At 64.8% G+C, this 55513-nt stretch carries 60 protein-coding genes, 1 tRNA gene and 1 pseudogene (1 of these 62 cut by a window edge); 34 read left to right on the forward strand and 28 right to left on the reverse strand.

Annotated features, from left to right (window positions below; translation table 11 throughout):
* Window positions 1-142: 142 nt before the first annotated feature.
* Complete coding sequence (locus VJV41_RS10340) at window positions 143-1300, reverse strand: type III PLP-dependent enzyme (RefSeq protein ID WP_325333312.1); 1158 nt, start codon at window positions 1298-1300, stop codon at window positions 143-145.
* On the reverse strand, window positions 1269-1796 hold the full coding sequence (locus tag VJV41_RS10345) for a hypothetical protein (RefSeq protein WP_325333313.1): 528 nt from the start codon (window positions 1794-1796) through the stop codon (window positions 1269-1271). Before VJV41_RS10345 ends, VJV41_RS10340 begins: the two co-directional genes overlap by 32 nt.
* A 132-nt stretch (window positions 1797-1928) precedes the next feature.
* On the opposite strand from VJV41_RS10345, the gene VJV41_RS10350 reads away from it, so the two are divergent.
* Window positions 1929-2777: an LLM class F420-dependent oxidoreductase gene (locus tag VJV41_RS10350; protein ID WP_325333315.1), complete on the forward strand. Its 849-nt coding sequence runs from the start codon at window positions 1929-1931 to the stop codon at window positions 2775-2777.
* A 68-nt stretch (window positions 2778-2845) separates the two neighbouring features.
* Here the strand turns inward: VJV41_RS10350 and VJV41_RS10355 are convergent, their stop codons facing one another.
* The 3 genes from VJV41_RS10355 to sucC all read right to left on the reverse strand — a co-directional run bounded on the left by VJV41_RS10355 (window position 2846) and on the right by sucC (window position 6568).
* A complete protein-coding gene (locus VJV41_RS10355; RefSeq protein ID WP_325333317.1) occupies window positions 2846-4372 on the reverse strand; it encodes an acetyl-CoA acetyltransferase in 1527 nt (508 codons plus the stop codon).
* Between the two features lie 107 nt (window positions 4373-4479).
* Window positions 4480-5382, reverse strand: coding sequence for a succinate--CoA ligase subunit alpha (gene sucD / locus VJV41_RS10360; protein WP_325333319.1), 903 nt, complete (start codon window positions 5380-5382; stop codon window positions 4480-4482).
* 10 nt (window positions 5383-5392) lie between these two features.
* Window positions 5393-6568, reverse strand: a complete 1176-nt coding sequence (gene sucC / locus VJV41_RS10365) for an ADP-forming succinate--CoA ligase subunit beta (RefSeq protein WP_325333321.1) — start codon at window positions 6566-6568, stop codon at window positions 5393-5395.
* A 259-nt stretch (window positions 6569-6827) separates the two neighbouring features.
* Between sucC and VJV41_RS10370 the strand changes: the two genes are divergently transcribed.
* Together VJV41_RS10370 and VJV41_RS10375 are read left to right on the forward strand one after the other, a co-directional pair.
* Entirely contained in the window at window positions 6828-7904 is a 1077-nt protein-coding gene (locus tag VJV41_RS10370) for a M23 family metallopeptidase (protein ID WP_325333323.1), read from the forward strand.
* Window positions 7905-7906: 2 nt separating this feature from the next.
* Window positions 7907-8530 (forward strand): hypothetical protein, encoded by a 624-nt coding sequence (locus VJV41_RS10375; RefSeq protein WP_414684929.1) that lies wholly within the window; start codon window positions 7907-7909, stop codon window positions 8528-8530.
* A gap of 16 nt (window positions 8531-8546) precedes the next feature.
* On the opposite strand, the gene pcrA is transcribed toward VJV41_RS10375, so the two are convergent.
* Window positions 8547-10868 (reverse strand): DNA helicase PcrA, encoded by a 2322-nt coding sequence (gene pcrA / locus VJV41_RS10380; protein ID WP_325333325.1) that lies wholly within the window; start codon window positions 10866-10868, stop codon window positions 8547-8549.
* Window positions 10869-11103: 235 nt separating this feature from the next.
* Between pcrA and VJV41_RS10385 the strand changes: the two genes are divergently transcribed.
* Window positions 11104-11415: a chorismate mutase gene (locus tag VJV41_RS10385; RefSeq protein ID WP_325333327.1), complete on the forward strand. Its 312-nt coding sequence runs from the start codon at window positions 11104-11106 to the stop codon at window positions 11413-11415.
* 2 nt (window positions 11416-11417) lie between these two features.
* Here the strand turns inward: VJV41_RS10385 and VJV41_RS10390 are convergent, their stop codons facing one another.
* Both VJV41_RS10390 and VJV41_RS10395 read right to left on the reverse strand, forming a co-directional pair.
* Window positions 11418-13403, reverse strand: coding sequence for an acyltransferase family protein (locus VJV41_RS10390; RefSeq protein WP_325333329.1), 1986 nt, complete (start codon window positions 13401-13403; stop codon window positions 11418-11420).
* A 60-nt stretch (window positions 13404-13463) separates the two neighbouring features.
* Window positions 13464-14912 carry an NAD-dependent succinate-semialdehyde dehydrogenase gene (locus VJV41_RS10395; RefSeq protein WP_325333330.1) on the reverse strand — a complete coding sequence of 483 codons (1449 nt, stop codon included), beginning with the start codon at window positions 14910-14912 and terminating at the stop codon, window positions 13464-13466.
* A 127-nt stretch (window positions 14913-15039) separates the two neighbouring features.
* On the opposite strand from VJV41_RS10395, the gene pgi reads away from it, so the two are divergent.
* A complete protein-coding gene (gene pgi / locus VJV41_RS10400) occupies window positions 15040-16707 on the forward strand; it encodes a glucose-6-phosphate isomerase (protein WP_325333331.1) in 1668 nt (555 codons plus the stop codon).
* Window positions 16708-16720: 13 nt separating this feature from the next.
* Here the strand turns inward: pgi and VJV41_RS10405 are convergent, their stop codons facing one another.
* From VJV41_RS10405 to VJV41_RS10420, 4 genes and pseudogenes are all read right to left on the reverse strand, one after another.
* Entirely contained in the window at window positions 16721-17095 is a 375-nt protein-coding gene (locus VJV41_RS10405) for a hypothetical protein (protein ID WP_325333333.1), read from the reverse strand.
* Between the two features lie 135 nt (window positions 17096-17230).
* Window positions 17231-17980 carry an SDR family oxidoreductase gene (locus tag VJV41_RS10410; RefSeq protein WP_325333335.1) on the reverse strand — a complete coding sequence of 250 codons (750 nt, stop codon included), beginning with the start codon at window positions 17978-17980 and terminating at the stop codon, window positions 17231-17233.
* A 9-nt stretch (window positions 17981-17989) separates the two neighbouring features.
* The gene (locus VJV41_RS10415) at window positions 17990-18457 is read right to left on the reverse strand and encodes a zinc finger domain-containing protein (protein WP_325333448.1); all 468 of its coding nucleotides are present in this window, start codon (window positions 18455-18457) and stop codon (window positions 17990-17992) included.
* Window positions 18458-18610: 153 nt separating this feature from the next.
* Window positions 18611-19012 (reverse strand): annotated as a pseudogene (locus VJV41_RS10420) (DNA-formamidopyrimidine glycosylase family protein); the annotation flags it as partial.
* Between VJV41_RS10420 and VJV41_RS10425 the strand changes: the two are divergent.
* Window positions 18950-19510 (forward strand): TetR/AcrR family transcriptional regulator, encoded by a 561-nt coding sequence (locus VJV41_RS10425; RefSeq protein ID WP_325333337.1) that lies wholly within the window; start codon window positions 18950-18952, stop codon window positions 19508-19510. The pseudogene VJV41_RS10420 and the gene VJV41_RS10425 overlap by 63 nt on opposite strands.
* Window positions 19511-19533: 23 nt before the next feature.
* The gene (locus tag VJV41_RS10430) at window positions 19534-20706 is read left to right on the forward strand and encodes a cytochrome P450 (RefSeq protein WP_325333450.1); all 1173 of its coding nucleotides are present in this window, start codon (window positions 19534-19536) and stop codon (window positions 20704-20706) included.
* On the opposite strand, the gene VJV41_RS10435 is transcribed toward VJV41_RS10430, so the two are convergent.
* On the reverse strand, window positions 20703-21104 hold the full coding sequence (locus tag VJV41_RS10435; protein WP_325333339.1) for a phage holin family protein: 402 nt from the start codon (window positions 21102-21104) through the stop codon (window positions 20703-20705). The two genes, VJV41_RS10430 and VJV41_RS10435, sit on opposite strands and share 4 nt — an antisense overlap.
* Before the next feature lie 27 nt (window positions 21105-21131).
* Window positions 21132-21875 (reverse strand): precorrin-6A synthase (deacetylating), encoded by a 744-nt coding sequence (gene cobF / locus VJV41_RS10440; RefSeq protein WP_325333341.1) that lies wholly within the window; start codon window positions 21873-21875, stop codon window positions 21132-21134.
* Window positions 21876-21993: 118 nt separating this feature from the next.
* On the opposite strand from cobF, the gene VJV41_RS10445 reads away from it, so the two are divergent.
* Together VJV41_RS10445 and VJV41_RS10450 are read left to right on the forward strand one after the other, a co-directional pair.
* Window positions 21994-22884 carry an AurF N-oxygenase family protein gene (locus tag VJV41_RS10445; protein WP_414684930.1) on the forward strand — a complete coding sequence of 297 codons (891 nt, stop codon included), beginning with the start codon at window positions 21994-21996 and terminating at the stop codon, window positions 22882-22884.
* Window positions 22881-23645 carry a DUF4873 domain-containing protein gene (locus VJV41_RS10450; protein ID WP_325333343.1) on the forward strand — a complete coding sequence of 255 codons (765 nt, stop codon included), beginning with the start codon at window positions 22881-22883 and terminating at the stop codon, window positions 23643-23645. The genes VJV41_RS10445 and VJV41_RS10450 overlap by 4 nt, the downstream gene beginning before the upstream one ends.
* On the opposite strand, the gene VJV41_RS10455 is transcribed toward VJV41_RS10450, so the two are convergent.
* On the reverse strand, window positions 23570-24796 hold the full coding sequence (locus tag VJV41_RS10455; protein WP_325333345.1) for an MFS transporter: 1227 nt from the start codon (window positions 24794-24796) through the stop codon (window positions 23570-23572). The two genes, VJV41_RS10450 and VJV41_RS10455, sit on opposite strands and share 76 nt — an antisense overlap.
* Before the next feature lie 104 nt (window positions 24797-24900).
* Window positions 24901-25173: a DUF4235 domain-containing protein gene (locus VJV41_RS10460; RefSeq protein ID WP_325333346.1), complete on the reverse strand. Its 273-nt coding sequence runs from the start codon at window positions 25171-25173 to the stop codon at window positions 24901-24903.
* Window positions 25174-25238: 65 nt separating this feature from the next.
* Here VJV41_RS10460 and VJV41_RS10465 point away from each other — a divergent pair, with 65 nt between their 5' ends.
* The 4 genes from VJV41_RS10465 to tsaA all read left to right on the forward strand — a co-directional run bounded on the left by VJV41_RS10465 (window position 25239) and on the right by tsaA (window position 27958).
* On the forward strand, window positions 25239-26105 hold the full coding sequence (locus VJV41_RS10465; RefSeq protein ID WP_325333347.1) for an LLM class flavin-dependent oxidoreductase: 867 nt from the start codon (window positions 25239-25241) through the stop codon (window positions 26103-26105).
* Window positions 26106-26193: 88 nt separating this feature from the next.
* Window positions 26194-26697 (forward strand): hypothetical protein, encoded by a 504-nt coding sequence (locus tag VJV41_RS10470; RefSeq protein ID WP_414684931.1) that lies wholly within the window; start codon window positions 26194-26196, stop codon window positions 26695-26697.
* Between the two features lie 78 nt (window positions 26698-26775).
* Window positions 26776-27537: a glucose 1-dehydrogenase gene (locus tag VJV41_RS10475; protein ID WP_325333349.1), complete on the forward strand. Its 762-nt coding sequence runs from the start codon at window positions 26776-26778 to the stop codon at window positions 27535-27537.
* Window positions 27538-27544: 7 nt separating this feature from the next.
* A complete protein-coding gene (gene tsaA, locus VJV41_RS10480) occupies window positions 27545-27958 on the forward strand; it encodes a tRNA (N6-threonylcarbamoyladenosine(37)-N6)-methyltransferase TrmO (protein ID WP_325333351.1) in 414 nt (137 codons plus the stop codon).
* Between the two features lie 8 nt (window positions 27959-27966).
* Here the strand turns inward: tsaA and VJV41_RS10485 are convergent, their stop codons facing one another.
* Together VJV41_RS10485 and VJV41_RS10490 are read right to left on the reverse strand one after the other, a co-directional pair.
* Window positions 27967-28362, reverse strand: coding sequence for a hemophore-related protein (locus VJV41_RS10485; protein WP_325333353.1), 396 nt, complete (start codon window positions 28360-28362; stop codon window positions 27967-27969).
* Between the two features lie 124 nt (window positions 28363-28486).
* A complete protein-coding gene (locus tag VJV41_RS10490) occupies window positions 28487-30766 on the reverse strand; it encodes an ATP-dependent DNA ligase (RefSeq protein ID WP_325333355.1) in 2280 nt (759 codons plus the stop codon).
* A gap of 31 nt (window positions 30767-30797) precedes the next feature.
* On the opposite strand from VJV41_RS10490, the gene VJV41_RS10495 reads away from it, so the two are divergent.
* Entirely contained in the window at window positions 30798-31025 is a 228-nt protein-coding gene (locus VJV41_RS10495) for a hypothetical protein (RefSeq protein ID WP_325333358.1), read from the forward strand.
* Window positions 31026-31107: 82 nt separating this feature from the next.
* Here VJV41_RS10495 and VJV41_RS10500 read toward each other — a convergent pair whose 3' ends face one another.
* From VJV41_RS10500 to VJV41_RS10525, 6 genes are read right to left on the reverse strand one after another with little or no spacing between them, the layout of a single operon-like run.
* The gene (locus VJV41_RS10500; RefSeq protein ID WP_325333360.1) at window positions 31108-32379 is read right to left on the reverse strand and encodes a DUF4032 domain-containing protein; all 1272 of its coding nucleotides are present in this window, start codon (window positions 32377-32379) and stop codon (window positions 31108-31110) included.
* 45 nt (window positions 32380-32424) lie between these two features.
* On the reverse strand, window positions 32425-33504 hold the full coding sequence (locus VJV41_RS10505; RefSeq protein ID WP_325333361.1) for a sn-glycerol-3-phosphate ABC transporter ATP-binding protein UgpC: 1080 nt from the start codon (window positions 33502-33504) through the stop codon (window positions 32425-32427).
* Window positions 33505-33536: 32 nt separating this feature from the next.
* Window positions 33537-34406, reverse strand: coding sequence for a carbohydrate ABC transporter permease (locus VJV41_RS10510; RefSeq protein WP_325333363.1), 870 nt, complete (start codon window positions 34404-34406; stop codon window positions 33537-33539).
* A 1-nt stretch (window position 34407) separates the two neighbouring features.
* Window positions 34408-35382 (reverse strand): sugar ABC transporter permease, encoded by a 975-nt coding sequence (locus VJV41_RS10515; protein ID WP_325333365.1) that lies wholly within the window; start codon window positions 35380-35382, stop codon window positions 34408-34410.
* Window positions 35382-36752: a sugar ABC transporter substrate-binding protein gene (locus VJV41_RS10520; RefSeq protein WP_325333367.1), complete on the reverse strand. Its 1371-nt coding sequence runs from the start codon at window positions 36750-36752 to the stop codon at window positions 35382-35384. The genes VJV41_RS10515 and VJV41_RS10520 overlap by 1 nt, the downstream gene beginning before the upstream one ends.
* A gap of 8 nt (window positions 36753-36760) precedes the next feature.
* The gene (locus tag VJV41_RS10525; RefSeq protein WP_325333369.1) at window positions 36761-37765 is read right to left on the reverse strand and encodes a sugar-binding transcriptional regulator; all 1005 of its coding nucleotides are present in this window, start codon (window positions 37763-37765) and stop codon (window positions 36761-36763) included.
* 106 nt (window positions 37766-37871) lie between these two features.
* Between VJV41_RS10525 and VJV41_RS10530 the strand changes: the two genes are divergently transcribed.
* From VJV41_RS10530 to VJV41_RS10545, 4 genes are read left to right on the forward strand one after another with little or no spacing between them, the layout of a single operon-like run.
* Window positions 37872-38873 carry an NAD(P)-dependent alcohol dehydrogenase gene (locus VJV41_RS10530; RefSeq protein ID WP_325333452.1) on the forward strand — a complete coding sequence of 334 codons (1002 nt, stop codon included), beginning with the start codon at window positions 37872-37874 and terminating at the stop codon, window positions 38871-38873.
* Window positions 38870-40321, forward strand: coding sequence for a mannitol dehydrogenase family protein (locus VJV41_RS10535; RefSeq protein WP_325333371.1), 1452 nt, complete (start codon window positions 38870-38872; stop codon window positions 40319-40321). Before VJV41_RS10530 ends, VJV41_RS10535 begins: the two co-directional genes overlap by 4 nt.
* The gene (locus tag VJV41_RS10540; protein ID WP_325333373.1) at window positions 40318-41316 is read left to right on the forward strand and encodes a carbohydrate kinase; all 999 of its coding nucleotides are present in this window, start codon (window positions 40318-40320) and stop codon (window positions 41314-41316) included. The genes VJV41_RS10535 and VJV41_RS10540 overlap by 4 nt, the downstream gene beginning before the upstream one ends.
* Before the next feature lie 9 nt (window positions 41317-41325).
* A complete protein-coding gene (locus VJV41_RS10545; RefSeq protein WP_325333375.1) occupies window positions 41326-42249 on the forward strand; it encodes a Ku protein in 924 nt (307 codons plus the stop codon).
* Here the strand turns inward: VJV41_RS10545 and VJV41_RS10550 are convergent, their stop codons facing one another.
* The gene (locus VJV41_RS10550) at window positions 42250-42717 is read right to left on the reverse strand and encodes a glucose-6-phosphate dehydrogenase (RefSeq protein WP_325333377.1); all 468 of its coding nucleotides are present in this window, start codon (window positions 42715-42717) and stop codon (window positions 42250-42252) included.
* 267 nt (window positions 42718-42984) lie between these two features.
* Here VJV41_RS10550 and VJV41_RS10555 point away from each other — a divergent pair, with 267 nt between their 5' ends.
* The 6 genes from VJV41_RS10555 to VJV41_RS10580 all read left to right on the forward strand — a co-directional run bounded on the left by VJV41_RS10555 (window position 42985) and on the right by VJV41_RS10580 (window position 47874).
* Window positions 42985-43776, forward strand: a complete 792-nt coding sequence (locus VJV41_RS10555; RefSeq protein ID WP_325333379.1) for an SDR family oxidoreductase — start codon at window positions 42985-42987, stop codon at window positions 43774-43776.
* 11 nt (window positions 43777-43787) lie between these two features.
* Window positions 43788-44888 carry a diacylglycerol kinase gene (locus tag VJV41_RS10560; protein ID WP_325333381.1) on the forward strand — a complete coding sequence of 367 codons (1101 nt, stop codon included), beginning with the start codon at window positions 43788-43790 and terminating at the stop codon, window positions 44886-44888.
* 29 nt (window positions 44889-44917) lie between these two features.
* Window positions 44918-45214 carry a hypothetical protein gene (locus tag VJV41_RS10565; RefSeq protein WP_325333383.1) on the forward strand — a complete coding sequence of 99 codons (297 nt, stop codon included), beginning with the start codon at window positions 44918-44920 and terminating at the stop codon, window positions 45212-45214.
* Between the two features lie 36 nt (window positions 45215-45250).
* Window positions 45251-45502 carry a hypothetical protein gene (locus VJV41_RS10570; protein ID WP_325333385.1) on the forward strand — a complete coding sequence of 84 codons (252 nt, stop codon included), beginning with the start codon at window positions 45251-45253 and terminating at the stop codon, window positions 45500-45502.
* Window positions 45503-45582: 80 nt separating this feature from the next.
* Window positions 45583-46809, forward strand: a complete 1227-nt coding sequence (locus VJV41_RS10575; protein ID WP_325333387.1) for an Nramp family divalent metal transporter — start codon at window positions 45583-45585, stop codon at window positions 46807-46809.
* Window positions 46810-47874 carry a poly-gamma-glutamate hydrolase family protein gene (locus tag VJV41_RS10580; protein WP_325333389.1) on the forward strand — a complete coding sequence of 355 codons (1065 nt, stop codon included), beginning with the start codon at window positions 46810-46812 and terminating at the stop codon, window positions 47872-47874.
* Here VJV41_RS10580 and VJV41_RS10585 read toward each other — a convergent pair.
* Window positions 47853-48002: a hypothetical protein gene (locus tag VJV41_RS10585; protein ID WP_325333390.1), complete on the reverse strand. Its 150-nt coding sequence runs from the start codon at window positions 48000-48002 to the stop codon at window positions 47853-47855. The genes VJV41_RS10580 and VJV41_RS10585 overlap by 22 nt on opposite strands.
* Before the next feature lie 61 nt (window positions 48003-48063).
* On the opposite strand from VJV41_RS10585, the gene VJV41_RS10590 reads away from it, so the two are divergent.
* The 3 genes from VJV41_RS10590 to VJV41_RS10600 are packed head-to-tail and all read left to right on the forward strand — an operon-like array spanning window position 48064 to window position 50116.
* Complete coding sequence (locus tag VJV41_RS10590) at window positions 48064-48828, forward strand: DUF1365 domain-containing protein (RefSeq protein WP_325333392.1); 765 nt, start codon at window positions 48064-48066, stop codon at window positions 48826-48828.
* Window positions 48825-49406, forward strand: coding sequence for a sigma-70 family RNA polymerase sigma factor (locus VJV41_RS10595; protein WP_325333394.1), 582 nt, complete (start codon window positions 48825-48827; stop codon window positions 49404-49406). Before VJV41_RS10590 ends, VJV41_RS10595 begins: the two co-directional genes overlap by 4 nt.
* Window positions 49403-50116 carry an anti-sigma factor gene (locus VJV41_RS10600; RefSeq protein WP_325333396.1) on the forward strand — a complete coding sequence of 238 codons (714 nt, stop codon included), beginning with the start codon at window positions 49403-49405 and terminating at the stop codon, window positions 50114-50116. Before VJV41_RS10595 ends, VJV41_RS10600 begins: the two co-directional genes overlap by 4 nt.
* Here the strand turns inward: VJV41_RS10600 and VJV41_RS10605 are convergent.
* Window positions 50113-51204, reverse strand: coding sequence for a glutamate--cysteine ligase (locus VJV41_RS10605; RefSeq protein WP_325333398.1), 1092 nt, complete (start codon window positions 51202-51204; stop codon window positions 50113-50115). The genes VJV41_RS10600 and VJV41_RS10605 overlap by 4 nt on opposite strands.
* A 172-nt stretch (window positions 51205-51376) precedes the next feature.
* Between VJV41_RS10605 and VJV41_RS10610 the strand changes: the two genes are divergently transcribed.
* The 7 genes from VJV41_RS10610 (at window position 51377) to VJV41_RS10640 (ending at window position 55404) form a co-directional block, all read left to right on the forward strand.
* On the forward strand, window positions 51377-52198 hold the full coding sequence (locus VJV41_RS10610; protein WP_325333400.1) for an LLM class F420-dependent oxidoreductase: 822 nt from the start codon (window positions 51377-51379) through the stop codon (window positions 52196-52198).
* Between the two features lie 29 nt (window positions 52199-52227).
* Window positions 52228-52300, forward strand: a tRNA-Arg gene (locus VJV41_RS10615).
* Window positions 52301-52736: 436 nt separating this feature from the next.
* Window positions 52737-53315 (forward strand): hypothetical protein, encoded by a 579-nt coding sequence (locus VJV41_RS10620; protein WP_325333401.1) that lies wholly within the window; start codon window positions 52737-52739, stop codon window positions 53313-53315.
* Between the two features lie 30 nt (window positions 53316-53345).
* A complete protein-coding gene (locus tag VJV41_RS10625; RefSeq protein ID WP_325333404.1) occupies window positions 53346-53855 on the forward strand; it encodes a DUF4760 domain-containing protein in 510 nt (169 codons plus the stop codon).
* Between the two features lie 7 nt (window positions 53856-53862).
* On the forward strand, window positions 53863-54807 hold the full coding sequence (locus VJV41_RS10630; protein ID WP_325333406.1) for a phytanoyl-CoA dioxygenase family protein: 945 nt from the start codon (window positions 53863-53865) through the stop codon (window positions 54805-54807).
* Window positions 54782-54910 carry a hypothetical protein gene (locus VJV41_RS10635; RefSeq protein WP_325333408.1) on the forward strand — a complete coding sequence of 43 codons (129 nt, stop codon included), beginning with the start codon at window positions 54782-54784 and terminating at the stop codon, window positions 54908-54910. The genes VJV41_RS10630 and VJV41_RS10635 overlap by 26 nt, the downstream gene beginning before the upstream one ends.
* Window positions 54907-55404 carry a hypothetical protein gene (locus VJV41_RS10640; protein WP_325333410.1) on the forward strand — a complete coding sequence of 166 codons (498 nt, stop codon included), beginning with the start codon at window positions 54907-54909 and terminating at the stop codon, window positions 55402-55404. Before VJV41_RS10635 ends, VJV41_RS10640 begins: the two co-directional genes overlap by 4 nt.
* Window positions 55405-55415: 11 nt before the next feature.
* On the opposite strand, the gene VJV41_RS10645 is transcribed toward VJV41_RS10640, so the two are convergent.
* Window positions 55416-55513, reverse strand: partial view of a F0F1 ATP synthase subunit C gene (locus tag VJV41_RS10645; RefSeq protein WP_325333412.1) — the end only. Its footprint extends 169 nt past the window's final position; only the last 98 of its 267 coding nucleotides appear in the window; the start codon falls outside the window, past its right edge — the gene reads right to left on this strand; its stop codon occupies window positions 55416-55418.

The raw sequence follows: 55513 nt of genomic DNA on the forward strand, positions 1-55513 counted from the left end.
TCGCTGGTGACCAGGCCGCCGCTGACGTTGGGCACCCAGTAGGCGAACTTGACGTGGTCTGCGATGCGTTCGGTCGTCATGGTGAGCCATCCCAACAGCGACCACGAGCCGCGTCGTGGGTAACGCTCGCGCTGAAAGAAAGTCAGCTCATGACGATGGGTGTCGGCTTGATGCCGTTGAACCGGGACGACGTGACGGAGGTGTAGGCGCCCATTCGTGGGCTGATCAGCACATCGCCGATATCGAGCACCGGCATCGGGTAGTCGCGGGCCACCACGTCTGCACTGTCGCATGTCGGGCCTGCAAGCGTCACGCGCTCGTGGTCGCCCGTGTCCTCGCCGAGTTCGCGCAGCGCCAGGATCGGCGGGTGCACGTCTTCGGTCATGACGTTGGAGTAGCTGCCATACAGCCCGTCATCGAGGTAATGCCACACCTGCCCGTCGCGAACCGCACTGCCCACCACGCTGGTCAGCAGTGTCATCGCATCCGCGGCCAGGAATCGACCCGGCTCCGCGAGCAGAGTGAATTCGTCCCTGGCGTCGCCGAGGACGTCGTCGACGATGTCGGCGATCGCGTCGATGGCCGGCATCGAATTGCGGTAGCTGACCGGAAACCCACCGCCGATGTCGATCACACGGCTGGCTACGCCCAGGGTCCGATGGATGTGCGCGATCAGATCGAGCGTGCCGCGCAAGGCCGACCGATACGGCTCGGCCGACGCGCTCTGGCTGCCGACGTGGAAGCTGAACCCGGCAAATCGCACCCCCGAGGCGATGACGTGTTTGACGAGCAATTCGGCATCGGACGGGTCGACGCCGAATTTGGACGACAGGTCCGACTTCGCGGTGGGATTGCGGAACGCCAGCCGCACCAGCACCTCGATGTCGTCGGGTCGGCCCGCGAATTTATCTGCCTCGCAAGGATTCTCGACGACGAACGTGCGGATGCCAGCCGCATAGGCATGGTCGATGTCGGCCGGCTTCTTGATCGGGTTGGTGTGGATGCACCGGTCCATCGGCAGACCGAGCTGCTGTAGCTGGTCCACCTCCGCGCTGGTGGCGACGTCGAAACCGCCGCCGCAGAGCGCGATGGTGGTCAGTACGACGGGATGTGACAGTGCCTTCACGGCGTAGTGCAGACGGAAGCCGGGCAGTGCGTGATGGAGCTGGCGGTATCGTCGGGCGACCAGGTGGGGCTGGAGCACCAGCAACGGTGTGCCATGGCGTTCGGCCAGCGCGGTCCAGCGGCGTCCATCGACGCGCAGCTCGTCACGCAGCTGCGAGCGTCGGGACCGGTTCACCGTTCACCTCCTCGATGCGCGGTTCACGCCGCGCCAGTAGCGCCTTGAAGCGCTCGTAGCTGACGATGGCGCACACGTAGAACGCCAAATCGGAGACGAGCTTGCCGAACACCCAGCCTGCTGGCGTGTTGTGGAAGATCAACGGGCCGGCGTAGAACGCGACGGGTCTGACCATCAGGCTGTCGATGAGCTCGGCGGGACCGAACTCGATGGCCACGCTGCGCAGCGAAAGGAGGTTGGCCAGCGCGACCCGCACAATCCACGGGTGGCCGTGGTGTTGCCGGTATATCGATCGCAGAGCGTCGATGTAAGCGGCCGCGTAGTAGCCGACCGATGCGCCGACGGTCGCGGCGATGGCCGCGGCCGCCAACGAGCCCGTCGCCCCGTATGCGACCGCGGCGCCGCCCAATTCGCCCACGGTCCCGGCGATTTCACACGGCAGATAGCGACGAATCCATTCGCGCAGCTTCGTGCCTGCGGGTCCCCTGATTTTCACGCCCCGAACTGTTCCGTGGCGCCAGAACAAGATCGCGAGTATCGCGCTACCCGATCTCGCGCGGCGCACTACGCGGATGCGTTGGGAACCCCGCCCTTGCCCCCCAGATTGGAACACGTTCTAATTCTTGGCATGGACTACGGCCTCGTACTTTTCACCAGCGACCGCGGCATCACCCCGGCCGCAGCGGCCAAACTCGCCGATGACCATGGTTTTGCCACGTTCTACGTGCCCGAACACACTCATATCCCGGTCAAGCGCCAAGCCGCCCACCCGACGACCGGCGACGAGTCGCTGCCCGACGACCGCTATATGCGCACACTGGATCCATGGGTCTCGCTGGGCACGGCGGCGGCCGTGACGTCGCGGGTGCGGTTGTCGACGGCGGTCGCACTGCCGGTGGAACACGACCCGATTACGCTGGCGAAGTCGATCGCCACACTCGATCACCTTTCCGGCGGCCGGGTCAGCGTCGGCGTCGGATTCGGTTGGAACACAGACGAACTCACCGACCACAACGTCCCGCCCGGCCGGCGGCGCACCATGCTGCGCGAATATCTGGAAGCCATGCGAGCGTTGTGGACACAGGAAGAGGCTTCCTACGACGGCGAATTCGTCAACTTCGGCCCATCGTGGGCATGGCCGAAGCCGGTGCAATCGCACATTCCGGTGCTCGTCGGAGCCGCCGGCACGGAGAAGAACTTCAAGTGGATCGCCCGAAGCGCCGACGGGTGGATCACCACGCCACGCGACTTCGACATCGACGAGCCCGTCAAGCTCCTGCAGGACACTTGGGCGGCCGCTGGCCGTGTCGGGGCACCGCAGATCGTCGCGCTGGACTTCAAGCCGGATGCAGAGAAGCTGGTCCGGTGGGCCGATCTCGGCGTGACGGAGGTGTTGTTCGGCCTGCCGGACCGCTCCGCCGACGACGTCGCGGCTTACGTCGAACGGTTGGCAGGCAAGCTCGCCGCACTAGTGTAGTCACCGCGAGCGTGCGTGTCTGCTCCCCGACACGCCGCATTTCAACGTACAAGCGTGCACGCTCGTCGCTACGCGAGCGCGGCGCGATTCCCGTGCTCGGTCGACCACACGCTGATCGCAGCGCCAAGCGGATCGCCGTCGGACATCAGTGCAACCAGATCCTCGTCTTCGGTGGTGGCCATGAATCGGCTGTTGTCGGAGTCGAGGCGGCCGACGATGATCCCGGTGCGGATCGGCCAGTCGTAGCGCACTGAGTAGGTCTCGATCGTCGCGCGGCCATCAGGCTTCCCGGTGACGGGCACCTTCGGCAACGCGGCGATCTCCTGCTTGAGCTCCTCGCTGCGGTCGGTCCGCCAGTCGATGGGTTCGGTGCAGTAGATGCCGACCGAGTACTTGCTCATGATGCCGCCGTTGGCGCCGACGAAGCCGAATTGCCCCGGTGCTTCCCGCATTTCGCTCACGGTCTCGGCGATTCCGTGCAGCGAGTAACTGTTGCCGGGCCCGCCGAAATACGGCAGTCCGCCGGTGAGCGTCAGGCCACGCGGATCGTCATGATTGATACCGAGCGCCTCGCAAATGACGAAAACAGGGAACGGGAAGCAGCTGTACAGATCGAAGGTGGCAATGTCGTCGACGCCGATTCCCGCCACCCGCAATGCCTCTCGTGCGGCCATCACCGAAGCGGGACTGGCGCCCAGGTCTGCACGGTCCAGCGTCACCTGCTCAATCATGTCGGCGTGGCCGTGTACGTACACCCACTTCTCCTCGGGAACACCGAGTCGACGGGCCGCCTCGACCGACATCATCATCGCCGCTGCGCCTTGGTTGACCTGATCACGAGCGACGAGCAGGCGGGGATACGGGTCACAGATCATCCGGTTGTCGTCGGTGACGGTGACGATCTCGTCGACCGAACGCTCCACCGGCGACGACGAAAATGGATTCTTCGCAGCAACTTTCGAGAACGGGGCGAACAGTTCGGCCATGTTTCGTCGATAGTCGGCCACGCTCAGCCCCAGGCGTGCGCGGCGGGCGTTCTCCAACAACCCGTACTGCACGGGCGCGCCGGTCAACCCGTGCTGAATCGTGTAGTCGTCGATGTAGCTGAAGATCTGATGACCGCGATCCTCGAGCTGCCCGTCGACGTGCTCGGTGAAGTCCGGCTTGTCATCCCGGTTGGCGAAGTACCGCGCCGTCGACCCCGGCTCCGAGCCCATAATCATCACGACGTCGGCGTGACCCGCCACGATCGTGTTGCCCGCCTCGGTGACGAGCTTCTGCGGGCTCTGCCCGCCGACGGGTTCGAGCACGACGCGAGCAGGGTCGCCACCCAGCCGATTCATTACCGATCGTGGGTAGTTGTTGGACTTGCCGAGCGTCGCAGGCATCGGCCCGGAGATCTCGAACTGACGCAGCGCGAACACCGTGTCAACGGCCTCGGCGACGTTGGCCACGTTGACATCGGTATCGGCAAGCGCGGCGCGAGCGGCTTCGCTGGCCAGCTCCACTGCCGACATGCCCCGGTAATCGGGATCGTCGATGCGCTCAGTGAACTGGCCGACGCCGACGAGCACCGGGGTCCGCGGATCGACCATTACAGACCTCCTGACGAGTGTTAATTCGAGAGACTAACCAAATTTGCCCAACAGACGCAAAAGTCCCCGACACGCCGAGCGTGCGGGGACTTTTGCGTCTGCTCGCGCTAGAGGCTCTGCAGGATCTCCCGCGCTAGACGAGCAGTCTCCGACGGGGTCTTGCCGACCTTGACGCCCGCGGCCTCGAGGGCCTCCTTCTTGGCGGCCGCGGTGCCCGACGAGCCGGACACGATCGCGCCGGCGTGGCCCATCGTCTTGCCTTCGGGCGCGGTGAATCCCGCGACGTAACCGACGACCGGCTTGGACACGTTCGCCTTGATGTAGTCGGCGGCGCGTTCCTCGGCGTCGCCGCCGATCTCGCCGATCATCACGATGACCTTGGTGTCGGGATCCTTCTCGAAAGCCTCGATGGCGTCGATATGCGTGGTGCCGATGACCGGGTCACCACCGATGCCGATGGACGTCGTGAAGCCGAAATCGCGCAGCTCGAACATCATCTGGTAAGTCAGCGTCCCGGACTTGGACACCAGCCCGATCGGCCCGGGCCCGCTGATGTTGGCCGGCGTGATGCCCACCAGCGACTGGCCTGGCGTGATGATGCCGGGGCAGTTCGGGCCGATGATGCGGGTCTTGTTGCCCTTGTCGAGGTTGTATGCCCACGCATATGCGCTGTCCTGCACCGGGATTCCCTCGGTGATGACGACCAGCAGTGGGATCTCCGCGTCGATCGCCTCAATGATCGCGTCCTTGGCGAACTTCGGCGGAACGAAGATGATCGATACGTCGGCGCCGGTCTTCTCGATCGCCTCGACGACCGTGCCGAACACCGGCAGCTCGATGGCGTTGTCGTTGATGTCCTTGTGCGACACCGTCGTTCCGGCCTTGCGGGCGTTCACGCCGCCGACGATCTGGGTCCCAGCCTTGAGCATGCGGGCGGTGTGCGTGGTGGCCTCGCCGCCGGTGATGCCCTGGACGATGACCTTGTTGTCCTTGGTCAAAAAGATTGCCATGTCAGTCCTTTCAGGCCTTAGCGGCTTCGGCAGCCTTGGCAGCCGCCACGTCGGCGGCCTCGTCCATCGTGCCGACCTCGGTTACGAGCGGGTGGTTGGCCTCGGCGAGAATGCGACGGCCCTCGTCGACGTTGTTGCCGTCGAGGCGGACCACCAACGGCTTGTTGGCCTCGTCGCCGAGGATCTGCAGCGCCTGGACGATGCCGTTCGCCACGGCGTCGCATGCAGTGATGCCGCCGAACACATTGACGAAGACGCTCTTGACCTGCGGGTCATGCAGGATGACGTCGAGGCCTGCGGCCATCACCGCGGCCGATGCGCCGCCGCCGATGTCGAGGAAGTTGGCCGGCTTGACCCCGCCGTGCTTCTCGCCGGCGTAAGCGACGACGTCGAGCGTGGACATCACCAGGCCGGCGCCGTTGCCGATGATCCCAACCTCGCCGTCGAGCTTGACGTAGTTGAGGTCGTTCTCCTTCGCCTTGAGCTCCAGCGGGTCGGTGGCGTCGCGGTCTTCGAACTCGGCGTGACCCGGCTGGCGGAAGTCGGCGTTCGCGTCGAGCGTGACCTTGCCGTCCAGGGCGAGGATCTGATTATCGGGCGTGCGCACCAACGGGTTCACCTCGACCAGGGTGGCGTCCTCGGCGACGAAGACCTCCCACAGCTTCTGGATCGTCACCGCCGCAGCGTCGAGCACTTCGGCGGGAAGGTGGCCCTGCTCGGCGATGGAGCGGGCGAACGCCACGTCGACGCCCTTGACGGCGTTGACGGGAACCTTGGCGAGCCGCTCGGGCTTGGTCGCCGCGACCTCTTCGATCTCCATGCCACCCTCGACCGAGCACATCGCCAGGTAGGTGCGGTTGGCGCGGTCGAGCAGGAACGAGATGTAGTACTCCTCGGCGATGTCGCTGGCCTCCGCGACCAACAGCTTCTTCACGATGTGGCCCTTGATGTCGAGGCCGAGGATGTTCTGCGCATGAGTGAACGCGTCCTCAGGTGTCGCCGCGTACTTCACGCCGCCGGCCTTGCCGCGGCCGCCGGCCTTCACCTGAGCCTTGACCATCACGGGCTTGCCGATTTCCTCGGCGATCGCCTTGGCGCCTTCAGCGGTGTCGGTTACACGACCAGGTGTGGTCGGTACGTGGTGCTTGGCGAACAGCTCTTTCGCTTGGTATTCGAAGAGATCCATGGACTCACTGTCTGTTTTCGTTGACGGTCAAGTTAATTCAAGGGTTTGCGCCGAAAGGGCTGGGGGAACTTTATCCACACGAGTCGCGAGGATCTGCACCGCCTACCGGTCATGTGGCAGATCTCACCGCCGGGCCGTCAGTGATACACGTCACAATCCCCGGCGGAATACCCGCACGGGTTGCCACCAACATTGGGATTTGGTTAACGTGCCTCTGGTCTAGATCACGTTTCGGTCACGACTAGAAGGATTTTCCAGGTTGGCGCAGCACCGTTTGTCCAGGTCTCCCCAGGGAGTCTCGACGAACAGTCGCCCCAGCAGAATCGCCCCGCAGGCCCCCGAAGACGCCACCGAAATCACCGACATCATTCCGTTCAACGAGTTCGGTGACCTCGCTGACCTCGACTTTCGCGAAAATATGGCGTTCGACCGTGAATCGCAGGTCATCCACGCGCCCGAGCTCGACGACCTACACGACACCGACGATCTGATCCCGCTGCGGCTGGCCGTGCCGTCGGAGTTCCGGCCCGATGCGCGCGAAGAGCGCCGCTCGAATCACGCCTATCGCGACAGCCACACCGACGTCAGTGACGGTGTGGCCGCCACCGACATCATCGACATCTCCGGGCGGCGCGGTCTGCACCGAAAGCAGGAAGTACCCGTCAAGGGCCGGCTGATGGTCGCCGCGATGGCTGTCGGTGCCACGGCGGCCGGCGCATATTCGATGACGCACGCCTCCGAGAAGACCCCCGAGGACACCATTCTCGCCGCCGACCCGACCGCTACGGGTGCCGCTGCGATCACCGGCTCGGTGGACGGCATGCAGGTCGTCACGGTGGCTCCAGCGGCGCTCGAGGCGGTGCACGCCGAGGAGATCACGAAGGCCGCCGCGTTCGCGCAGGAGCGCGCTGACCGCGAGGCCCGGCTGAACCGCCCGCTGTTCGTGATGCCGACGAAAGGCGTCTGGACGTCCGGCTTCGGATATCGCTGGGGCGTCCTGCACGGCGGCATCGACATCGCCAACTCGATCGGCACGCCGATCCTGGCGGCCTCCGACGGGGTGGTCATCGACGCCGGCCCGACCGCGGGCTACGGCGCGTGGGTCAAGATCCGGCACAACGACGGCACCGTCACGCTGTACGGCCACGTCAACACATGGCTGGTCAGCAAGGGCGAGCGCGTGATGGCCGGTGACCAGATCGCGACGATCGGCAACCGCGGCAACTCGACCGGTCCGCACCTGCACTTCGAGGTCTTGCTCAACGGCACCAACCGCGTCGACCCTGTTCCGTGGTTGGCGCAGCGGGGACTGTCCCCGGGCAACTACGTTGGCTAAGTGTGAGTGACGGCCCGTCCGACGAAGCCTTTTCTGAACGCCCTCCAGATCAACCGCGCATCCGGCGCCAGCCCGACGGACCGACAACGTCCACGCCACAGCCGGCGCAATCCGAGCCGCAGACCACCATCATCCGCCGGCATCCGACCGGCGAGATCCCTATCGCCGAGCCGCACACCTGGGGGCACCGCCCGCTTGCGGGGGACTACATCCCACGCGCCACACCCGTCGCGGTGGGGCCATCGAGACCGAAGCCGCCCAAGCCGAGAGCCGCGATCGCTACGGCCGTCGTCAGCATTCTGGCGGGATGGGCGACGGCGGTCATCGCCACCGACCTGATCACCGGCTGGTGGCAATCTGACCCGTTGTTCTGCGTAGCCATCGGGTTTCTGACGGCCGTGTCCGCGGCGGCCAGCATCGCCGGTCTGATCGCGCTTCTGCTGCGTCTGCGGATGGGCCGACTGCTGATCGTGGTCGGGGCCGTCGTGGCCCTGCTGATCTTCGCGGGCTTGTTCGTCGCGGGCGCGAAACTGTCACCCGTCGTCTATGCGATTCCCGTGCTGCCGGTGGCCACCATCCTGCTCGCCCTGCTTCCGGCGACGGGACGCTGGGCCAGGGCTGGGTGATCTCCCGCCCCCGCCCTCAGAGTTTGGCCACCGGCGCGTGGTTGTGCATCAGCTTGACGCGACCGGCGCTGCCAAAGTCGATGAGCGACATGGCCGATTCGCCGACGCCGGACACTTCCTCCACGCGGCCCAGCCCGTATTTGTCGTGGCTGACCCGGTCACCCGGCTCCAGCACCAGCAGCGGGCGCTTACCTGCCGATGAACGCGTCGGCGACGGCCTTCTCATTTCAGGCGTGCCGAATCGGCCCGCCCCGCTGACTGGGGCGCTGAAACCCGGCGTTGGGTCGGTGCGCCGCCAGTCGATGAGGTGTTGCGGAATCTCCTTGAGGAATCGCGACTCGGGATTGAGCATCGGTTGACCCCATGACGAGCGCACCTTCGCCCGGCTGACGTACAGCCGCTGCCGTGCCCGGGTGATGCCGACGTAGGCAAGGCGCCGTTCCTCGGACAGTTCGGTCGGATCACCCAGCGCCCGCATGTGCGGGAACATTCCGTCCTCCCAGCCGGTCACGAATACCACCGGAAACTCAAGGCCTTTCGCGGTGTGCAGGGTCATCATCGTCACCACACCGGCGCCATGCTCGGGCAGCTCGTCGGCGTCGGCGACCAGCGACACCCGCTCCAGGAACTTCGCCAATACCCCCGTGTCGGGTACGTCTTCGTCGGCGGGGTCGGTCTCGCCCAGTGCTTCGGCGTTGGCCAGGTCGGTGCTGAATTCGTGTGCGACGCTGACCAATTCGTTGAGGTTGTCCAGCCGCGCCAGATCCTGTGGGTCGCTGGACGATTCGAGCGACGTGCGGTAGCCGGTACGGTCGAGCACCGCTTCGACCAGCTCGCCGAGTTCGCCGAGTTCGCCACGCAGATCGTCGAGCATCTCGACGAAGCCCGCAATCGCCTTCTCCGAGCGGGTGTTCAGCATCGGCACCTTGCCCTCGGCGGCCGCCTGCAACGCATCGTTGAAGCTCAACCCTGCGTTCTCGGCGTACACCGCCACACACGCCTCGGCACGGTCACCGATACCTCGGCGCGGCGTATTGAGGATGCGCCGCATGCTCACCGAGTCGCCGGGGTTGTCCAGCACCCTCAGGTACGCGACGATGTCGCGGATCTCCCTGCGCTCGTAAAACCGCACGCCGCCAACGACTTTGTACGGAATTCCGGCCCTGATGAACACCTCTTCCAGGGCACGCGACGAGTTGTTCGTGCGGTAGAACACCGCGACATCGTTATAGGTGATCTCGCCGTTGTCGGCGAGCGCGTCGATCTCCTCGGCGACGAACCGGGCCTCGTCATGCTCGTTGTCGGCGACGTAGCCGACGATCAGCTCGCCCTCCCCCGCGTCTGTCCACAGCCGCTTCTCGCGGCGGCCGGCGTTGCGGGAGATCACCGAGTTGGCCGCGCTCAAGATGTTCTGTGTCGAGCGGTAGTTCTGCTCCAGCAAAATCGTTGTGGCATTGGGGAAGTCGCGTTCGAAGTCCTCGATGTTACGGATCGTCGCTCCGCGGAACGCGTAGATGGACTGGTCGGCATCGCCCACCACGCACAGCTCGGCAGGCGCAACGCCGTCCTCCGTCTCACGCCCAACCAGTTCCCGTACCAGCACGTATTGGGCGTGGTTGGTGTCCTGGTACTCATCGACCAGAATGTGTCGGAACCGTCGCCGGTAATACTGCGCGATCTGCGGAAAGGCTTGCAGCACAGCGACTGTCTCGCCGATCAGGTCGTCGAAGTCCAAGGCGTTGGCCGCACGCAGCCGGCGCTGATACTCCGCGTAGACCTCCGCGATGATGCGAGGCAAGTCCTCCATGGCGTTCGACGCGTCGTAGGCCGCCTGCTCGGGACCGATCAGCTCGTTCTTCAGATTCGATATCCCGTTGGCCAGCAGCCGCGGCGAGTACCGCTTGGTGTCCAGCCCCATGTCTTTGCCGATCATCAGCAACAGCCGCCGCGAGTCGTCGGCGTCATAGATCGAGAAGTTGGAGTTCAGCCCCGGCAGCAGCGAGGCCTGGTTACGCAGGATCCGCACGCAGGTGGAGTGGAACGTCGACACCCACATCGAGCGGGCGCGCGGGCCGACAAGCTGCACCACGCGCTCACGCATCTCGGCGGCAGCCTTGTTGGTGAAGGTAATGGCCAGCACCTGTCCGACGCCGACGTCGCGGGCGGCCAGCAGGTAGGCGATGCGCCGCGTCAGCACCGCCGTCTTCCCTGACCCGGCACCGGCGACGATCAGCAGCGGCGAGCCCTCGTGCAACACCGCCTGGCGCTGTTGCGGGTTGAGGCCCTCCAATAATTCGTCGCTGGTCACAGGATCCAAGCCGGTCACGTGCACACTCATGTCGCAACCAAACTTACCGCTGCGAACAGACAGTTTTTGCCATGGCGCGGCTGTTGGTGGCACACTCAATCTCGTGCTCAACAGGCAGCCACCGACGATGCTCCTCGCCCAAGAGGCTCATCGCCGATTTTTCTACGGGTACCGGCCAGCGGTGCCCGTGGTCTAGCTGCTTCCCAGAGCCCCGCGGTCCGCTTCCGGATCCGGGGCTCGTCTCTTGTGTGAGGCCCGAAACCGGATGAGACCAGACCCCCCACACAACGAGGAGCCAATCGACATGACAACCGAGGCGATCGAGTCCGATCAAGTCCCTGACATCGACGACCTGCGCCAGGAAATCGACGAGCTCGACGCGACGATCCTGGAAGCGGTCAAACGCCGCACTGAGGTGTCCAAGCTGATCGGCAAGGCCCGGATGGCCTCGGGCGGCACCCGCCTGGTGCACAGCCGCGAGATGAAGGTCATCGAGCGCTACAGCGAGCTCGGCCCCGAGGGCAAGGACCTGGCGATGCTGCTGCTGCGTCTGGGCCGCGGCCGCCTCGGCCACTGACGCTATTTCGCGGGACTGGCCGGGGTCGCGGGACCTAGAAGCGCGTCGGTCAGCCAGGGCGTCAGCCACTTCACCGCTTCCGGCGTGGGATGCACCCCGTCCATACGCATCTTGATGCCGTCGACCTTGTTGGTGTAGACGCCGTCCGGGCACAGTTTGGCGTTCAGATCCAGCATTGTCACGTTCCGACGTGGCGCGATCACGGCTCGCAACAACTTGTTCCAGCGGTCGACGCGGGCCGGCTGGTCTTCCGGGTACAGGCTTCCGTCCGGCTTCTCCGCGCGCCGGTTGTAGGGCTCGGTCGTCACCACCACGCGCGCGCCGGTCGAGCCGAGGATGTCCAGCGCGCGACTGAGTTCACCCTGCAGATAGGCGTCGTACGCCGGATCGCCGATATGCGTCCAGTGGCCCTCGTTCATCCGGTCCACCACTTCCCAGCGACCGACGATCAACAGCACCACGTCGGGACGGTCATGGTTGATCCGCTGCGACCACCTGCTCGGCCAGGAGTCGCATTCGGGCTTCTGGTTGAGCGTGTCACCGACGTACCGATAGGGGCCACCGCGGGCGATACCGCATCCGATGGTCGTGTAGTTGGTGAAGTTCAGCCCCGGTGTCGGCGGCAGGTACCGCATCATCGTCCACGCGACCGAATCGCCGAACACCGCAACGCGCTTGGTCCCGGGAGCAGGCTGTCCCGACGGCGACCTGACCTCGACGGGCACCTCAGGCGCGATCAGTGCGGCCGAGTCGACGCTGCTGGTGTCCGGATCGGCGGGTTTGGCTCCGACCGGCAACACCATAATCGTGACCGCCGCGGCGGTCGCGGCCATTGCCCCCGCCAGCGGCAGCATCGGGACGATCACCGGCCGCCATCGACGGATGGGCTGCTCGAGCAGCCACCACGACGCGGCGGCCACCGCGATGGTCACCGCACACCGCAGCGCGAACAGCGACCAGCCCGACCAGCCGGTGCGTTCTCCGTTGAGCGCCAAGAAGATCGGCCAGTGCCAGAGGTAGACGCCATAGGAGATCGCGCCGAGCCATACCAGCGGCCTCCACGCGAGCACACGTCCGACGGCTGAGCCCTGGTCCAGCGCCACCGGCGCGACGACGAGCACGGCGGCCGCAGCCACCACGAACAGCAGCCCGCCGCGAAACTCCCGGACACTGCCCGTCGCGAAATGCGCCGCCAGCCCCAACACGGTCAGCCCGAGGACCGACAACGCGCCGGCAATCCACCGCCGCAATCGCGTGCGAATCAGCGTGCCGCCGTCGATCAGCACCGACCAGTCCCTCACCAGCAGGGCCGCCGCCGCGGCACCGACCAGCAACGCCTGCGCCCGCGTGTCCGTGCCGAAGTAGATGCGGTTCAGCGACACATCGGTGGTGAACACGATCGCCGTCGCCGCCGAAGCCACCACGCCTGCGGTCGCGAGTACGAACACGGCCAGCCGGGCCCGCGTCCGAAACACCATGGCCACCGCCAGCAGCAGCAGGGGCCAGATCAGGTAGTACTGCTCCTCCACACCCAGCGACCACGTGTGCTGCAGCGGCGACGGCATGGCGCCCTGCGAAAAGTAATCCGTTTTCTGCGCGACGAACGCCCAGTTGGACATCCAGAAAAACGAGGCGACGGCGTCCTCGCGCAGCGTCGCGGTGGCTTCGGCCGGGAAGAACTCGCGGGCGCCTACCACCGCCAGCACCATTGCGAGCAGCGCGGGCAGCAACCGTCGCGCACGCCGAATCCAGAAGTCGCGCAGCGCAATTCGTCCCGTACGGCCGAGTTCGTCGAGCAGCAGTGAGGTGATCAGGAATCCGCTGAGCACGAAGAAGATGTCGACGCCGAGGAACCCGCCCGACACTCCTGGGATACCGCCGTGGTCTGCCAGCACCAGCGCGACGGCCACGGCACGGATGCCGTCCAGCGCGGGAATGCCCTGAGCCCGAGCGACATGTCGACGCGGAACGACACGGACCGGGCGCACTGGCCGAAGTTTAGGTGCGCCGGCGCGACGAATCCGGAAGGCGCGCCTGGTGTTAGCGGGTTACTTCGTCAGCGCGATGTACTTCACATCGAGGTACTCGTCGATGCCCTCGAAACCGCCTTCCCTGCCGAAACCGGACTCCTTGACGCCACCGAACGGGGCCGCCGGATCGGAGATCACGCCGCGGTTGACGCCGACCATGCCGGATTGGATTCCCTCGGCCACGCGCAGCGCGCGGTCCAGCGACTGGGTGTAGATATAGGCGGCCAGGCCGTATTCGGTGTCGTTGGCCGCCGCGAGTCCTTCCTCTTCGGTGTCGAAGCCGGTGATCGGCGCGACGGGGCCGAACACCTCCTCTTTGAGGATGCGGGCATCGGAGGGCACGTCGGCAAGAACGGTCGCCGGGTAGAAGTTCCCCGGCCCGCCGGGAGCCACACCGCCGATGGCAACGGTCGCGCCGCGCGACACGGCGTCGGACACCAGATCCTCGACGGTGGCGACCTGTTTGGAGTTGATCAGCGGGCCCAGCGTCGCCGACGAGTCAAGCCCCTTGCCGAGGGTGAACTCGCTCATCCGCTTCACCATCTTCTCGGTGAACTCTTCGCGCACCGCGTTCGCGACGTGGAATCGGTTGGCCGCGGTGCAGGCCTCGCCGCCGTTGCGCATCTTGGCCAGGATCGCGCCGTCGACCGCGGCGTCCACGTCCGCGTCGTCGAACACCACGAACGGAGCGTTGCCGCCGAGCTCCATCGATGTGCGCAGCAGCTTGTCCGACGACTGCTTCACCAATGCCTTGCCCACGCCGGTGGAGCCGGTGAAGGTCAGCTTGCGCAGCCTGCCGTCGTCGATCAGCGCCTCGGTGACCGGTCCTGGATTGCTGGTCGGCAGCACCGACAGCACGCCCTTCGGCAGGCCGGCCTCGTCCATCAGCTTGGCCAGCAGCAGCATCGTCAACGGCGTCTCCTGGGCCGGTTTGACGATCATCGTGCAGCCCGCCGCCATCGCGGGGCCGATCTTGCGGGTGCCCATCGCCAGCGGGAAGTTCCACGGGGTGATCGCATAACACGGGCCGACGGGCTGCTTGGTGACGAGGATGCGGCCAGTGCCCGCCGGGCTCGGCGTGAACCGGCCCGCGATGCGCACGGCCTCTTCGGCGAACCAGCGGAAGAACTCCGCACCGTACTTGACTTCGCCCATGCTCTCGGGCAAAACCTTGCCCATCTCCAGGGTCATCAGCGTGGCGATGTCTTCGGCTCGCTCGGTGATCTTCTCGAAGACCGCGCGCAGCACCTCACCGCGCTCGCGGGGCGGGGTCGCCGCCCACTCGGCCTGTACGGCGCAGGCCGCGTCGAGCGCGGCGACCGCGTCCTCGGGGGTGGCATCGGCGACGGCCGTCAACACCTGGTCGTCGGAGGGGTCGAGAACGTTGAATGTCGACTTGCCTTCGCGTTCCTCACCATCGATCCATAGGCCGGTGGGTACTGACTTCAGCAGTGCGGTGGTGTCCATACGTTCATCATTTACTCCTTTGTTCAACGGGCCGCACTAGGGTTCTGAACATGAGCACCCGAAGACGAGCGCGTGTGAGGATCGCAGCGAGGAACGAGCGAGGACCGGAACGAGCGGGAGTCGAGGCATGAGTACCGATACGCAGCAGATCCCCGATATTGCAGCCACTCCCGCCTGGCAGGCCCTGCAACGGCATCACGACGAAATCGGTCCAAAACACTTGCGGGAGCTCTTTGACGAGGATCCCGAACGCGGCACGGAACTGGAGCTCACGGTCGGCGACCTCTACATCGACTACAGCAAGCACCGAGTCACCCGCGAGACGCTGAAGCTGTTGATCGACCTCGCCCGTACGGCGCGCCTGGACCAGCGGCGCGACGCCATGTTCTCCGGTGTGCACATCAACACGTCGGAGAACCGCGCCGTGCTGCACACCGCGCTGCGGCTACCGCGCGGCGCCGAGCTGATCGTCGACGGGCAGAACGTCGTCGAGGACGTCCATGCGGTGCTGGACCGGATGGGCGACTTCACCGACCGGCTGCGCAGCGGCGAGTGGACGGGCGCCACGGGCGAACGCATCAAGACCGTCGTCAACATCGGCATCGGCGGCTCGGATCTCGGCCCCGTGATGGTGGACCAGGCATTGCGACACTACGCCGACGCCGGCATCACGGCGCGGTTCGTCTCCAACGTCGACCCCGCCGACCTCGTCGCCAAGCTCGACGGATTAGACCCTGCGACAACGCTTTTCATCGTCGCTTCCAAGACTTTTTCCACACTCGAGACGCTGACCAACGCGACGGCCGCGCGTCGCTGGCTTACCGATGCGCTTGGCGACGCGGCGGTGTCCAAGCATTTCGTCGCGGTGTCGACGAACAAGAAGCTGGTCGACGACTTCGGTATCAACACCGACAACATGTTCGGCTTCTGGGATTGGGTTGGCGGGCGCTATTCGGTGGACAGCGCAATCGGTTTGAGCGTGATGGCCGTGATCGGACGGGAGCGCTTCGCCGAGTTCCTGGCCGGCTTCCATATCGTCGACGAGCACTTCCGCACCGCACCGCTGGAGGCCAACGCTCCGGTACTGCTCGGGCTGATCGGCTTGTGGTACAACAACTTTTTCGGCGCGCAGTCGCGCGCGGTGCTGCCGTACTCCAACGACCTCACACGCTTCGCCGCTTATCTTCAGCAGCTGACCATGGAGTCCAACGGCAAATCGGTGCGCGCCGACGGCACGCCCGTAACCGTCGACACCGGCGAAATCTTTTGGGGTGAACCGGGAACCAACGGCCAGCACGCCTTCTACCAACTGCTGCACCAGGGCACCCGGCTCGTGCCGGCTGACTTCATCGGTTTCTCCCAGCCCACCGACGATCTGGCGACCGCCGACGGCAAGGGCAGCATGCACGATCTGCTGATGAGCAACTTCTTCGCCCAGACCCAGGTGCTGGCATTCGGCAAGACCGCAGAGGAGATCGCCGCCGAGGGCACGCCCCCGGAAGTCGTGGCGCACAAGGTGATGCCCGGGAACCGGCCGACCACATCGATTCTGGCCACCAAGTTGACCCCGTCGGTCGTCGGCCAGTTGATCGCCCTCTACGAACACCAGGTGTTCACCGAGGGCGTCATCTGGGGCATCGACTCGTTCGACCAATGGGGAGTCGAGCTCGGCAAGACTCAGGCCAAGGCTCTGCTGCCGGTGATCACCGGCGAGGATTCGCCTGCCAAGCAGTCGGACTCGTCGACCGACGCGCTAGTGCGCCGCTACCGCACGGAGCGCGGTCGCAGCGCCTAGCAAGAGTCCTCGGTTACGGGGCTGGGATGTTGATGCAGCCCACGTTCGGGATGCATCCACTGGCACCACCGGGACCAGCCGTGCCACCGGGTCCATAGGGCGAGAGCGAACCGGAGGCACCGCCCAGGTCAGCCTCGCCGACAGGGCCATAGGGGATCTCACCTGAGGCACCGCCGCGATCAGCCTCGCCAGACGGACCGTACGGGATGTTCACCTCGGCGCCGCCGGGGCCGACATTGCCGATGTCAGAGCACGGCGTGCCGTCAGCATTGAGGCACGGAGGGGGAGGCGCCGGCGGGTCGGCCATGGCGGCCGGAGCAATGGCGATCGCAGCGGCCGCGGCACCAACGAACAGTGCGGGCGTCATCTTCGAAAGTTGCATGATCATGTCGTTTGGCTACCACGATCGCCGGTCGCCTAAACCCGTAGCGTTGCTAACCACCAATCGGCGAGCGTGCGTGTTTGTCCGTCGTTTGCCGGCGTGTCGCGTACAAACACGCACGGTCGCGGGAAAGGGAGGGGCCTAGGCGAATTTGGCGGCCAATTGCGGCGGCAGTAACCGCAGCATCTGCACCAGCGGCGCCCACGGCCAGGTCGGCACCGCGGCCCGGCCGGGTTCGCGTTCGATCGCGTCGACCATCGCCTTGCTGCCGGTCTCGTTGTCGACCATCAGCGACGTCGTCTCCGCCTTGGCGGTCATCTCGGATTCGATGTAGCCCGGCTCGATCACCGTCACCTTGATCGGCCCCTTGGCGTATTCGGCGCGCAGCGATTCACCCAGTGACGACACCCCCGCCTTGCTGGCGGCGTAGGCGGCGCGCACGCCGGGCACTCCCTTGTTGGCCAGTACCGACGAGATCAGCACCAGATGCCCGCCGCCGGCGTCCTTGAACATCTCGACTGCGGTTTCGATTTGCACAAGTGCCGCAACGAGATTCGTCTCAATGGTGGCCTTGTTGGCCCACAGCTTTCCCGACCCCAACGGCGCGCCCTTGCCGATACCCGCGTTGACGATGATCCGGTCGATGCCACCCAGGTCGTCGGCGAGCTGCGCGAACACCTTGGGCACCCGTTCGTGGTCGTTGACGTCGAGCTCAGCCACCGCGACCGTGATGCCGGGGTGCTTTTCGAGCAGCTCAGCCTTCAACTCGTCGAGCCGGTCGGTGCGCCGGGCGCAAAGCGCCAGGTCGCGCCCTTTGGCTGCGAACGCACGGGCCATTCCCGCACCAAGGCCTGACGACGCGCCGGTGATCAAGATCTTCTGCCGAGTCACTCCGACAGCCTATTTGAGCAGCCTCGATAGCCGCCGATCGGCGAGCACCTTGCCGCCGGTCTGGCATGTCGGGCAGTACTGAAACGACTTGTCGGCGAACGACACTTCGCGCACAGTGTCGCCGCACACCGGGCAGGGCAGGCCGGTACGGGCGTGCACCCGCAGCCCCGACCGCTTCTCCCCCTTGAGCGTCGCCGCCTGCTGGCCGACGGACCGCTCGACGGCATCAGTGAGCACGCTGGTCATCGCGTCGTGCAAGGCGGCCAGCTGCGCGTCCGTCAGCTTGCCTGCGGTCGCGAACGGGGAGATCTTGGCCACGTGCAGGATCTCGTCGCTGTAGGCGTTGCCAATGCCTGCGATCACCTTCTGGTCGGTGATGACGGTCTTGATCCGCCCGCTGTTGCCGGCCAGCACACCGGCCAACTCCTCGGGCCCCAACGACAACGCGTCGGGTCCGAGTGCCGCGATGCCTGGCACGTTGGCCGGGTCGTCGACGAGCCACACTGCTAACCGCTTCTGTGTTCCTGCCTCGGTCAGGTCGAAACCCGGTGCGTCGCCCGGGGTTCCGAGATGAACGCGCAGCGCTATCGGGCCCTTGCCGGGCTTCAGCGGGGCCGCGGCCAGCTTGTCCGACCACCGCAGCCAGCCCGCACGCGACAGGTGCGTGATGAGGTGCAGGTCGCCTGCCTGCATGCCGAGGTATTTGCCCCACCGGTCGGCCCCGGTGACGGCCTGACCATGCAGCACGTTGATCGGCGGGTCGAACGTCTTGAGCACCGACAACGCCGATACGTCGATGCGGCCGATCGTCAGCCCGACGGCGTGGCGGCGCAGATGAGCGGCAAGCGCTTCGATCTCGGGCAGTTCAGGCACTCGTCCAGTCTGCCGATCGTCATCGTTGACGTCCATGCACTCCCTGTGACAATCTGAACACTGTTCGAATTCGAACAGTGTTCGAAAGGGCGTGATGTGGAGCAGGCCGCCCCCGCGCTGGGGTACGGAGCATTGGATCGGGCTCACCTGACCAAGCATCTGCTCGCACTGGCACAGCGCGTCGGGGTCGAGAAGGTCACGATGCGAGGGCTGGCCACCGAGGCGGGCACCTCGGCGTCGTCGGTGTACTACCACGTGAACGGCAAGGCCGAGATGCTGGACCTGCTGATCGAAGCGGTGGTCAACAGCATCGACATTCCGCAGCAAGGCGACTGGGACAAGCGCATCATCGCGCTGTACCTCAACGGCCGGCGCGCGATGGTCGCCGTGCCGGGTATCGCGGGACTGCTTCAACGGCGCCCGCTCACGTCGGCCGCGGCCGCAGTGGACCGCGCGACTCGCAACATTCTGCGCGAATCGGGTCTTCCCGCAAAGGATCTCGCGGCCGCGCACGCGTTGCTCTTCACCCACCTGCTGGGGTCGGTCGAACTGCAACACAGTCGCACCACAACGGGCTCGGTGGATCCGGGCGGCGACCCGGAATCGGTGTTCCTCTACGGCCTGCAAGTGATTCTGACCGGCATTCGCCATATGTAAGGAGTTCGACGGTGACGTATCCGCTGCATTCCCCGGAGTTCTACGCCGGCGATCCCTACCCTGCGTTCAAGGAACTACGTGCGAGTGCCCCGGTGTGCTGGAACGACACCGCCGGCTTCTGGGCGCTGCTGAAGTACGACGACATCAGGTTCGTCTCGACCAACCCGGCGATCTTCTCCTCGGCCAAGGGCGTCTCGATCCCGGATCCCGCCGTGCCGAACCCGGTGCTGGAGGGCAACCTGATCTTCACCGACCCGCCACGTCACAGGGAGCTGCGCAAGCTGATCAACTCCGGATTCACTCGACGCCAGGTGCGACTACTCGAGCCGAAGCTGCGAATGTTCGCGCGACGGATCCTCGACCAGATCGATCCAACGAGCACGTCGGAGTTCGCCGAAGAGATTGCGGCGCCCCTGCCCACGTGGATGATCGCGGAGCTACTCGGTGCGCGGCCCGAGGATTGGGAGCAATTCCGGGCGTGGTCCGACGCAACAGTCGGGACGGCCGATCCTGACGTCGAACTCGATCAACTGACCGCGCTGACACGGCTCTACTCGTATTTCGAAGAACTGATCAAGGCCAGGAGAACCGGCGCGAAGACGGGACCCGACGACTTGTTGTCGGTACTGATCACGGCGGAGATCGACGGCCAGCGACTCAGCGACGAGGACCTTCTCAACTTCTGCTATCTGCTGTTGATCGCGGGCAACGAAACCACCCGCAATCTCATCGCATTGGGCATGCTGGCTCTCATCGAGCACCCCGACCAGCTCCGCACCCTGCGCGACGATCCGAGTCTCGTACCCACCGCCGTCGAGGAGATGCTGCGGTACACCAGCCCTGTCGTCAGCATGGCCCGGTGCGCAACCCAGGACGTCGAGCTCCGCGGCAAGCTCATCCGTGAGGGCGACGTGGTGGTGATGCTGTACGGATCGGCGAACCGGGACGAGGATATCTTCGGCCCAACCGCAGAGGAGTTCGACGTTACGCGAACTCCCAACCCGCACATCGCATTCGGGTGCGGTGAGCACTCCTGCCTTGGCGCACAACTTGCACGCCTGGAGGCCAGGGTGCTGTTCGGTGAATTGCTGGCGCGATTCGGAGAAATCGAGCTCGCCGGCGAGGTATCGCGAATGAAAGCCACCATCGTGCCGGGTGTCAAACGAATGCCCGTACGGCTGAGGGCCGGCGTTTAGTCGCGGACGCGGCGTCCGGCATCACGGGTGACGAGGGACAGCAGCCAGCTCACGATCGACAACACGATCGCTGCCCAGATGGCGGTCCACCAGAAGTGGTCGATGGCCAGGCCCCAGTGCGTGGTGTGCTCCGTGATCCACGCAGTGATCCACAACATCAGCGCGTTGATGACGATGTGGATCAAGCCGAGCGTGAGGATGTACAGCGGTATCGACAGGATCTGCACGATCGGCTTGATGAATGCGTTGACCAGCCCGAAGATCACCCCGACGACGAAGATGATGCCGACCCTCTGCACCGTCGTTTCGCCGCCGACGAATGAGAGCCCGGGAACGATCAGCGTCACCACCCATAGCGCAAAACCAGTCAACGCGGCGCGCAGGAGGAAGCTCCCCATGCGGTTGATCTTGCCACGGTCCGCGCGTTACGTCTGCGGGCGCAGCAGGTAAGTGTCCATGATCCAGCCGTGTCGGGCGCGCGCCTCGGCCCGCAAGTCCACGATCGTGGAGCCGACTTCTTCCACAGTGCCGGACGCAAGTAACTCGTCGGGCGTACCCAGATAGGCCCCCCACCAGATGCGTGTCTGTGGCGGACAGGTCTGAAATGAGCAGTCGCTGTCGAGCATCACCACGGCGGCGCCGGACAGCCCGTGCTCGCGTAGCTGCCTGCCGGTGGTGATCAGCACGGGTTCGCCAACATCGTTGAGCGGTATGCGATGTCGCGCGGTCAGCGCCTGGATCGCAGTGATGCCTGGAATCACGTCGTACTCGAAATCCACGTGGGCAGCGACCATGTCGAGGATCCGCAGAGTGCTGTCGTAGAGCGATGGATCACCCCACGCGAGGAACGCGCCGACGCCGTCGGATGCAAGCTCTGTCTCGATGGCCTTCGCCCAGATCCGCGCCCGCGCAGCGTGCCAATCCGAGACGGCGTGCCGGTAATCGCCGTCTTTGGCGCGCGACGGGTCCGGCAGGGCAACGAAGCGGTAGCCGGGCTCGCGGATGAACCTCTCGCAGATGTCTCGCCGCAACGCCACCAGGTCGTCCTTCTGCGAACCCTTGTCCATCGCGAAGAAGACCTGGGTGTCGTTGAGCGCCTCCACGGCCTGCACCGTCACGTAGCCGGGGTCGCCGGCACCGATGCCGATCACATGCAGCCGTCGGGTCACGCAGGCGAGTATGCCCTATGACCAGGCATTACCATTGGTATCCGATACCCAGGGTATTGACAACTTTATCGCTGAGTACATACTTTTAGGTCAACGCCTCAACGAAGGGACGTCAACGATGACTGCACCCACTCGTCAAGAATTCTCGGAGCGCCTGCTGAAGGGCTCGGTCAAGAAGTCCTATGCGCCGGTCGTCGACATCGACTGGGATGCGCCACTGGATCCTGACAAGTTCTTCCTTCCGCCCAAGACGGTGTCGCTGTATGGCACGCCGTTGTGGGACAACATGACTCGCGAGCAGCGCATCGAGTTGTCGCGTCAGGAGTTGGCCAACACGCTGTCAGCGGGCATTTGGTTCGAGAACATCCTCAACCAGGCGTTGCTGCGCAAGATGATGCACCAGGATCCCACCGCAAGCGCCACGCACTACGAGCTGACCGAGCTCGGCGACGAAGCCCGGCACATGGTGATGTTCGGCAAGGCGATCGACCGGGTCGGCGCAAAGCCGGTGCGGCCCAGGCTGTATCAACGCCTCATCATCAACGCGCTGCCATTCACTTTCCAGGGGACACTGCTGTGGGTCGCGGCACTTATCGGGGAGGAAATCTTCGACTCCCTGCAGCGGCAGATGATGGACGACGACGAATTGCAGCCAATGGTGCAGCGACTCATGCGCATTCACGTCACCGAGGAGGCTCGCCACATCCAGTTCGCCCGTGACGGCTTGCGCAAACGCGCCCCGCACATGCGCTGGATCAGCAGGATGTGGGTGGCCAACATCAATGGAGTCGGCGGCTACTTCTTCCGTCACCTTTTCACCAACAAGGTGCAGTACCGCCGCGTCGGGCTTGACGCCCGCGCTGCGCGCCGAATCGCGCGCAACAGCGCCCACCGCCACGAAGTCCAGGTGATGGGTTTCGCTCCGCTCGCGGCGTTCCTTGAAGAGGTAGGGCTGATGGGCCCGATCGCCCGGCGCATGTGGAGACGAAGCGGGTTCCTTCCGCGATGAACGCAAAGATCTTCGACGCCATCGTGATTGGTGGCCGATCCGTCGGCATCACGCTGAGCAGGGTCGTGATTCTGCGGCCCGACGACGTCATCGGCCTGGAGTTCGACGAGATCGGCCACACCTGGACGCTGAGGACACGTGCGGGCGACAGTTACGCCGCGAGCGTCGTGATCTCCTACGACCAAGCGCCGTCACCCGCGGGCATGGTTCCATACCTCGGCGTCGCGGTGCACGGACTGCCGAACCGTTTTTTCATCTCCGGACCCGACGTCCGCGGGCAGCAGCAATATGTTGCGCAATGTCTGGATGCCATGGCCCGCACGGAAAGTACACGCATCGAAGTGCGTCACAGCACCCAACGCACCTACACCCTGCGCTATCGCCCTGGCAGCACGGTCAACTGGCGGCGCCTGCGAAGGAAGATCCGATCGGCTTTCGATCTCAGCTCTCGCGTCACCATCGGGAACGAGGTATACGACGGCCCCGCCGCCGTGCATATCGGCGACGACATCCATGATGTTCGGGTTCGCTTGACGGGCCACCTTGACCCGATCGACGGCCACTACCACTGGCGGGGAACGGTTTTCGGCACACTGCCCGACGGCAATCCGCCGCAGCAGGTGAGGCTGGCAATCGACGAGCGCATCGCCGAGGCTCGCCTCGCCGAGCGCACACCGCAGGGCGGCTACTCCGTCGTCGGCACCGGCGCACCACCGTTCGCGCTCGACGATGTCGAGCTGTCGGTGCCCTCGCTCTTCTGACCACGCATCGCGCCGCCGAGCAGTGCGATCGCGAACACACCTCCGACGACGCCCGAGACCACCAGCGGCATCCGGCCGTCGGCACCCCACAGGAACCCGGCCCACAACCCCGCCGCCAGGACCGCAAACCCGCTGGCGCCCTGAAAGACTCCCTGCGCGCTGGCCTGCAGATCCGAGCCCACCAGCGACGAAATCCACGCCTTACCCACGCCGTCGGTGCAACCGGTGAACAACCCGTATACACCGATCAACAGCCAGGCCGTGACCGCATCCGTCGTCAAACCCAGACCGGTGTAGCCGATCGCGAAGAACACCAGACCAATGCCGAATACCGCCGGGCGCGGGATGCGATCGGCGAGCAGGCCAGCGGGATAGCTCGATAACGCGTACACCGCGTTGTACGTGACATACGCGAGGATCACCTCGACGACCGAGAACCCGATCTCGTTGAGCCGCAGCAATAGCAGCGCATCGGGAAAGTTCACGACGCCGAACAGAACAAGCACCGCCGTCACTCGCCAGTAGTGACGCGGCAGCTCGCCCACGCGCGAGACGATCGCCCGGCGCTGCGGGCGCGGCGAAGGCCTACGCCGCTCACGAACAAGGAACACCAACGCAACACTCAATACGGCCGGCACGACGGCCACCCACAGCAGCGGTGCAATCCGGTGATCGAGCAGCTCGTAGCCGGCCAGGCCGAGCAGCGGACCCACCACGGCGCCCAAGGTGTCCATCGCCCGGTGGAAGCCGAACACCCGACCGCGTGCGGCGTCGTCGATATCTGCGACCAGCAGGGCATCGCGCGGCGCGCCGCGAATTCCCTTGCCCAGCCGGTCGACGACGCGGCCGGCGAGCACGCCCGGCCATGCCGCGGCGGCCGCCACCATGACCTTGCCCAGCGCTGCCATGCCATAGCCCGTCGCGATGAGTGGCCGTCGCGCGAACCGGTCACCGAGCGGTCCCGACGCCAGCTTGGTCAACGACGCCGCGCCCTCCGCTGCGCCTTCGACGGCGCCCACCACTGAGGCAGGCGCGCCAAGCACCGCCGTCAGGTAGATGGGCAGCAGGGGATAAAGCAGCTCGCTGGCGGCGTCTTGCAGAAACGAGACCGCCGAAAGCACCCGGACGTTGCGGGTGAGCCAGGTGCGCACCTACGCCATGATGCCGTGATCAAAGCATCGAGATATGCATGAGGGTCGTGACCGGGGAGCGGATCACAACCCCCCACGCACGAATCGGCGAAGGCCAAGAGCCGCTACTCCGGACTCTGGCGAGTGACCGCGCGATAGCCGTGGGCGCCGGCCCGGTCGACGAGCGCCCGCACGAGGCCGAATACCAGCCCTTGCAGCGCCGCGGCGGTGATGGCCTCGCGGCCGGAGCGGTTGAGGTCCTTGGGGTCCGGCGGCTCCTGATCCGACGGGCTGATCCGCTGCCAGACCTCGGTGAAGGCCTTGCCTGCCAGCAGGCCACCGGCAACGCTCGTCGCGATTTGCAGGGGCAGGTACAAGGTCTTCGATACCGCGCTCATGGCCGCCATGTTCCCCGCGTGCCAATACTCAAACCTCGAACTAGAACACGTTCTAGTATGGCCGGGTGCGTTTCACCTACGCGGAGGCGATGACCGACCCGACGTTCTACCTTCCGCTGGCCAAGGCGGCCGAGGCGGCGGGTTATCACGCGATGACGATTCCGGACAGCGTCGCCTACCCGTTCGAGTCGGACTCCAAATACCCCTACACCCCCGACGGCAGCCGTGAATTCCTCGATGGCAAGGCGTTCATCGAAGCCTTCGTCCTCGCCGGTGCACTGTGCGCGGTCACCACGACCCTGCGGTTCAACTTCTTCGTGCTGAAACTGCCCATCCGTCCGCCTGCGCTGGTGGCCAAGCAGGCCGGCTCGCTTGCGGCGCTGTTCGACAACCGGCTCGGTCTCGGCGTCGGCACCAGCCCGTGGCCGGAGGACTACGAGCTGATGGGTGTCCCGTTTGCGAAGCGCGGCAAGCGGATGGACGAATGCATCGAGATCATCAAGGGCCTGACGACCGGCGAGTTCTTCGAGTTCCACGGCGAGTTCTACGACATCCCCAAGACGAAAATGACGCCGGCGCCAAATAGACCGATTCCCATACTGATTGGTGGCCACGCCGAAGCGGCGCTGAAGCGCGCGGCCCGCTGCGACGGCTGGATGCACGGCGGCGGCGATCCCGAGGAGTTGGACCGGCTGATCAAGCGACTCAGTCAGATTCGCGTAGAAGAAGGCCGCACTGGGCCGTTCGAGATCCACGTCATCTCACTCGACGCGTTCACCCTCGACGGCATCAAACGCCTTGAGGACAAGGGCGTTACCGACGTCATCGTCGGCTTCCGAATCCCCTACACCATGGGCCAGGACACCGAGCCGCTGGACACCAAGATCCGTCACCTCGAGTCCTTCGCAGAAAAGGTCATCGCCAAGCTGTAAACCTGTTAGCTCAGCCAGCGCACGGGGTAGTCCCAGGGTGATGACATATACAGACCGAGCGCCGGCACTATCCATAACCGCGAACGCGGTGAGCGAAACCACCGTGCTGCGCGTCCTCGGCGCGCTCGACAGATCCAGATATATCCCGCTGCGAGACAAGACCATTGAAGCCGCTCTCAACGAGCCGAGTGCCGTCGTCGTCGATGTCACCGAAATGGACGTTCCGGAGGAGTCAGCATGGTCGGCGGTCAGCAGCGCGCGCTGGCTAGTCAGCCGATGGCCGCAGATACCAATCGCACTGGTCTGCAGATGCGCGGCCGGGCGGCTGGAATGCGACGGCGCGGCCGTCACGGTGGCGGTGCAAGACTCGAGCACGGCCCTGGCCACGCTGCGCGAAGGAGCGCGAAGGTACGGCGCACCGTCAGGTCTGCGGATCGTGTCCGCCCTATGGGCGGATGTGGGGAAACGCTCCCATGCCGTCCGGCAAGACGGTGTGGGCGGTGATCGGTCAGAACAACCGGCTCTAACTCCGGTTCACGATCAGTTGCTGCTGTTGGAACGTCGAAGTGCTCGCCGCCGAGTGTCGGGTTGATGCGCGCTTAGGACGCATTAGGCGTGACAAAACCCAACACTCGACCAGCCAGTTGGGACGGTCGCATAGTCTGACCGAGTGCCCGTACTCGACAAATTCCGACTCGACGACAAGGTCGTCATCGTCACCGGTGCATCCTCCGGTTTGGGCGTGTCGTTCGCCCAGGCGTGCGCGGAAGCTGGCGCAGACGTCGTGCTGGCGGCCAGGCGCGTCGACAAACTGTATGCGACAGCGCGTCTCGTTGAGGATTCCGGGCGACGCGCGTTGACGGTTGCCACGGACGTCGCCGATCCGGCCCAAAGCCAGGCGATGGTGGACGCCGCGATGAGCGAGTTCGGTCACGTCGACGTGCTGGTCAACAACGCCGGGGTCGGCACCGCCGTGCCGGCCACTCGCGAAACACCCGAGGAGTTCCGCGCCGTCGTCGACATCAACCTCAACGGCTCGTACTGGGCTGCGCAGGCGTGCGCGAAGGTGATGCAGCCCGGCAGTTCGATCGTGAACATCTCCAGCGTGCTCGGCCTGACGACGGCCGGACTGCCACAGGCGGCCTACAGCGCGAGCAAGGCCGCGATCATCGGCCTGACCCGCGATCTGGCACAGCAATGGGGCCCCCGCAAGGGCATCCGCGTCAACGCCATCGCGCCGGGCTTCTTCGAATCCGAGATGACCGACGCCTACAAGCCCGGTTACATCGAGAGCCTCAAGCCACGAGTGTTGTTGGGCCGCATGGGCGATCCGACCGAACTGGCCGCGACGCTCGTGTGGCTGGCATCCGATGCCGGCGGCTTCATGACCGGGCAGACCATCGTCGTCGACGGCGGCGTCACGATCACATGATTCCCTGATGACGTCCGACTTCGTGTTGCGCCCGATCGGGTTTGTCGACTCATCGCTGACCGAGCCGGCCGCAGCCCCACGCCAGGGTGACGAAGGAGCTCCGGATTGCACGCTGGTGCTCGTGCCAGACGTCCGCCCCGCGCTCGACGGCCTGCGGCCGGGCGACGACATCGTCGTGGTGACCTGGTTGCACATGGCGGATCGCACCGTCCTGCAGGTGCATCCGCGCGGCGATACGAGCCGGCCGATCCGTGGCGTTTTCGCTACGCGTTCTCAGCATCGCCCGAATCCACTTGGCATCCATACCGTTACGATTCTCGAGGTCGACGATCTTCATATCCGCGTGAAAGGCCTCGAGGCGATCGACAAGACGCCGATCGTGGACATCAAATCGCTGCTCGAGGCCCGCGGCGAACGCTAGAGGTAAGGCTATGAGGCCATCGCGTCGAACAGCCTCGCGATCTGTGCGGGTGCGACATCGACGTTGCACTGCTGTCGCAGGTTGGCCAGCGGCCGCGCGATGCCTTGCAGCTCCGCCCACTCCTGCGGATGGGCAACGAAATACGTCCGAATCGCATTCTCAGCGTCTCCCGGTGCCAGCGCTCCAGAGTTCGTGATCGCGTCATCTGCACCGGGATGGGCGGCGAGAAACTGGCCGGTCGCCGTCGAGACGGTACCAAGCGCGCTGCTCAGCCCTGCCGCGGTGCACCCGGGCTGCGCGGACGCCGTCGGAATCGCGATCGTCGCGGCTGCCAGACCACCAAGTGCGCCGGCGGCAAGTCCAGCGAAAGCTCCGCGTCGCATATCGATACCAGAGATCTGCATTTCTAACCCCCTGAATAGCGGCGCTGTTGTTTCGCCGACCTTAGGGGCTACCCCGCATCGAGCTCCCCAAACCCGCTGTCTGAATTGCCGATAAGGGCGCCTCGTCGGCATCCCTCCGCCGCTGCTACTCCCAGACCACCTCGTCCGGCGTCTTGTCCGGCCGCAGCCCGCGCCAGCTCGGCTGACGTAGCCGACCATCGCTCGTACGTTCGCTATAGCGCACCTCGCCGACGAGTTCCGGCCTGACGAACGTCACGCCCTTCGCGTCCTGCGTGGGAAGCCTTGTGCAGAATGGTGATTCGTCGGTGTGCAGCGGCTTGAGCATGTCCTTGAGCTTGGTCAGTTCCTTCTCGGTGAACCCGGTGCCGACGCGGCCTGCGAAATGCAGTCCTCCGTCTTCAGGGATGCCGAGCATCAGCGCGCCGATACCGCTGGAGCGGCCGCCCTCGCCTTGCCGCCACCCGCCGATGACCACCTCTTGGGTCTTCCAGATCTTGTCCTTGATCCACGACGACGACCGCCGGCCAGGCTGGTAGGTGGAATCCCGCTTCTTGGCGATCACACCTTCCCACCGGCGCTTGTGTGCATACTCCAGCGCCTTGGGCCCGTCGCCGGGTATCAGGTCCGGCACGATCACGCCGCCAGCTTCGGCCAATGCCTCGAGTAGTCGCCGACGGTCGGAATATTTGGCGCGCAACAATGATCGTCCGTCCAGATGGAGGATGTCGAATGCCCAGAACTCGACGCGGGTGGAACGGGCCCGGTTCTGCATCTCCGAAAAGCTCGGCACGCCGGACTCGTCGAGAGCTACGGCTTCGCCGTCGAGGATGACGTGGTGTTCGGCGAGATCTGCTGCCAGTGCCTCGAATTGGGGATATTCGCCGGTGACCTCCCGCCCGCGTCGAGAACGTACGTTCAACGTCCCACGGTTCGCGTCGACCAGAACCCGGTAGCCGTCCCATTTGCCCTCGAATGCCCACTGCGTCGATTTGAGGTTTGCCACCGAGCCTTCTGTGGCCAACATCGGCGCCAGATCGCCTGCGTGTGGGTGTTTCTGGTCCTTCATTCGATGCGCGAGCCAGTTCTTGCCGTCAGTCTGAATCAGCGCGTATCGGCCGTCGATCTTCATTCCGTGCAGAGTGACGATGACCTCACCCCCTTCTTCAGCGGAGTCGTTGAACTTCTCCGTCTCGTAGGTGCCGGTGTCCCAGATGATCATCTGGCCGGCGCCGTACTCCCCCGTAGGAATGGTGCCGTGAAATGTCAAGTACTCCAACGGGTGATCCTCGGTGTGCACGGCGAGGTGATTGACGGACGGAGTATCGGGCAGGTTCTTCGGCACCGCCCAGCTCACCAGCACACCGTCCCGCTCTAGTCGCAGGTCGTAATGCAACCTGCGGGCGTGGTGTTCCTGGATGACGAACAGGTCGTTGTTTCCGGCCTTTGGTGGTTTATGCGGCACCGGCTCTGGCGTTTTCGCCGCGTCACGCATGCTGCGATACGTGGTCAGCCTGTCTTCGGTCGGCACCTTCTCGTCGAGTTCCGAAAGTAGGTCGCCGTACTCAGCCACACGCTCCAGCACCTCGCGGAACCGCAGGTGCCGCAGCTTCGAATCGGCGATCTCATCCCAGGTGCGGGGCGCCGCGACGGTTGGATGTTCGCGTCCGCGAAGCGAATACGGCGCGATCGTCGTCTTGGACGCGTTGTTCTGGCTCCAGTCCAGGAACACCTTGCCGGTCCGCACGCTCTTGGTCATCGTCGACGTGACGAGCTTGGGCATCGCCTTTTCCAATTGCTGCGCAACACGTTTGGCCAACACCACAGCGCCATGCGAGCTGACCGGCTCCTCGAGCGGGGCGTACAGATGCAGGCCCTTACTGCCACTGGTGAGCGGATAGGTCGTCAGGCCGATGTCACCCATCAGCTCCTTGACGGCCTGCGCGACTTCGCAGAGCTGCTTCATTTTGATGCCCTCACCCGGGTCCAGGTCGAACACCAATCTGGTGGCCGGCCCGGGTGTGCTCGTTTTGCCCGCCCCTTCCTGCCCGCCCGTCATGAATCGCCATTGCGGCACGTGGACCTCCAGCGATGCCTGCTGAGCGAGCCATGCCACACCTTCGATGGTGTCGACGATCGGATACGTCGTCGTCCCCGACTTGTGCACGATGGTGCCGCGATCCAGCCAGTCCGGCGCCGACGATGCGAGCTGCTTTTCGAAGAACGACGGCTCATCGACGCCGTTGGGCCAGCGTTTACGGGTGACCGCGCGGCCGGCGATGTGCGGGATCATGACGTCGGCGATGTTGACGTAGTAGTCGAAGACCTCAGCCTTGGTGGTACCCGTGGCCGGGTACAGCACCTTGTCCGCGTTGGTCAGCTTCACCCGGCCGTAACGATCCACCACATCACGGTATTACCCGCAGTAACGTTGGACTATGACGAGACTGTTCACGGCGTGCCTGCTCGCGGCAGCGGCCATCCTCGTCGGAGCCCCGCACGCAGCAGCTGACCCAGAAGACCGCATGCCCTACTGCTCAGGGGATCAGACCCCGATGGACGACTACTGCAGGGCAATGCCGCACCAGGCCTTCACCGACGATGCACCGGGCGCCAACCCCGGTGTGCCTCTCGGCACCAACCCGGGCCTCGAACCGGTCACCTAGCCACCACTCGCCGAACGTTCCTTACCGTTCGAAGAATCGGCAGATATTCGAGCGGTACGCAACGTTCGCGCGGAAGGGGCGGCTAGGAGTCATCGTCGATCGACAGGACCGCGAACGGCTCGGTCGGTATCTCGGCGATCACCATCTTCGCAGCGGAGTCAGTGGGGATGACATCGCGTGCCAGGGCCGCGAGCGCTCGGTTGGTGCCGACGTCGTGACCGTCGTTCTCGCTGAGTAGCCAACGCACCTCGAGCAGATCGCAGTAGGCCTGGATCGGCGTGCCAGTGTGGTGTATCGCTTCGTGCGCCAACTGCTCGTACGGTGTCAACACCTCGAGGACCCACAGCCGCGCGGCGGTGCGCTCGTCGACGTCGTGCCCGACCTCGCGGCACAGCTGCGCCTGATACGCACGCAGGTCGCCGAGCAGGATGCGGGCCTGCCCCTCACCGACTTCCAGCCCGGTGAGATCGTGCAGACACTGGGCATGGTAGCGCCGATCACCCACGGCGACATGGAGTTTGAGCTGGCTCGGGTCGGCGCTGTCCGGTTGCAGCGACAGCTCGTCGACGGCGAAGCCGAGTTCGTTGAGGCGACGGATGGTCCCTTCGACGCGGTACCGGTCGCTGAACCCGAACACCGGCTCGGCGTGCAGGAGGTCCCAGAGCGTGTCGTAGCGGACCTGGACCTGTTCGGCTTCGGCGATCAGCGTCGAGTGCATCTCCTCCGGCTGACCGATCCGCTCGGCGAGGTCGACCAAACCCTCCGCCACGTTCTCCACCAGAATCTCGAGGTCGTGCCTGCGCTGCCCGCGGCTCAGCGACGGGTGTATCTCGGACGTCTCGGCGTCGACCAGCCAGGCCGCAAGAAGCTGCCCGTCCCGCGAGAACAAGGTGTTGGCCAGTGAACAGTCACCCCAGAAGACGCCGTGGCGATGCAGTTCCACCAACAAACCCGCCATCGCATCCAGCAGGCGTGCCCGGTGCCTCGGCTGGTCAGGCGGCAGACGCATGAACAGCCTGCGGTACTGCCAGGATCCTTCGAGGTAGCGGGTGACCAGGATCGCGGTGTCGAATTCCGGCTGCAGAACCAGGCCCGCCGGACGTACCGCAGGCAGCCCCATGTCCTCGAGCCGCCGCAGCACGTCGTACTCCTTGATGGCCACCCGCGGAGGCATGTCCTTGACCGCCCACAGCTGATCGTCGGCGTCGACGAACTTGACCAGGTGCCGGCTCATCCCAACGGCGATGTCGCGCAACGGAACATCGGGGACCACCCACTCCGACAACGGTCGGTCCCATGGCAACCCGACGAGGCCGGGAGTTGGTGTACGGAGCCGAAACTCCGGCGCGCGCATGTTGAATTCGCCCTTCGCGTGCGCAGACGTTTCTTGCCCCGAAAGTCAGTTCAGGCGCTCGCCAGTCTGCGGGTGGAACAGGTGCACCGCTCCCTCGGGATGCCTGCGCAACCGCACCGAGTCGGCCAGCTTGGGCGCCGTGCGCGGATTGCACCGCGCCACCAATTCGACGCCCGAGCCCGCGTGGGTGTACACGTACGCCTCGCTGCCGAGGTCCTCGACCAGGTCGACGACGACGTCCACGCCACCGGAGTCGGTGAGCTCGAGTTGCTCGGGCCGGATTCCGAAGGTGACCTCCGACAGCCCGGCTTCGGACAATTTCGTGAGGTCGGCGCGCTCCAATTCGAGTGTGGAACCGCCGATCTTGACGCCGTCGGGCGTGATCGGCACCGTCACGAGGTTCATCGCCGGCGATCCGATGAAGCCGGCGACGAACGCGTTGGCTGGCTTGTCGTACAACTCGTTGGGCGCGGCGAACTGCTGCAGCTTGCCGAACCGCAACACGGCCACCCGGTCCCCCATCGTCATCGCCTCGACCTGGTCGTGAGTGACGTAGACAGTGGTGGTGCCGAGCCGTCGTTGCAGCGCGGCGATCTGGGTGCGCGTCTGCACGCGCAGCTTGGCGTCCAGGTTCGAGAGCGGCTCGTCCATGCAGAAGACCTGCGGCTCGCGCACGATGGCACGGCCCATCGCGACGCGCTGACGCTGACCGCCGGAGAGCTTGGCGGGCTTGCGGTCGAGGAAGTCGGTCAGGTCCAGGATCTTGGCCGCGTCCTCGACCTTCTTGCGCCGCTCGTCGGCCGATACCCCGCGCAGCTTCAGCGCGAAGCCCATGTTCTCGGCGACGGTCTTGTTCGGGTATAGCGCGTAGTTCTGGAAAACCATCGCGATGTCGCGGTCCTTTGATGGGACGCCGGTCATGTCTTTGCCGCCGATCTCGATGCTGCCCTCGTCGATGTCCTCCAGGCCGGCCAACATCCGCAGCGCGGTGCTCTTGCCGGAACCGGACGGCCCGACCAGGACGACGAACTCGCCGTCCTGGATGTTCAGGTTGAGTGAGTCGACGGCGAGTGTGTCCGCCTGGGCGTAGATGCAGGAGGCGTTCTTGTAGGTGATTGATGCCATGGCTGCTGTTCTCCTTGTGCGGTGAGGGGAAGTTACTTGATCGCGCCGAACGAAAGTCCGCGCACCAGCTTGTTTTGGGCGAACCACCCGCAGAGGATCACGGGCAGGGCGGCCATGGTTGCCGCCGCCGACAAGACGGCCCAGTACTGCCCCTCACCGGCGATGAATCCGACGAGGTAAACCGGCATGGTCTGGGCGTTCACCGCGGTCAGGTTCACCGCGAAGAAGAATTCGTTCCAGGCGAAGATCACGCAAATCAGCGCCGTCGCCGCGATGCCGGGCGATACCAGCGGCAGGATCACCTCGCGCACCGACCGCCACAGGCTCGCGCCGTCAAGGCTGGCCGCCTCGAGCAGTTCACCGGGCACCTCGAGGAAAAACGACCTCATCATCCACACCGCGATAGGTAGGTTCATCGATGTGTAGAGGATGACCAATGCCCAGATGTTGTCCAGCAGACCGATATTGGACACGATCACGTACAGCGGCAGGATCGCCGCCACGATGGGCAGCATCTTGGTGCTCATGAAGAAGAACAGGGCGTCCTGCGTCTTGCGGACCGGTCGAAGCGACAGTGCGAACGCGGCCGGAGTCCCCAGTGCCAGCACCAGAACCGTCGAAATGACAGTGGCGAAAATGGAGTTCAGCATCGCGGGGCCGATGCCCTGCTCGAACACCGCCTTGAACTGATCAAGCGTCGGGGTGAAGAACAGCTTCGGCGGACTTGTCGCCGCGTCGCCCTCCTGTTTGAACGCCGTCAGGACCATCCAGAACACCGGGAAGAAGAACCCGAGCCCGACGAGCCACGCCACCACTCCCCATGGACTGAACTCGCGGCTCTTCTTCTTCGGCGCCACGGTCATACCCGTTGTCGCCGTGCCCTTCTCAACTATTGTTGTCATCTCAGGCCGCCTCTTCCTTGCCGGAGAACGATTTGAAGATCAACCGAAGCGCGAAGCTGGCGATGATCATCGTGAAGATCACGACCACCACGCCCATGGCCGCGGCCTGGCCCATGTCGAAACCGAGGAACGCGCGTTGGTAGATGTAGAACGGCAGGTTCGCACTGGCGATGCCGGGCCCGCCCTGCGTCAGCATGTAGATGGTGTCGAACGTGTTCACCAGGTAGATCGCGCCGAGTACGACACCCAGTTCGATGAAGCGCCGAAGGTGGGGCAGCGTCAACTCGCGGAAGAGTTGAAACGCGCCCGCACCATCGACTCGACCGGCCTCCAGGATGTCGCGAGGCATCGACTGGAGGCCGGCGAGGATCAACAACATCATGAAGGGCGTCCACTGCCAGATCAGCACAACCATCACCATGGTCAAGGGGAACTGGCCGATCCAATCCACCTTGCCGATCCCCACCAGAGACAGCGCCCAGTTCAAGATGCCGTTGGTGGCGTCGAGGATCGTGGTCTTCCAGATCAGCGCCGCCGCAACGGGTGTCACCAGGAACGGAGTGATCAACAGCGTCCGTACGACGCCGCGGCCCAGGAAGGCGCGATCGAGCAGCAATGCGAGCAACAAGCCCAGGAACGCCGAGACCAGCACGACGACCACGATCAGAACGACGGTGTTGAAGGCCACCCTCCAGAACTGACTGTCCTTGACGACCGCGACGTAGTTGTTCAGTCCGACGAACTGACGCGAGCCCGGACGCACCAGGTTCCACGACAGCGTTGAGTAGTAGAGCGTGAACAGGAACGGAATCTGGGTGACCACGATCATGAAGATCAGCGCCGGAAGTAGCGGTCCACGCCTGCGCCAGCCTTCTGCGCGACTCACGCCGGTGTCCTGTGCCTCCCGGATCTTGCGGACCCGCTCCGCCACTGCCTTCTGACTGGCGTCAGGTTCGGTATCAGCAGTAAGAGTCATCACTTCTCCTGGTATGTCCGGCCGACGACTTCGGCGTATTCCTGTGCTTGGGCAAGAGCGTCGTCCACGGATTTCTGCCCGGCGATCGCCGCGCTGATCTGTTGGCTCACCCGCGTGCCGAGATCCTGGAATTCGGGAATCCCGACGAACTGCACCCCGGTGTACGGAACCGGTTGCACCGTAGGCTTGTTCGGGGTCGAACTTTCGATCGACTTCAAGGTCAGCGGTCCGTAGGACTTCGAGATCGCCTGATACTCCGGCAGCGCCGTATAGGTCGATGTCCGACTGCCCGGTGGGACGCGGGCCCAGCCCAGCTTCTCACCGACCAGCTTCATGTAGTCCTTGCTGGTCATCCACGAGATGAACTTCCACGCGCCGTCAGGGTTCTTGGCGCCCTTCGGAATTCCCAGCGACCAGGTGTAGAGCCAACCCGAATTGGGCTTCTCGACGATCGGAGCGGGCAAGTACCCGATCTTGCCGACCAGGTCCGGGTAGGTCTTGGGATCCTCGAGGACCGAGACCGCCGACGTCGCGTCGTACCACATCGCCGTCTGCCCCTGACCGAACAAGTTGGCGCACTCCTGGAATCCTGTTGAGGACGCGCCCAGTTCACCGGCGTTGTTGATCAGGTCGACGTAGAAATTGACAGCCTTCTTCACTTCCGGGCTGTTGAGTTGGGCATTCCACTTCTCGTCGAACCAGCGCCCGCCGAAGGTGTTGATCACCGTGTCCAGCGGTGCCAGCACCTCACCCCAACCGGGCTTGCCGCGCAGGCAGATGCCTGCCACGTCATCGTTTTTCTTCTTGATCGTGTCCGCCCACTGTGCAACCTCTTGCCAGGTGGGCTGGTAGTTCGGATCCTCGTTGACCTTGATGCCGGCCTGTTCGAAGAGGTCCTTGCGGTACATCAGGAACGAGGATTCACCGTAGAAGGGAACCGAGTACATGTTGCCCTCATACGACAACGAGTCGCGCAGCGACGGGATGAAGTCGTTCTCGTCGTAACCGGGCGTGTTCTTCGCGTAGTCCGAGAGGTTCAGCAGCCAGCCATCTTTCGCCCATTGCGGGGTCTCGAAGTTGCTGATCATCACGACGTCGAATTCACTTCCGCCCATCGCGGTCGACATGGTGATCTTGGCGCGCGCCTGGTTCTCCGACAGCGTGATGAATTTCAGCTTTGTGCCGGGATTCTCTTTCTCGAACTCGGTCGACAACTTCTGGGCGTCGGTCATCTGTGAGTTGGACACCAAGGCGATCGTCACCTCGTTCGCCGACGAGCCCAAGCTGCCCGCGCCCGCGCAACCGGACGTGACGACGAGGCCGACAGCCGTGGCACACATTGCCAACTTTCTGAGCACTTTCACGTTCATCTCACCTCTCACTGTGCCAATAACCAACGGGCACAATCGATGTCACATACAAGAAGCCGAGCCAGCTTGCCGCGCAGAGCGCCAAGAGTGGCGTGATGCTTGGCTACGCCGCTGGAGATCAGGATCGACTTCTCACACATGCGGATGTCTTCTAGCGGAACTGATACCGCGCGCTGCTGAAGCTCGGTATCGACGGGTGCACCGTGCGCGTCGAAGAAGCGGCCACCGATTTCGCCGACGGCACCCAGCGAGATGAGTTCGTCGAGCATCTTGGTGTCCAGGAAGCTGCCCTCGAACAACGTCGTTGACGTCGACACGGCTCCGACGCCAAACAGCATCACGTCGGCGCGCCGGCCGGCCTCGAGCGTGCGCGAGATCAGAGAGTCGCTGCGCATGGAGGCAACCGTCGACGCGTCGGCGTACAGCGGCGCCGGAAGCCGGATCGTGTTGGCCCGCAGCACGTCCGCACAGCGACCAAGGATGAACTCGGTGCCGGTCTGGTAGGTCGCCGTCGACATCGCGCCGTCGAGCTGGACGACCGCGCGACAGCTTGCGATACCGGGCATCAGAGCGGTGGCCACAGCAACTTGCTCAGGGCCCCAAGTGAATCCGAGAACATCGTCGGCCGAGAGCCGTCGCATCAACAGCGCTGCCGCGGCGCGGCCCACGCTGGCGAACGCGGCCGGCCGTCCGGGAGCGCCGACGTCGACGCCGTGTCCCGCGACCACCGCCTCGGTCAACCCGAAGCGCTGCTCGAGTTCGCGCTCCTCGTCGGCGTGCAGATCGTCGCCCATGCCCGACGGGACGACCACCTCGATACGGACGAGGCCCTTGGCTTTGGCCCGAGCGATGAGCCGCCCGGCCGTCGGCCGGGATACACCGAGGCGCGACGCGATCTCGGCCTGAGTGAGGCCGTCGAGGTAGTACAGCGTGGCCGCACGCAGTGCGAGCCGAAGGTCTTCGGGGGTCCCGGCACGCGAACCCACCTCGCCATTCGACGTCGGTGCGGCCACTGTGCCCTCCTGTCAGCCTGTGAGCATTTGCTCAGGGGTGCGAGTAGATGCTCATCACGTTAGCATGGCAAGTGTGACGCACACAACACTCTCCCCGGGCGCCCGAATGCGGGCCGCTGTTCTCCTCGAACCAGGCCGCATCGAGATCGAGGAGCGGCCTATACCGACGCCAGGCCCCGGTGACGTGCTGATACAGGTGTCCTCGGTGGGCGTCTGCGGGTCGGACACGCACTACTACCGCCACGGCAGGGTGGGCAGCTTCGTCGTCGACGCACCCTTGATCCTCGGGCACGAAGCGGCGGGCACGATCGTCGGTGTCGGCGAGGGAGTGGACCGCTCACGCATCGGTCAGCGGGTTTCGATCGAACCGCAGCGGCCCGATCCGGACACCGAGGAGACCCGCCGCGGTCACTACAACCTCTGCCCACACATGCGGTTTTTCGCGACGCCGCCGGTCGACGGCGCATTGTGCGACTACGTGACGATCGGCGCGGCCTTCGCCCATCCGGTGCCCGCGTCGATGTCCGACGATGCCGCCGCGCTGTGCGAACCGCTGTCGGTCGGGATCGCGGCGGTGCGCAAAGCCGGTGTCGACGGCGGCTCGAGGGTGCTGATCACCGGTGCCGGGCCGATCGGCATCGTGGTGGCGCAGGTCGCAAAGGCCTACGGCGCGACCGAGATTATCGTCAGCGATCCCGACGAATCCCGCCGCTCGCAGGCCGAGGACTTCGGCGCGACGACTGTGCTCGACCCGACCGCCGCGCCGATCGGCGACTTGAGCGTCGATGCCTTCATCGACGCGTCGGGTGCACCGGCGGCCGTTTCCGACGGCATCCGTGCGGTACGGCCGGCCGGCGTCGTGGTGCTTGTCGGTTCGGGTGCCGAAACGATGGAACTGCCGACGCAGGTCATCCAGAACCGCGAGCTGACCTTGACAGGCGTGTTCCGTTACGCGAACACCTGGCCGACGGCGATCGAGCTCGTGGAGTCGGGGCGGGTGGATCTGGACGCGATGGTGACCGCGCACTTTTCCTTGGAGCAGGCCGCCGAGGCCCTGGACTCCGACCGCACGCCAGGTAGCGTCAAGAGTGTGGTGACGGTGTCATGAAGCTCCACAAGACGACACTGGCGCAGATCCCGATCGACAAGCCGAGCTACGACCGCGACGAGATCGGCGTCGGCATAGTGCATTTCGGGGTCGGCGGGTTCCACCGCGCGCATCAGGCGATGTATATCGATCGACTACTCGAGATGGGTCTTGCGAAAGCGTGGGGCATCGGCGGGGTCGGGGTGCTGCCGGCCGATCGCAAGATGGCCGACGTGATGGCGGCCCAGGACGGGCTGTACACGCTGCTGCTGGAGAATCCGGACGGCACGCGTGACGCGCGAGTGATCGGCTCGATCGTCGACTACCGCTATGCGCCCGACGATCCCGAAGCGGTCATCGAACTGCTCGCCGCGCCAAGCACCCGAATCATCTCGCTGACCATCACCGAGGGCGGCTACAACATCGATAACCTCGGTGGGATTGCCGGGTCGAGCGACGGCGTCAACGTGTTCGGTCTGGTCGCCGAGGCGCTGGCGCGGCGCCGCGAGCGCGGCATCACCTCGCCGACGATCGTGTCGTGCGACAACATCGAGGGCAACGGTGAAGTCGCCCGCCACGCATTCACCACCTACGCCGATCGCATGCACCCGGGTCTGGGAGAGTGGATAAGCGCAAATACGCGCTTCCCCAACTCGATGGTGGACCGCATCACGCCGGTCACCACACCGGACGTCATCGGCGCGCTGGAAAGCGAATTGGGCGTCGAAGACCAGTGGCCGGTGGTGGCCGAGCCGTTCACCTCGTGGGTGCTCGAGGACTCGTTCTCCGACGGACGCCCGCCGCTCGACGAGGTGGACGTACTGCTCGTCGACGATGTGACGCCGTACGAGTTGATGAAACTGCGACTGCTCAACGCCAGCCATCAAAGCCTGTGCTACTTCGCCTACTTGGCAGGCTATCGGTTGGTACACGACGCGGCGGGTGACCCGTTGTTCGCCGAATTCCTGCGTGAGTACATGGATTCGGAGGCCACGCCGACGCTGAAACCGGTGCCGGGCATCGACCTGCCCGACTACAAGCGCACGCTGATCGAACGGTTCGCCAACCCTGGTGTGAAGGACACGATCGCCCGGCTGTGCTTTGGCTCGTCGGACCGGATTCCGAAGTGGTTGCTGCCAGTCGTGCGGGCGAATCTCGCCAACGGTGGTCCGGTCCGGTTGTCGGCGGCCACTGTCGCCAGTTGGGCGCGCTACGCCGAGGGCGTCGACGAGCAGGGCTCGCCGATTGACGTCCAGGATCAACTGGCCGATGCACTGGTGCCGCTGGCCCGTTCACAGCACGAGAACCCGACGGCGTTCATCGAAAACACCGAAGTCTTTGGCGATCTCGCATCACAGCCGAGGTTTGTCGAGGCCTACCTGTGGGCACTCGACTCCCTGCACCGCGACGGTGCACGAGCGACGTTGGAAGACTTGGTTACGTTTGCGCACAAGGGGGAGACGCCATGACTGTGCCTGGCGCGCCGGAACGGGCGCTGGTGATCGGCGAGGCGTTGATCGACATCGTCGAACGTGAGGTCAGGGTCACCACCGAGCGAGGTAACGAGCGAGCATCAAGCACTGAGCATGTCGGCGGCAGCCCGTTGAACGTCGCGGTCGGCCTGGCCCGACTGGGACGTGGCGTCGACTTTCTCACGCACATCGGCAATGACCAGCGGGGCCGACGCATTGTCGACTACCTGAAAGCATCCGGGGTGCAATTGGTTTCGGGTAGCACAACCGCCGAACGCACTCCGACTGCGCTGGCCACACTGGACGCGAGCGGGTCTGCACAGTACGTGTTCGACATCGACTGGCAACTGACGGGAACCGCGGAGGGCGCGCCTCCGCTGGTGGCGCACGCCGGCTCCATTGCCACGGTTCTGGAGCCGGGCTGCCGTGCGACGTCAGCGCTGCTGGACGCCTACCATTCTTCGGCGACGATCACGTTCGACCCCAATGTGCGGCCGGCGCTGATCGAGGACGCCGACATGGCGCGCGGTCGCATCGACCGCCTGATCGAACGCAGCGACGTGGTGAAAGCCAGTGACGAGGACATGCGCTGGATCGACCCGAACCGGGCGCCCGAGCAGATCGCGCGGACGTGGCTGGGGCTGGGACCGTCGATCGTCGCGGTGACGATGGGCGACCGTGGGGCGTTCGCCGTGTGCGCGGCCGGGATCGCGCGGGTGCCGGCGCTGCGGGTGAACGTCGTGGACACCGTCGGAGCGGGCGACGCGTTCATGACCGGGCTGATCGATGCGCTGTGGTCGTTGGGTCTGCTGGGCGCCGAGCGGCGCCGCGACCTGGCCCGCATCGGCGTCGACGCGCTGACCGGTGTGGTGCAGATGGCGGCGCTGTCGTCGGCGCTGACGGTCGCCCGTGCGGGCGCTGACCTGCCGGATCGAGCGACTCGGGACGCCGCGGCGGCCGGGTCGGGCCCCCTGTTGCCGCAACCCGGCTAACCTGGCGTTATGCGTTCCATATGGAAGGGTTCGATCGCGTTCGGCCTGGTGAACGTCCCGGTCAAGGTCTACAGCGCGACCGAAGACCACGACATCAAGTTCCACCAGGTCCACGCGAAGGACAACGGACGCATCCGCTACAAGCGGGTTTGTGAGGTGTGCGGCGAGGTCGTCGAGTACCGCGATATCGCCAAGGCCTTCGAATCCGACGACGGCCAGATGGTGGTCATCACCGACGAGGACATCTCGACGCTGCCGGAGGAACGCAGCCGCGAGATCGAGGTGCTCGAGTTCGTTCCGGCGAGCGATCTGGATCCGCTGATGTATGACCGCAGCTATTTCCTCGAGCCGGACGGTAAGTCGTCGAAGTCGTATGTGTTGCTGGCCAAGACGCTGATGGAGACCGACCGGGTCGCGATTGTCCACTTTGCTTTGCGCAACAAGACGCGCCTTGCGGCGTTGCGGGTCAAGGATTTTTCCAAACGCGACGTGATGGTGATCCACACCTTGTTGTGGCCCGACGAGATTCGCGATCCGGATTTCCCGGTGCTGGACAAGGAAGTTGAGATAAAGCCGGCCGAGCTGAAGATGGCGGGACAGGTGGTCGAGTCGATGACCGACGACTTCAACCCGGACCGTTACCACGACGACTATCAAGAGCAACTGCACGAGCTGGTCCAGGCGAAACTCGAAGGCGGCGAGGCGTTTACCACCGAGGAGCAGCCGAAGGAGCTCGACGAGACCGAGGACGTGTCGGATCTGCTGGCCAAACTGGAGGCCAGCGTGAAAGCGCGCCGCGCCGGGGGTGGCTCGGACGACGGCGAGCGTCCCGCGAAGAAGGCGCCCGCCAAGAAGGCCGCAGCCAAGAAGACGCCCGCGAAGAAGACGGCGGCCAAGAAGTCACCGGCCAAGAAGACCGTCGCGAAGAAATAGCTACGCGGGCAGATCCACCCGCAGCGCCAGGTGCTCGTCGAGTATCCGGCGCAGCGCAGCGTCCATCGGATGAGCCGATGCGAGGTCACGGCGGAAGCCACTGTCGACCACGACAACGTCGCCCTCGCGCAGTTCGGCGGTGTCGATCTGATCGACGAACGGATCGAACAACCCGGGCGGCGTGGCCAGGTAATACAGCGCCCGCCGCGACTCGTTCAATCCGGCGGCATATATCAGTCCATGTTGTGTGATCACAAAGAGTTCCGAAGTGATCCTGGCGTTCGAGGTCTCGGCTGCGCCCCACGCCATCGCCGCGCGCCGGATCTGGGCCAACCGATCCGGGATGTCGTCGGTGAGCGTGAGCAACCTCTCGACGAGTGGTGCACCCATTTGCGGATATGCGCCGATCGCGGTTCTGAAGTACCGCTCGAAGATCTCACCGAAGAAGTCGTATCGTTGCTCGCTCATTGCGGCTCCCAGATCTCGGACCTACACCCCAATTGTGCGCCCGAACCGCCAGCGGAGCCCGAGTTTGGTCAGCAACCGCAATTCCATCAAAAGGCGGCGGGGTCACCGTGTAGGCGGAGTAGCCCTATCTCGGCGGCGTCACCGTTTGATGACGCTTTCAGAAGGGGGAGTCCGCCTTCCTGAGAAAACTAGAACGTGTTTCAAAAATATCTCGCACGCGTCTCCAACCCCTGATACGGTTCGCCCGGCGAAGGAAGGAAGAGACCAGTGATTCTTGACAGATTCCGGCTGGACGGCCAAGTCGCAGTGGTGACAGGAGCGGGCCGCGGCCTCGGCGCCGCGATTGCGATGGCATTCGCGGAAGTCGGTGCGGACGTGCTCATTGCATCGCGCACGCAGTCGCAACTCGAGGAAGTCGCCGAGCAGATCCGCGGCAGTGGACGCCGCGCCGAGATCGTCGTCGCCGACCTCGCTCATCCGGAGGCGACGGCCGAGCTCGCAGGCAAGGCCGTCGAGGCGTTCGGGAAACTAGACATCGTCGTCAACAACGTCGGTGGTACCATGCCCGCGCCGTTGGTCAACACATCCGCGAAAGACCTCCGAGACGCGTTCACCTTCAACGTGTCCACCGCGCATGCACTCACGTCGGCTGCCGTCCCGCTCATGCTCGAGCACTCCGGCGGCGGCAGCATCATCAACATCACGTCGACGATGGGACGACTCGCCGGCCGGGGATTCGTCGCCTACGGCACCGCCAAGGCCGCGCTCGCCCACTACACGCGGTTGGCCGCGCTGGACCTGTGCCCGCGGATCCGAGTCAACGCGATCGCACCCGGCTCGATCCTGACCTCTGCGCTCGAGATCGTCGCTTCCAACGACGAATTCCGAGATCCCATGGAGAAGGTCACGCCGATGCGCCGGCTGGGCGATCCGGAGGACATCGCCGCCGCCGCGGTCTATCTCGCGTCGCCCGCTGGCTGCTTCCTGACGGGCAAGACGCTCGAGGTCGACGGCGGCATCACCTTCCCGAACCTCGACCTGCCCATCCCGGACCTGTGAGGAGCTAACTCATGACTGAATTGTCGGCTCAGCCGACCGGAGCAATCAAAGTCGCGCAGATCGGAACCGGCAACGTCGGTCGGCATGCACTGACGCAGCTCATCAACGACCCCCGCTTCGAGCTGACCGGTGTCTGGGTGTCAAGCGACGCCAAGGCCGGCAAGGACGCCGCAGAGCTTGCGGGACTTGACAATTCGACCGGCATAACGGCCACCACCGATCTGGACGCCGTCCTGGCCACCGGTCCGCAATGCGCCGTCTACACCGCGATGGCCGACAACCGCCTGCCCGACGCGCTCGAGGACTACCGCCGCATCCTGGCCGCGGGCGTCAACGTCGTCGGCAGTAGCGCGGTGTTTCTTCAATATCCCTGGCAGGTCCTACCCGAGGAGCTCGTGAAGCCGATCGAGGATGCCGCCAAGACCGGCAACTCGAGCGTGTTCGTCAACGGCATCGATCCCGGATTCGCCAATGACCTGCTTCCGCTGGCGCTTGCCGGCACCTGCCAGAGCGTCGAGCAGATCCGCTGCATGGAGATCGTCGACTACGCCACGTACGACAGCCCCACCGTGATGTTCGACGTGATGGGATTCGGCAAGCCCCTCGACGAGCTTCCGATGCTGTTGCAGCCCGGTGTGCTGAGCCTCGCCTGGGGTTCGGTGGTCCGGCAACTCGCCGCAGGGCTCGGCGTCGAACTCGACGAGGTGACCGAGACATACGTCCGCGAGCCCGCGCCCGAGGACTTCGACATCGCGTCCGGCCACATTCCCAAGGGCAGCGCCGCGGCGCTTCGCTTCGAGGTGCGCGGCATGAAGAACGGCAAGCCCGTAGTCGTGCTCGAGCACGTCACCCGCCTTCGCGACGACCTCTGCCCGGACTGGCCGCAGCCTGCCCAGGAAGGCGGCTCCTACCGCGTCGAGGTGACGGGGGAACCGTGCTACGCGTTGGACCTCTGCCTGAGCAGCCGCAAGGGCGATCACAACCACGCCGGACTCGTCGCCACCGCCGCCCGCGTGGTCAACGCGATACCCGCCGTCGTGGACGCTGCACCGGGCATCACGACGGCCCTGGACTTGCCACTGATCACTGGAAAAGGGCTGTACGCTAGCTAAATAACCGGGGGCGACAAAAGGACGTGCCTATGCGGAAGACCCTGCGCTATCTCACACCGCTCATCGCGGCTGCAGGCGCCGCCGCGGCTTTCGTCGCCGCCCCCGCCGCCATAGCGGACACTATGTTGCCGTCCTGCACGGGGGTCGGTGGTGATGAAGTCACCGGCGGTGCAACCGAATGCGCTACGCCCGGCAACGTGCAACTGAATGCCACTCCACCCGAACCGGATTACCCGTATCCGTGGGACGACGAGTTTTACGGCCCAGCACTGATCATCGGGGGCATCGGTGGTGGCGGCGGAAGCCACGGCGGCGGAGGCCGCTGACCAGTTTTTTTCCGCGGCCCATTGAGGAGGCCAATCATGCGGACCCAGATTCGCTACTTCACAACTCTTTTCGCGGCAGCCGGCGCATGCACTGCTGCCGTCGCGCTCGCGCCGATCGCCGCAGCCACGCCGCAATGCACGACCACCGCTCCCAACACGACGCAGTGCCAGACCAACGGCAGCACTGCGATCGTCACCTCACCCCAGCAGAACGGCTTCTACGGTGGCTGGCCGTGGTGGGGCGGCGGCCTGGTCATCGGCATCGGCGGGATCGGCATCGGGTGGTAAGCACCCCCAAGTAGCTTGACCGGAAGGTTTCGTCTAACCTAACTTTTCTATTCGCTTCTCCGGATAGAAGGTGGGGTTAGTTGGCACAGGACACCGAAGTCCGGCTGCGCCCGAGCTGGTTCCTGCTCGGGCCCGCATTCGTCGCTGCCATCGCCTACGTCGATCCCGGCAACGTCGCCGCCAACGTCAGCGCCGGTGCCCAGTTCGGCTTCCTGCTCGTCTGGGTCATCGTCGTCGCCAACGCCATGGCCGGGCTCGTGCAGTTCCTGTCGGCCAAGCTCGGACTGGTCACCGGCCGCTCCTTACCCGAGGCCGTCGCCGACCACACCAGCACGCCCACTCGCATCGCGTACTGGCTGCAGGCCGAATTAGTCGCCATGGCAACGGATCTCGCCGAGGTCATGGGCGGCGCGATCGCGCTGCATCTATTGTTCGATCTGCCGCTGTTGGCGGGCGGCGTGATCACCGGCGTGGTGTCGCTTCTGCTGCTGGCCATCCAGAACCGGCGCGGTCAGCGCATGTTCGAGCGGGTGATCAGCGGGCTGCTGTTGATCATCGCGATCGGATTCCTGACGAGCCTGTTCGTCGAAACACCACCGGTGAGTCAGGTCGCCGCCGGCCTGGTGCCGCGGTTCGAGGGCGCCGAAAGCGTGCTGCTGGCCACCGCGATGCTCGGCGCGACCGTCATGCCGCACGCCGTCTATCTGCACTCCGGCCTGGCCCGCGACAGGCACGGCCACCCCGACGCGGGCCCGCGACGCCGTCGACTGCTCAAAGTCACTCGCCTCGACGTCGGGCTGGCGATGCTCGTCGCCGGTGCCGTCAATCTGTCCATGCTGCTCATCGCGGCGACCAACCTGCAGGGCCGCGACGACACCGACTCCATCGAAGGCGCACACGCCGCTGTTCGCGACACCCTCGGCTCGACGGTCGCGTTGTTCTTCGCCATCGGGTTGCTCGCGTCGGGTCTGGCGTCGACGTCGGTGGGCGCCTATGCCGGTGCCATGATCATGCAGGGCTTGCTGCACCGCTCGTACCCGTTGCTGCTGCGGCGGCTGGTGACGCTGATCCCGGCGCTGGCGATCCTGGCGATAGGCCTGGATCCCAGTCGTGCGCTGGTGATGTCGCAGGTCGTGCTGTCGTTCGGCATCCCATTCGCGCTAATCCCGCTGATACGGCTGACCAGCAAGCAGACGCTGATGGGCGAAGACACGAACCATCGCGTGACGACTGCCCTCGGGTGGTGCGTGGCCGCATTGATTACTCTGCTGAACGTGGTGTTGATCTATCTGACCGTCGCCCACTAGATGCGGGCTGCCCATAGCTACTTCGCGTACGGGTCCAACCTGTGCGTGCGGCAGATGGCGCGGCGATGCCCCGGCGCGGTCGATCCACGACCGGCAACCCTTGCCAACCACGACTGGCTGATCAACGAGCGCGGCGTCGCCACTGTCGAACCGTTCGACGGCTCGAAGGTGCATGGCGTGGTCTGGCGCTTGACCGACCACGACCTCGAGGTGCTCGACAGCGCCGAAGGCGTTCCGGTGCGGTATCGCCGCGACAAGCTCACCGTGCACACCGACGACGGCCCGTCCGAGGCATGGGTCTACATCGACCATCGCGTCGATCCCGGCGCGCCGCGGCCCGGCTACCTGGAGCGGATCGTCGACGGCGCGGTGCACCACGGCCTTCCGCACCGGTGGATCGAATTCCTCAAGCGATGGGATCCCTCGCACCGGCCTCGCCGCGCGGACAAAGCGAATTCGCATGCGCCACGGTCGCTTTCGGAGCTACTCGCGGACCCGGCCACCATCGAAGAGTGCACACTGCGCTCACGATTCGGCTTCCTGGCCATCCACGGCGGTGGGCTGGAGCAGATGACCGACGTCATCGCCGAGCGTGCCGCCGAGGCCGCAGGCGCCTCGGTCTACGTGGTCCGCCACCCCGACCACTATCCCCACCACCTGCCGTCGGCGCTGTACCGGGCGCAGGAATCCGGCCGGCTCGCCAAGTTCCTCGATCACGTCGATGTCGCGGTGTCGCTGCACGGATATGGCCGCATCGGCCGCAGCACGCAGCTGCTGGCCGGTGGGCAAAACCGCACCCTGGCCGACCACCTGGCGCGCCATGTCGTGGTCCCCGGCTATCAGGTCATCACCGACCTCGAAGCGATCCCGCGGGAACTGCGCGGATTGCACCCCGACAACCCGGTCAACCGCGTGCGCGGCGGCGGCACCCAGCTCGAACTGTCACCGCGGGTGCGCGGAATCAGCCCCCGCAGCGGACTGCCCGGCGACGACGGCCTGTCCCCCGCGACGTCCGCGTTGGTCCAGGGCCTTGTCGCCGCCGCTCATTCCTGGGAACTGGCGTAGACGCGCTCAGCTTCCGCCGGAGCCTGCCTCACCGACCCCACGACGCCCTCGACCACCAACAATGCGTCGGTCGTCTGGCCGTTGACACCGGTCCAGATGGTCCCGCCGTGGAACAACGTCGAGGGCATCCCGCGACGGTACGACACCCATCCGCCCGCCGCATGGCTCCGAATACAGAGTGTGGAACGCATGCCAGCCCTGTACCGGACGCGCGTCACACAGTTGCTTCGCGACCCGGTCCATCACTACTTCGAACACAGCGGCTACAGCTGGTATGTCGACGTGGACGCTCTGCCCCGGTTGCCGCGCTGGATCAGGCCATTCGCGCGGTTCGACGCCCGCGACCACTTCGACGGAGCGCCGGACGACCCACTGCGCCAACGCGTCGACACGTTTCTGTCCGAACGCGGCGTCGACCTCGGCGGCGGCAGGATCTCTGCACTGCTGCAGGCCAGGGTTCTGGGCTACGTGTTCAACCCGGTCAGCCTCTATTGGTGCCACGACGCCGACGGTGCGCTGCGCCACGTTGTCGTCGAGATGCACAACACCCGCGGTGAACGGCACGCCTACTTGCTGCCACCGGCGGACGACCGGCCCGCGATGGTGGCGAAGAAACTGTCCATGTCACCGTTCACGGTCGTCGGCGGACACTATCTTGTGCTCGCACCGCAGCCCAACGGGGAAGTCAACGTGCGCATTTCGCTGCACCGCGACAACCACGCCGCGTTCGTCTCGACACTGCGTGGCAGCCGGCGACGGGCCGGTATCGGCCAGCTGTTGTGGCTGCAATTGGCAGCGCCGCTGGCTCCGCTGATGGGAGCCTTGGAGATTCGGATACAGAACGCGATGCTGAGGATGCGACGAGTTCCAATGACGCCGCATCGCGCCGCCAACGAATTACCCTCTGATACAAGGGGTTTCGTGGTCGATGCCCGTAGATCTCGATTATCGTGACGATATTGACGCCGATGGTTAGGCTACCGCTCGTGACCACCGAACTCGACGGACTGCTGCGCCGGGTGGCCCAGCGGGACGTCGACGCGTTCACCACCTTCTATGACCGCACCCGATCCAGGGTGTTCGGCCTGGTCACCCGCGTCCTGCGCGATCCCGGCTACAGCGAGGAAACCACCCAGGACATCTACTTGCAGGTATGGCGTACTGCCGAGAACTACGACCCGTCTGCCGGCTCACCGCTGGCCTGGCTCATGACGCTGGCCCATCGTCGCGCAGTCGACCGGGTGCGCTCCGAGCAGGCAGCCAGTCAACGTGAGTCTCGCTACGGCGCAGCCAATGTCGACCCGCCAGCAGATCAGGTGGCCGAATCGGTGATCCTGCTCGACGAGCGGCGCCAGGTCGCCGACTGCCTCGGGTCGCTGACCGATGCGCAACGCGAGTGCATTCAGCTCGCCTACTACGACGGGCTGACGTATGCCCAAGTGTCCGAACGGTTGTCGGCCAATCTTGCGACCATCAAATCGCGGATGCGCGACGCGATCCGCGGCCTACGCAAGTGTCTGGGGATGGCATGACAGAACCGACCGATCCGGACCTCATAGCCCTCGCGACGCCCTACGCTCTGCATGCGGTGACCGACGCCGAGCTCGCCGACATCGAGCGACGCGTCGCCGACGCGCCGCCGGCCGTCGCGGCGGCGTTCGCCGACGAGGTCCGCGCCGTGCGGGAAACCATGGCCGTGGTGTCGGCGGCCACCGCGGTCGAGCCGCCGCGGCAGCTGCGCGATCGCCTGCTCGCCGACGTCGGCGCTGACAACGTTCGACCGTTGCAGCCGCGGATCAAACGTTGGCAGAAGGTCGTTCTTGCAGCCGCAGCGGCTCTGGTGATCGGACTCGGCGCGCTGGGCGTCGGTTTGGCGCTGCGGCCGGCGGCCACACCCTCGACGGCCGAGCAGGTCTTCGCCGCGCCCGACGTGCGGACGGTGTCGGAACCGATCCCGTCCGGCGGCACGGCGACGGTGGTGTTCTCGCGCGAGAAGAACGCGGGAGTCTTGGTGATGAACAACGTCGCGCCGCCTGCGGCGGGCACCGTGTATCAGATGTGGTTGATCGACGACAGCGGTCCGCGTTCGGCCGGCACGATGAATGCCAAAGCCGTCGCGCCGTCGACAACGGCGGTGCTGCCCGATCTGGGTAGCGCGCAGACGCTCGCATTCACCGTGGAGCCCGGTAGCGGTTCGGACCAGCCGACGAGCCCCGTCTTCGCCAAGCTCCCGTTGGCCTAAGGGATTGTGGTCGCGGCTAATTCGGCTACGACGTCGGCAACGTCGCGTCGCTGCCGCCAGGCTCGCCGTTGTCGGGTCGCGCCGTTGCCCTGCTCGACGATGCGGGCCAGCTCGTCGCGCGCCATGTCGTAGTCGCCGAGGTCCTCCAGCGCCGGCCGGACATGTTCGACAAGGCGCTCCAATAGCTTGCGGGCGGGCAGCACCGCGTGGCTTTCGAGCAGGTCGAAGGCGTCGCCATCGAGGCCGTCGCGAGCCGACTTCCAGTACGCCGCCTTCAAAGCGTGCGGCGTCAAAGGCAACGAGGGTTCGCCGCGGCGTTCGTCGTCGAGAGCCGTCATGACGCTGGCCCGAATCAGCGTGGCCAGCAGAACGGACTCGGCGACGGTCGCGGGTACGTCGGCGACGCGTACCTCGATCGTCGGGAACTTGGCAGAAGCGCGGACGTCCCAATAGACCATGCCGTCATCGAGTACCGCTCCGGCACGGCGCAACATGTCGACAAGCCCGTCGTACTCGTCGACGGAGTCGAAATGGGGAGGCGGACCGGCGCTCGGCCAGCGCGCCCAGACGACGCTGCGCCAGCTGGCATAGCGGGTGTCGGTGTTGCGGTATATCGCCGAATTCGCAGTCAGCGCAAGGAACAACGGCAGCCAGGGCCGCAGCCGGTTGCTGACGCGGACGGCGAGCTCGCGGCTGGGCACCGAGACGTGCACATGCGCCCCACAGATGCCCTCCTCGGCGACCATGCCGAACTTGTCGGCGATCTCGCGGTAGCGCGGGCTGTCGGTGATCGGGAATTCGTACGGCCGGGTCGGGGGCAGTGCGACGGCGAGCAGCTGGGCACCACTGGCCTCGGCGGCCTCGCCGGCGATCCGCCGGAGCCGCGTGAGCTGGCGTCGAAGTTCGCCGCTGCCGCCGACGACGTCGCTGTTGGTCTCGATCTGACAGCTCGTCAGCTCGAGCTGCAGTTTGACGCCGTGCTCGGAGGCGTGTCGGGCGACGGCTCTGTTTACAGCGACCGGTTCACCGGTCGTCGGGTCGACGAGAAGGAACTCTTCTTCGACGCCGATAGTGGGATGGCTGGCCATGGCATGAAGATCGATCCGGCCCGTCGGATATCTCAACGACGGGCCGGATCCGGTAGGTGGTCCTTCGAGTTTGTGGACTTCGGGATTCGAAGTCGGCGGAGGAAGTTTGCCCAGCGACAGGGCGCCTCAAACCTCGAACATTGCTGACGATCTTGAGGAATAACATCGGCGCATGGTCAGCGACTTCCGGTTCGGTTTGAGTCTGCACGACGCGCGGTCACGCTCGAAGGTTCAGGACGTGGCGCGCCGTGCCGAGGAGTACGGCTTCGACGTGCTGCACGTGCCCGACCACCTCGGCGCGCCTGCGCCGTTTCCGGCCCTGATGTCGGCGGCGGAAGCGACGGGCACGTTGCGATTGGGGACGTTCGTCCTGAACGCCGGCTTCTACAAACCGGCGCTGTTGGCCCGCGACGTCGTTGCGTTGCGCGACCTCACCGACGGACGATTCGAACTCGGGCTGGGGGCGGGCTACGTCCGGGAGGAATTCGAGGCGGCCGAGCTGCCGTTTCCGAGTGCCCGGCAGCGCGTCGAGTATCTGCAGCACGTCATCGAATACATGGGTGAACACGCGGCCGACGTGCCGATCCTTATTGCGGGCAACGGCGACCGGCTGCTGACGGTTGCGGCACGGTACGCCAACATCATTGGGTTGACCGGTGGCGACCGCGCGCCTGGCGCAGGGGACCCGCTCGCCGAGCGGATCGCATTCGTCCGCGCGGCCGCAGGCGATCGCTTCGACGAACTCGAGCTCAACATCGCGATCACGGCGATGCCGCTCGACAGCTCCGGCATGCCGGACCTGTCGATCCCCCGGCGATTCTTGCCGACGCTCAGCGATGAGGAACTGCTGCGTCATCCGGGTGTGCTGTCGGGGTCGACGCGCGACATGGCGGACCGGATTCGGGAGTACCGCGACACCTATGGGGTGAGCTACATCATCGTGCAGGCACCGCACGCCGAATCGTTCGCGAAGGTGATCGCCGAGCTGCGCTGAATCCATTCGGTAAGCTCCGAGCGGGTCACGCCCTCGTAGCTCAGGGGATAGAGCACGGCTCTCCTAAAGCCGGTGTCGCAGGTTCGAATCCTGCCGGGGGCACTTATTTCCGCAGGTCCACGTTTCCTTAGATCCACGAACCTTTTGATCAGGTTCGATCCCGGGACAACTGGTGTTTCTCTGCAGGCCGTCAACACATGCTGACGGTCTGCAGAAGGCAGTCGGCTGATGCTTGACGTTTCGGCTTCGGCTGATGGCTGACAGTTACTTCGGTTGATCCTTGACACCCCGGATGCGTTCTCGATTTGCGCGGGTGGCGTCAAAGGTAGGGCGCCGCGACAGACCTGCACATCTGGTTGGCCCGGTATGAGGCCGAGAGTTGGAGGATCGGCCGGCGTTCGAGGCGGTTCAATTTGCAGCTCAGTAGGGCTTGCGGCTACTTGATGAGTCGCCACAGCCGCGTTTCTGGACGGTAAATGCAAGTCAGCGATAGTGAAGCGGTACTGCCATTATTTGCACGCTATTCGTGGCCGCTAGGGTGAAGCTAGCGGACAGAGCCGCCGAATTCAATACATACGACAATCATGTAATTAAACAACGAAATATCGGCGGGCGAACGTACGGATTCAAGACGGTACATTTGCACATTTTCCGGCACCTGCCAACGCGCGGTTATATCCTTTGCCAATCACCGCAGACTCGCGGCTGGATTCGTGTGGCGGCGGATCAAGGTGACTTCCAATCGCATAATCCAGGGAGATTGGCCATGGCGGCATGCGAAACAACACACTGGACGCTCGACTGCGGCGAGGGGCACGGTTGTTACCTCGTCGAGTACAGCGACAGCGGGGAACTAGCGGGTTGGGGACGCTCAAGCGATCCGGTCAAGGGCCGACCACGGCTGAATGGACGGCCGGCCCCGTACATCGATGGCCACAGGGAAATCATGTTCTGTTGCAATGATATTAGCCGAGCGGCGTTAGCAGCAGCGCTCGGCGATCTGTTTGCAGGAGAGATCGTCGTTCCGAAAGAAATTGACAGCGAGCAGGTGAGCCTGTGCACCACCGCCCGCATGGATCAAATTGTTCAGGAAATTGGGCTGTCAGCGCGGAGCTGAACATATGAATTATGGTCAGGAGAGAACATAATGAGTACAGAAAATACGATCGAATACTCGAAGCCAACGCGCGAAGATGCGCAATTACTCGTCCAATTGTATGCGATGTATCAGACTGGCCCGATCCGTAAGGGCTTTCTCTGGTATTTGGATCACTTCAAGGAAGATATGGACCCTTCCAGAGTGGATTATGCGGCGCTGAGGGCGAGGCACCCTCGCATCTCGGAGGGCTACGACGCATGGACCGCTGTTGCTTCGTTCTTCGAGACTGTGGGCGTGTTAGTTCGAAACGAGGTACTCAATGGCGGTCTCGTCTACGAGCGGTGGGCCATTGAGTGGTACTGGCGCTATCTCGGCCCACTGGTTCAAAGCGAGCGGCTGAACGGCCAGGTATGCGACACAGCGTGCTTCGCCGACAACTTTGAATGGCTGGCCGAACAGGCGGCCGCCTGGCGCAGCAGCGAGCACGCGAAGGCCAAGTGGCTCTCACGGTTGTCGCGGCAGCAGCAAGGTATGGAGGACGTCGATCCGACCGCCTGACACCGCCATGTCGGGCGGCACTGCGCGTCCCGAGACTGGCCTACTGCGTCCTCTGGCCGACGATGAGCTGGAAACGTTCCGGCAAGACGGTGCGGCGGTGGTGCGTGGGATCATCCCTGTCGAGTGGGTTGACTATCTGCGTACCGCGGTAATTCGGGTGATGGCGCGATCGGATCCCAATTCGCAAACTTATTCAGCTGCTGGCGAACCCCGCTTCTTCGGGTACTCGTTTCCCTGGTTGCTAGACGACGCATTTAGCGCATGGGCGTTACAGGGTCCGCTTGTCGACCTCGCCCGACAAGTGATGCGCACCACGCGTAGCGTGAACTTCTTCTACGACCAGATTTTTGCAAAGGAACCATTCGCCTCAACGCGATCGCCATGGCATCAAGATGCGCCGTATCTGCCATTGAAGGGCCGCCGGATAATTCGGACATGGCTGCCCCTTGACACCGTCACGGCCGATAGTGGAGCCGTCCGCTTCCTGAAAGGTTCTCATCGTTGGGGCGTCATCTACCACCCCCGCGGATTTAAGACGATCTCCGAGTATCAGCCGGACTTTGACCGCGACTACGAGCGCTACGACTGGCTCATCGGCGACGCGGAGCCGGGGGACATACTGCTCCATCACCCCCGCGTCGTCCACGGTTCGCCCGGCAACCAGACAGACCGCCACCGGCGGGCCCTGACGAATATCTACACCGGTGACGGCGTCACATGGAATCCGACCCCGGCGAGCATGTTCAACAACAAGGCGCAAACCGGCCACGTCAACCTCCCCGCCCTGACCCGCGGTGAAGCCATCGATTGTGAACTGTTTCCGCGTGTTTGGTCGATGCCTTCTCGCTATGACGACGTCGCGATCAATGATGATACGGGCGCCCGTGGGAGAAGCACCGAAGTCACTAGCAGAGGAGACAAAGGATATGGTGACCACACCAGACGACGATGACGCCACCGAATCGGAGGGCCGGGAACCGCCGACGCCGATAAAGATCGGCAAAGTTCGCCTGCCGGGCATCGCACCGCGAATCGAGGATCGGCGCGGCGAGTGAGCGATAGTGCCGATCAGGGCGCCGAGTATGCCGCGTTCCTGAAGGACCAACTGAGTCGCGAATACGACCGACGTGATCAGGTCAATTCCCGGGCAGCCACGGCGATTACGTCCGCGACGGCGTTGGTCACGCTGGCTACAGGTGTCTACGCCTTGCTCTTGGGAAAGGATTTCACCCTCAAGGGCGCTGGTCTAACGTTCATGGCGATTGCCCTCTTCGCTTTCTTGGTTTGCGCGATCTTCGCAGTGATGGCGGGGCTGAATCGGACCTATGATGCGATCGACGAAGACACGATGCGCTCGCTGCTGACCTCGGAGCACTGGAAGGACAACCCTATCGACGCCCGTTGGCAGACAGCGAATTTCACGATCCTTTCGATTACGACGTTGCGGGTAGGGACCAACTTCAAGTACCTGTGCTTGTCGCTCGCAGGGTTTGCGCAGATTTTCGCGATCTTGGCGCTCGCGATCAGCGCCCTAATCGTCTTGGGGTGAAGCCAAAACACCTACAACCCCGGCGTGGCGAAGACGAACAAGGCCATGAACGCGATGTTGATGAAGAACGCGGCTTCGACCAGGCCGACGGTGATCATGAAGGGAACGA

The sequence above is a fragment of the Mycobacterium sp. genome, assembly GCF_035274705.1.
Lineage (GTDB): Bacteria > Actinomycetota > Actinomycetes > Mycobacteriales > Mycobacteriaceae > Mycobacterium.

What these genes read in the sequence shown, in the direction of transcription:
- VJV41_RS10350 (WP_325333315.1), top strand. Translation starts at nt 1,929, where the DNA reads ATGGACTACGGCCTCGTACTTTTCACCAGCGACCGCGGCATCACCCCG.
- VJV41_RS10355 (WP_325333317.1), bottom strand. Translation starts at nt 4,372, where the DNA reads ATGGTCGATCCGCGGACCCCGGTGCTCGTCGGCGTCGGCCAGTTCACT.
- sucD (WP_325333319.1), bottom strand. Translation starts at nt 5,382, where the DNA reads ATGGCAATCTTTTTGACCAAGGACAACAAGGTCATCGTCCAGGGCATC.
- sucC (WP_325333321.1), bottom strand. Translation starts at nt 6,568, where the DNA reads ATGGATCTCTTCGAATACCAAGCGAAAGAGCTGTTCGCCAAGCACCAC.
- pcrA (WP_325333325.1), bottom strand. Translation starts at nt 10,868, where the DNA reads ATGAGTGTGCACGTGACCGGCTTGGATCCTGTGACCAGCGACGAATTA.
- VJV41_RS10385 (WP_325333327.1), top strand. Translation starts at nt 11,104, where the DNA reads ATGAGACCAGACCCCCCACACAACGAGGAGCCAATCGACATGACAACC.
- VJV41_RS10395 (WP_325333330.1), bottom strand. Translation starts at nt 14,912, where the DNA reads ATGGACACCACCGCACTGCTGAAGTCAGTACCCACCGGCCTATGGATC.
- pgi (WP_325333331.1), top strand. Translation starts at nt 15,040, where the DNA reads ATGAGTACCGATACGCAGCAGATCCCCGATATTGCAGCCACTCCCGCC.
- VJV41_RS10405 (WP_325333333.1), bottom strand. Translation starts at nt 17,095, where the DNA reads ATGATCATGCAACTTTCGAAGATGACGCCCGCACTGTTCGTTGGTGCC.
- VJV41_RS10435 (WP_325333339.1), bottom strand. Translation starts at nt 21,104, where the DNA reads ATGGGGAGCTTCCTCCTGCGCGCCGCGTTGACTGGTTTTGCGCTATGG.
- VJV41_RS10445 (WP_414684930.1), top strand. Translation starts at nt 21,994, where the DNA reads ATGACTGCACCCACTCGTCAAGAATTCTCGGAGCGCCTGCTGAAGGGC.
- VJV41_RS10450 (WP_325333343.1), top strand. Translation starts at nt 22,881, where the DNA reads ATGAACGCAAAGATCTTCGACGCCATCGTGATTGGTGGCCGATCCGTC.
- VJV41_RS10460 (WP_325333346.1), bottom strand. Translation starts at nt 25,173, where the DNA reads ATGAGCGCGGTATCGAAGACCTTGTACCTGCCCCTGCAAATCGCGACG.
- tsaA (WP_325333351.1), top strand. Translation starts at nt 27,545, where the DNA reads ATGACGTCCGACTTCGTGTTGCGCCCGATCGGGTTTGTCGACTCATCG.
- VJV41_RS10485 (WP_325333353.1), bottom strand. Translation starts at nt 28,362, where the DNA reads ATGCAGATCTCTGGTATCGATATGCGACGCGGAGCTTTCGCTGGACTT.
- VJV41_RS10495 (WP_325333358.1), top strand. Translation starts at nt 30,798, where the DNA reads ATGACGAGACTGTTCACGGCGTGCCTGCTCGCGGCAGCGGCCATCCTC.
- VJV41_RS10500 (WP_325333360.1), bottom strand. Translation starts at nt 32,379, where the DNA reads ATGCGCGCGCCGGAGTTTCGGCTCCGTACACCAACTCCCGGCCTCGTC.
- VJV41_RS10505 (WP_325333361.1), bottom strand. Translation starts at nt 33,504, where the DNA reads ATGGCATCAATCACCTACAAGAACGCCTCCTGCATCTACGCCCAGGCG.
- VJV41_RS10510 (WP_325333363.1), bottom strand. Translation starts at nt 34,406, where the DNA reads ATGACAACAATAGTTGAGAAGGGCACGGCGACAACGGGTATGACCGTG.
- VJV41_RS10515 (WP_325333365.1), bottom strand. Translation starts at nt 35,382, where the DNA reads ATGACTCTTACTGCTGATACCGAACCTGACGCCAGTCAGAAGGCAGTG.
- VJV41_RS10520 (WP_325333367.1), bottom strand. Translation starts at nt 36,752, where the DNA reads ATGAACGTGAAAGTGCTCAGAAAGTTGGCAATGTGTGCCACGGCTGTC.
- VJV41_RS10530 (WP_325333452.1), top strand. Translation starts at nt 37,872, where the DNA reads ATGCGGGCCGCTGTTCTCCTCGAACCAGGCCGCATCGAGATCGAGGAG.
- VJV41_RS10535 (WP_325333371.1), top strand. Translation starts at nt 38,870, where the DNA reads ATGAAGCTCCACAAGACGACACTGGCGCAGATCCCGATCGACAAGCCG.
- VJV41_RS10540 (WP_325333373.1), top strand. Translation starts at nt 40,318, where the DNA reads ATGACTGTGCCTGGCGCGCCGGAACGGGCGCTGGTGATCGGCGAGGCG.
- VJV41_RS10545 (WP_325333375.1), top strand. Translation starts at nt 41,326, where the DNA reads ATGCGTTCCATATGGAAGGGTTCGATCGCGTTCGGCCTGGTGAACGTC.
- VJV41_RS10550 (WP_325333377.1), bottom strand. Translation starts at nt 42,717, where the DNA reads ATGAGCGAGCAACGATACGACTTCTTCGGTGAGATCTTCGAGCGGTAC.
- VJV41_RS10560 (WP_325333381.1), top strand. Translation starts at nt 43,788, where the DNA reads ATGACTGAATTGTCGGCTCAGCCGACCGGAGCAATCAAAGTCGCGCAG.
- VJV41_RS10565 (WP_325333383.1), top strand. Translation starts at nt 44,918, where the DNA reads ATGCGGAAGACCCTGCGCTATCTCACACCGCTCATCGCGGCTGCAGGC.
- VJV41_RS10570 (WP_325333385.1), top strand. Translation starts at nt 45,251, where the DNA reads ATGCGGACCCAGATTCGCTACTTCACAACTCTTTTCGCGGCAGCCGGC.
- VJV41_RS10580 (WP_325333389.1), top strand. Translation starts at nt 46,810, where the DNA reads ATGCGGGCTGCCCATAGCTACTTCGCGTACGGGTCCAACCTGTGCGTG.
- VJV41_RS10585 (WP_325333390.1), bottom strand. Translation starts at nt 48,002, where the DNA reads ATGCCCTCGACGTTGTTCCACGGCGGGACCATCTGGACCGGTGTCAAC.
- VJV41_RS10590 (WP_325333392.1), top strand. Translation starts at nt 48,064, where the DNA reads ATGCCAGCCCTGTACCGGACGCGCGTCACACAGTTGCTTCGCGACCCG.
- VJV41_RS10600 (WP_325333396.1), top strand. Translation starts at nt 49,403, where the DNA reads ATGACAGAACCGACCGATCCGGACCTCATAGCCCTCGCGACGCCCTAC.
- VJV41_RS10605 (WP_325333398.1), bottom strand. Translation starts at nt 51,204, where the DNA reads ATGGCCAGCCATCCCACTATCGGCGTCGAAGAAGAGTTCCTTCTCGTC.
- VJV41_RS10610 (WP_325333400.1), top strand. Translation starts at nt 51,377, where the DNA reads ATGGTCAGCGACTTCCGGTTCGGTTTGAGTCTGCACGACGCGCGGTCA.
- VJV41_RS10625 (WP_325333404.1), top strand. Translation starts at nt 53,346, where the DNA reads ATGAGTACAGAAAATACGATCGAATACTCGAAGCCAACGCGCGAAGAT.
- VJV41_RS10630 (WP_325333406.1), top strand. Translation starts at nt 53,863, where the DNA reads ATGTCGGGCGGCACTGCGCGTCCCGAGACTGGCCTACTGCGTCCTCTG.
- VJV41_RS10635 (WP_325333408.1), top strand. Translation starts at nt 54,782, where the DNA reads ATGGTGACCACACCAGACGACGATGACGCCACCGAATCGGAGGGCCGG.